We start from the raw sequence: 57,671 nt of genomic DNA, 5'->3' as shown, positions 1-57,671 counted from the left end.
GCTTAACATTTTTCCCGATACTATTTTTTATTTCCATATAGAACTCCCCCTAAAAATTTATATAACCTTTAAATGATTTCTATATTAATTATATTCTTTAATGACTAAAAGTCAATAATTTTCAATATTTATTTACAAACTATTAATATATAGTCTTTTTCTATAATTCTATACATGAATTGGAAATTTACTATTTCCTAATAAGTTCACATAAATAAAAAAAGTGCCTCAAAAGAGACACTTTTTTTCTAAAGGCAGCTAAAATAACTTATAATGATGCCTCCAATTTATTTTTATTCACCTAAAAAATCTTTATAAATCATTTCAATATCATTTACTTCAACTTTTTCAGGATGATTTTTTAATTTTGCTTCATTTCCAATCATTAATGCACTATAAGTAGTAATTTCTTCTTCAGATAATTTAAATTCATCTCCTAAAGTTATTTTTATAAAATCAGAAAATTCTTTTATACTTTCTATACCTAGTAACTCAATTATTCTATCTACTTTATCCTTATTAGATTTTTCACATAATTTCATATAGGCCGGTAAAAGTAGTCCATTAGCCTTTCCGTGAGAAATATGGTGATAATATGTTAAATGATAACCCATACCATGAGGAAGTGAAGTTCCACATTGAGCTATTACTATACCCCCTAGCGTAGACATTAATAACAATTTTTCTCTTATCTCGTAATCAATTTCCTTGTTATATAAAGCATTCATACATTCTCCAAATAATTTAATGCCTTTTTCAGCAGAAGCATCACTTAAAGTATTTGCATTTACATTTAAATAACCTTCTATCAAATGCGAAAATGCATCTACAGCTGTATTTACAGTAACACCATATGGAACTGTTTCTGTATATTTAGCATCCAAAAAAGCAATTTCAGGGAATATTTTATGTGAGAAATTCCTTTTTGTTTTTGCTATATGGTCTGTATATATAGCATAAGGAGTTACTTCTGATCCTGTTCCTGATGTTGTTGGAATTGCAATTATCGGTATAGACTTTCTTAATGGTTGATCAAATAGGTTTTCTTTTTGAAAATCTTTATTATAAGCAAAAACACCAATTCCCTTAGCAGCATCTAGAGGAGAACCTCCTCCTATTGCTATAATAAAGTCACTTTTTTCATTTCTAGCAAATAGACCTCCCTTTTCAACAAGTTCTATGGTAGGATTTTCTTCTATTTCGTCAAAAATTGAATATTTGATACGCAATTCGCTAAGTATTTTCTCTACATCGTGTAATGAACCATTTTTTTTAGATGAACTCTTACCTGTTACAATTAAACATTTTCCCCCAATTTTTTTTATTAGGTCTTTATGCTTTTCCAAAACATCTTTTCCAAATAAAACTTTAGTTGGCATTAAATAATTAAAATCTTTCACAGTTTATCCCCCTTTAATTTTCTTATAATATCTACAATATCAAAGCAGCCACCTATAGAGTTTAACAGTAGATACCCTATTATGACTGCTTAAATAAGTATATTAATTCGTTTTTACGCTACTGGTGGAGTAAATACTCTCGCTGCTAATTCATTATCAATCATATATATACCATTGCTATCTTCTTTAATTCTCTTTAATTTACTAATGATACTTGTAAAAGTTGCTTCTTCCTCTACTTGTTCATCAATGAACCATCTTAAAAAGCTAATAGTTGCATGTTCTCTTTCTTCAGTAGCAATATCTGTTAAAAGATATATTCTACTTGTAACAAATTTTTCATGTTCATATGCTTCTTCAAATAAATCCAATAATGATTCATAATCATTTTTAGGTCCTTCTAATACACTTAAATTAACCCTTCCACCCATTTCATTTACATAATCGAAGAATTTCATAGCATGAAATTTTTCTTCTTCTGCTTGAACCTTAAAGAAATTTTCAACTCCTGGCATATCCAAAGAAGCTGCATAACCTGCCATTGCTAAATACAAATGCGCTGAATAAAACTCATAATTTATCTGTTTATTTATTTCTTCAAATAATCTTTCGCTAATCATAATATCCTCCTTGAAATTAATTTAGTCTTTAGTAAATTATACATCATAGTGAAATACTTGTAAAGTTAGTTAATAATCATTATCGCTTGACAATGATTAGAGAAAATATTCATGATTTTTTTCTTCTTTTATTTTACGTACTAGATACTTCATTTCTTGATCTTTTTCTCTTGGCATTACCAATAAAACATCCCCAGCATCTACTATAATTAAATCTTTTATTCCAAACCCAATAATCAATTTATTTTCACCTATAACAAAACAATTTTCACTCTGCTCTAAAAATGCATTACCTAAAATGTTATTTCCCCTATATTCCCCTAAGAATCTCGAAAGTGCATTAAATGAACCAATATCATCCCAAACGAAATCACATTTTATTACATATGCTTTTCTTGTTCTCTGCATAATTCCATAGTCTACTGATATACCTTCTATTAAATTATATTGACAACTTATTATATTATTTTCATTTTCATTTCCTAAGTTATTATACACTTCCATTAAACATTTATACATATTAGGTAAATATTTTTCCATTTCTCTTAGAAAAACATCTGCTCTCCAGATAAACATACCACTATTCCATAAATAATTTTCTTCCATTAAAAACTCTTTTGCAATTTCTATATTAGGTTTTTCTGCAAAACGTGCTATTTTATACGATGGGAAATTTCCCTTAATCTTATCTCCCATTTTTATATATCCATAACCGGTCTCTGGTCTAGTAGGACTAATCCCTAAAGTTATTAACCCTCTTTTTCTTTCTGCCAATTCAATTGCTTCTTTTACTATATTTTGAAATTCCTTATCATTCTCTATATAATGATCAGATGGTAGCACAACCATTACTGCATCTTTATCTTTTTTTAATAATTTAACTGCAGATAAACCTATACATGTAGCAGTTTCCTTATTACAAGGTTCAGCAAAAATATTATTTGGATTTAGCTCTGAAAGCTCTTCTACAACTTTATCTTTATAATTTTCATTTGTGACTACGTATATATTATTTATATTTACAAAAGATTTAATCCTATCAATTGTATTTCTTAAAAAACTTTTATTATTTAACAATTCTAAGAATTGCTTAGGCTTCTGTTCTCTTGAGAGAGGATAAAGTCTTGTCCCTTTTCCCCCGGCCATTACCAAAGCGTATATCATTCTAACACTCCATAAATTGATTATATATTATCTTATGTGTGAAATTCATATTAAGTGAATAGTAATAATAAAAAAATAAATAGACCAGCTATTTGCCAATCTATCTATCTTCCCCTTTTTCATCATATAAAACTACGATATACAATTCAGTCATTACTAAATCAGTAATACTTAATATATATAAATTTTATTAACCTCTACTCTTTATATTCTTTAGCTTCTTCTTCACCATTCAAAACTCTTAATGTTCCATAAGCTAGTGATTCTAATTCTTTTTCTCCTGGCATTATCTCAACAGGTGCTATAAACTTAACTCTTTTTTCTATCCAATTCGTCATCATTTTAGAATAAGCTATTCCTCCTGTTATAACTATTGCATCAACTTCATCTTTTAAAACAGTCGAAAGGTCACAAATAGCCTTAGCTATTTGATATGCTCCTGATTTCACAGGTGGCAGAATTCCTCCCTCTACCTACAACTGCTTTTAATGAACTTATTTGAATATTATTATCTTCTAATAGTTCCACTATTAAATCTTTACGCATTTCAAATTGGTCTTAGCCTCTTTCGTATTTTTCTATTTCTTCTACAGGATGGTCTAATGTCTCTGAAAAAATCTGCTCTTTTCCATCATAAACTGCAATTTTAGTAGAAGTGGAACCTGGATTTATTGCTAAAACTATTTTTGCCATAATAAGTACCCTCATAAATTAATTATTTCTTCTTTTTACCAAAAGCTAAAAGAACTCCTAAAGCAATTGATAACATTGCTGCGCCTAAAACTCTATATTCTGCTGGCAATAAGAAAACTACTGTATGTGCTGGTATCCAGAAAAACGGTATAGTTTTTAATACTGTAAAAGAAACAAATCCATTCCAGTCAATTGTTGAAGTAATATCTTTTATTGTAATTTTATCTAATTTTCCTTCATATCTTAAATCTATGTAAGTATCTGTTACACGGTGAAAGCCCATCATTGCAGGACCAAAAGTTAGATTCATCATTGCACTAGTAAAAAATGCAAATAAGAAAGTAGAATTTCCACCAGGTAGCTTTCCATGTGCTAAAGCTGCAATAACTCCATTAGAGAAAATTTCAAACATAAGTACAATAGCCATGCCTAAAAAACCCCAAACTAAGGCTCTGTATATAGCTCCTTTTGGAATAGTCCAATCTGAAGTTGAAATCCTAATTGCTAATAATTCACCCATAGTCGATAATATTGCAAATTTAATAAATCCGCTTAAATAAGCATGACTAGCTGTAAATGATATGAAAATTTCATGAGTAGCTGGTACTACTAAGAAGGCCACAAATAGTGCCATAACACTTCCCCATATAAAACCGCCTTTTTTCAAAACACACACCCCTTTTATAGTTCACCATTTATAGGTAATGCCGATTCCCTTCTTTCGTCAGAAAATCGACATTATAAATCAACTGTGCCTTATACTTTCTTCTTCTATTTGATGGGAATACATCTTTACCATAACACTCAATTCCATTTGCTTTTAATTCATTTTCCATTATTGGGTCATTTTCTTCAATAACGTAAATTTTATCTACCTTTGAAGCGAACTCTTTAATTTTTTCCATTGGCATTGGCCATGAGAAACCAATTTTCATATAAGATGCCTTTTCACCAAACACTTCTTTATCACAAGAATAAGAACCCCCTGAAGCTACGATACCGATTTTTGTATCATACATTTCCATATAGTTTAATTCTGTTTAATTAGAAAATTTTCTTAACTTTTCTGTTCTTTCTAAAACTCTAACTTTCATCCCTCTTGAATGCTTAGGTACTGGAACATTTTTAACAATATTCTTAGTATAAGGCTTTATTCCAACTTCATTTCTTTCATCAATTTCAACGATACTCTTTGAATGACAAACACGTGTAGTAATTCTAAACAATACCGGTGAATCAAACTTTTCACTAACTTCATATGCTTTAATAATCATGTCTTTACATTCTTGTGAAGCTGAAGGCTGGAACATTGGCATAAATGAATGTCTAGAATAATTTCTGTTATCTTGCTCAACTTGAGATGAATGCATTCCTGGCTCATCAGCAGTTACAACGATGTTTTAGCAAAGCTAAAACGAGTATTAAATTATAGATTTTGTGACGCAAGAAACAAAATCAACCTCAATTGCAAATTGCTAATTGGAAATTGCACACTATTACTTAACGCTTGAAGCCGATAATACTAATGATAAATATTTTTCCTCTGATGTAGACCCTCTTGATGTTAAAACTATAGGAACTTTTGCTCCTACAATAAATCCTGCTATTTTAGCTACTGATGAATAAATTAATGATTTTCCTAATATATTTCCTGTTGTAATGTTAGGAACTATTAATATATCTGCATCACCAGTTACCGCACTCTCAAAACCTTTTATTTTGGCTGATTCTTTATTCATCGTTAAATCATAAGAAATTGGACCTTCAACTACACAATCCTTTATTTCTCCAGCTAAATTCATTTGTTTTAACTGTTCTGCATCAACAGTTTCAGGCATTTTGGGATTAACTTTTTCAACTGCTGTTAAAACTGCTACTTTAGGATTTTCATATCCCATATTTTTAAAAGTACTTACCGCATTTTCAATGATTTGTTTCTTTTTATTAACATCAGGATACATAATCATTCCACCATCTGTACCGGCTAAAAGTTTATGATATGTAGGTACTTCATTAATAGAAATGTGAGACATAACATTACCTGTTCTAAGTCCCTTTTCCTTATCCACCACAGCTTTTAATAAATCTGCTGTCTGAATCTTACCTTTCATTATGAAATCAACTTTATCTTCACGAACCAATTCTACTGCTTTATAAGCAGCTGCAAAATCATCCTCTACATCAATAATGAATTCATCTTCTAAAGTTTCATTTATAGTAGCTAGTACTGCTTGTATCTTTTCTTTATTTCCAATTAAAACTGGTTTTACTATATTGTTTTTCTTAGCTCTAAATACCGCTTCTAATGTGTGCTCATCTTGAGCAACAACAACTGCAACTCTTTTAACGGTTTCAAAACCCTTAACTTTTTCTATCAATTCATCAAAATTCCTATAAACCATATATGCCCCCTAAATCATTATTTATATAAAATTCATTATTTTCACAACTCGCACTTATGAAAACACTATTCATTCCATATGTCCTTGCATAGCCGCACGCAATCCCACTACTTACAATTACAACATCATCCTTTTTATCTAAATACTTTTTCACCCTAAGTTCTATTTCATAAGGCTCTGCAAATTTCTCAATGTCAATTTCACTATCAATAAACTCTTTCCAATCTCTACAATTAAAAAACACTTCATTCCAAATTATAAGTACTATAAATAATTCAATTATACTTTTCTTAAGCTCAATATTTGAAGCTATTACCCCTATTTTATCCTTCATAGTACCTATCTCGCATAATGTAGTTATAATATTTGATATAACATTTTAAAACTGTTAAAGTCTAATTCTTCCCATTTTTACACCTTGTGCTATCTCAATAAATTTACCATAAGAATACTCATAAAAATTATAAAACGCCTTGCAATAATAATTTTTATAGACTTCATCATTTAATTCCCTATATCTTCTACATCCACCTCTACAAATAGATTTCCATTTGCATTTTTTGCAATCATCAGATAATTTAAAAGATCCTTCAATAAACCGCTTCCCAACTTCTGAATTAATTATTTCATCAATAGAATTCTCATTTATATTTCCTAATTTATACTTGTCAATTACATAGAAATCACAAGGATAAACACTTCCGTCACCTTCTACAACATTTTGTATAGAACATCTACCTCTCATATCACAAGCTTCTGGTTCATATCCCATATACATAGAAAGCAAGTTATCAAAATATCTTATACTCACAAATTCACCATTCATAATATCTCTATACCATAGGTTAAATAAGTTTTTAAGAAATAATTCATAGTCCCCAACTGTTAATGCATATTCAGTTTGTCCGAATTCTTCATCTAAAGGTTCTAAACAAGGAATAAATTGAAGATATTTAAATCCTTGTTTTTTAAAGAAATTATATATTTTTAATATTTTTTTTGCATTAGCCCTGCTTACAACAGAAAGAATATTAAAATCAACATTATGTTTATCTAGAATTTCTGTAGTCTTTATTATTTTTTTAAAACTACCTTCTCCTTTAGCATCAACTCTATTGAAATCATTTATATCCTTAGTTCCATCAAGTGATATCCCTACTAAAAATTTATTTTCTTTTAAAAATACTGCCCAATTTTTATCAATTAACATGCCATTTGTCTGTATCGCATAATTAACTTTTGAATTATTTGTATTTTTTTCATTTACATAAGATACAAAATTTCGAAAAAACTCCATCCCTCTTACTGCAGGTTCTCCCCCTTGGAATGCAAAAGTTATATATCCACCCTCTGCAAAATTTATAGCTTTATCAATTATATTCTGGGCTGTCTCTATGGACATCATTCCATAATCTTTAATTTCTCTCTTTTCCATTTCATCATTGTAGAAACAATATTTACATCTCAAATTACATTTTCCTGACGCTGGTTTCATTAAAAATGATATGTTTTTCATCTATTCTTGTCCTTTCTCTAAAAGCATTTATTAATTATACTAAGTAAATTATATATTATCTAAATGAAATTCACAAAAGTAAAGAGGCCCTCTCAAATATTATTTTGAAAGAGCCCTTCTATTAATCTTTATTATTTTTATAACATTGGATCTCCTTCACTCCAATCTACTGAACATAATCAACCTGTTTGGAGTGCTTTTAAAACTCTCATTGCTTCATCTACACTTCTTCCAACATTTAAGTCATGTATAACAGAATATGTTACTGTTCCTTAACTTCATTCAAAGCATTATCAATAGCTGTCTTATTAAATCCAACTATTATCTCACCATTAATATTTATCACAGGTACATTTTTTTGATGAGATAAATCAAACATTTCCTGTCTTCCTTCCAAATCTTCTCCTACATTTATATCTACATACTCTTCTTCTATTTTATCAAAATACCTTTTTGCTTTTTGACAATGTGGACATGTTGGTAAAGAATATACTTTTATCATAATTATTCCTCCTCATTATTTCTCTTTTTTATTATTAAGTACATATTGTGCAACTGATAGAGTTGCTATTGTTCCATCACTTACAGCCGTTGTCAATTGTCTATATTTCTTAGTTCTAACATCGCCTGCAGCATAAACAGCTTCTACATTTGTTTTTGTATCTTCACCTGCTATTATGTTTCCTCTATGGTCTAATTTTATGAATTTTTTAAATATATTTGTCCTTGGAGCCATTCCAATATATACAAATATTCCATCCACTTTAATTTCTTCTTCTTCTTTAGTCTTTAAATTTTGGATTATAGCTGATTGAACTTCTTCTTCTCCCATTACTTTTCGAACTTCAGAATCCCATATAATATTTACTTTTTCATTTTTAAGTAGTTCCTCTTGATTAGCTTTATCTGCTTGCAAGTTATCTAACTGATGAATCATCGTTATACTCTTTACATATCTAGTTAAGAAAAGTGCACCTTGAACAGCTGAATTACCTCCACCCACTACAATAATATCTTTTCCTTCATACATTTTCCCATCACATAGCTCACAATAATGAATTCCCTTACCGTGAAATTTAGGTTCTTCTTCTACAGGAAGCTCTCTGTATTTTGAGCCTGCTGCAATAATTACAGCTTTCGGTTTATATATATAACTCTCCGTTTCAATTATCTTTTCCTTATCATTTAATATAACGGAAATAATTTTATCAAATTCATCTATATTTGCTCCTAAATTTTCAGCTTGATCTAACATCTTTTGAGAAAGCTTATCACCAGAAATATTATTAAATCCAGGATAATTCTCTATTGAATACGAATTTTTAATCTGACCACCAATAATTTCATCTTCTATTAAAACAAAATCCAACTTTGCTCTAGCTGCGTATATGGCTGCTGTCAAACCAGCAGGTCCAGCTCCTATAATAATCAGATCTAACTCTTTAATTTCTTTATTCATACAAATCACTTCCATCAATTTTATATAATACTTTCTACTGTCAATACAAATGATATAAAACATCTTGAATTAATTTTGATTATCAATTGATAATAATTATTATCTGTTAATACTATAATAATATACTTTTTTTCTTATGTCAATAGTGTTTGTAATTCTTTATCCTTGTATTCAAAAACCCCATTTAATAAGTAAATGCCTACGCATATTACGTAGACATTTATTATTAACTTCTTTAATATTTTTCTTATTTTTCTCCTGAATAATTTAATCCCCACTGCTTTCTCATATTATCCATAATCTTCATAACTTCTAGAGTATCTTCCCAAGTTCTCTTACTACTCTGAATTTTTCCCTCTTTCAAACATTTAATAACTTCTCTTGCCTCATACTCATATCCATTGACTTCATGAGGTATAGAATACTGTTCGATCAGCTTATTCCCTTTATATAAATCTGCTTTTTCACTACACCAAAAATTATGCACATGGATTTTACCTTCTGTTCCTATTATCCAAGCATCCTTTGAACCTTCAGTGATAATACCAAAAGTTAATGATGCCTTGTTTCCATTTTCATATTCAAATAAAGCTGTAGCTTGTTCATCAACATTTGTAATGCCTATATAGGCATTACTTTTAATATCAGTTAATTTACTTTCAATAAACATATCAGCATAAGTAATAGGATATATACCTACATCTAAAAGCGCTCCACCTGCTAATTTATAATTAAAAAGTCTTTTTTCTCGAAGATAAGGCGCATTAAAACTGAAATCAGCTCTAACCATTTTAACTTCCCCGATTACTCCTTCTTCAATAATTTCAAATAACTTCTCAGTTATAGGCAAAAATCTAGTCCACATGGCTTCCATAAAGAACTTATTTTCTTCCTTTGCACATTCGTAAATTTCTTCTACCTCAATGGCATTAATTCCTATAGGTTTTTCACATAGTACTCCTTTTCCTGCTTTTAAACATTCTATAGCATATTTTTTATGATAATTATGTGGAGTTGCTATATAAATTACTTCTACTTCATCATCATTTATAAGTTCATCATAACTTCCATAACATTTTGTGATTCCAAATTTATCTCCAAATTCTTTAGCCCTATCTAATGACCTTGATGCTACAGCATATATCTCTGCTTCCTCAATACCTTGCAGAGCTTTTGCAAAAGAATTTGAAATATTACCTGGTGCTAATATACCCCATTTAATTTTCATATATACTTCTCCTTTTATGTTATTATTTGTTTTTTGTATAATAATTGATAATTTCCCTTTAAAGTTATCTATAACTCATTTTATCATACTCTCCGTATTCACAAACACCTTTTTTTCCTTCAAACTGTGCAATCATAATAAATTCTTCCTTTTTCTTCTCATACAATTTAACACCACCAAAGGCTGTACCACTATTTAATAAATAATTATGTCGTTTGTCTCCATCTGGATTTTCATATTTTATATCCACTAGTCATAAAATAAAAATACCCTTTCTATAAAAGGGCATTTTTAAAGTATTTTTTAAATCAAAGATTTTGCGTAGCAAAATCCTCATTAATTGCAAATTGCAAATTGCAAATTGCTAATTGCTAATTGCTAATTGCTAATTGCTAATTGCTAATTAATATTAAATCTTACTTTCTTTTAATATTCTTTTTTTCATCACATTCAATGAATAAATCTTTTCCCAACCTTTTAGTTTTTAACACTATTTTATGCTTCCATAATTGACTTAAATATTTCAAAGTATTTTCTGCATATTCTAATTGTAATTCTTTTCCATCGTAAATATGCTCTAAATACAAGGTTCTATCAAATTTATTCATCTCTGTAATACTTATTGTTGGGATAGATCCTGAACCACAAGAATTACTAATTGTATTTCGAATTTCTTTCCACCCATCTTCATCAGATACCTCATCAACTAAATACTCTCTTCCTTTTTTTACATATTGAAATAAATTCATCTCTTCACAAAGTTCTTTTGTAAGATATCTTCTTATAAATGAGGAATCTCTATCTAATTGCCTTACTTCGAATATTTTGTCTGTTCCATATTTTTTTACAAGATCTTCAAAGATTTTAAATCCAACATAGTAAGGATTAATGTTTCCAAGTGAAGGAGCTATTACAGCATTGTGCCTTTTCAAAAACTCTATGTGTAATGATGGAGGTAAATTTAATTTTTTTAAAATATTATAGTGCCAATAACTCGCCCAACCTTCATTCATAATTTTTGTTTCAATCTGGGGTACAAAATAATATGTTTCTTTTCTCACAATCTCTAATATATTAATCTGCCAGTCCTCAAGCTCTCCATAGTTACAAATAAAATATAATAAATCATCTTCCCTCTCAGGTGGAATCTTTGATATATCCGGCATCTCAACTTTTTTATATTCTTTTAAAATATTATAATTTTCCCTTTCAGTCTTATATTTATCTATTTTTCTCTTATTAATTTCTTCATAACTTAATTTTTTAACTCCAATATTTCTGTTAATCTGAAATTTTAATGCATGTGCTGCATCGAGCATTTTTTCAACTTCTTCATATCCTATACTTGGGTCGTTTATATAATTTCTTATCATCAATGCATTATTTTTAAACATTTGAATAGTATAATCAGCATCTGTTGCTTCTTTAAATAATCTATTATTTTTGAAAAAATCATTATGTCCGTAAACATGAGCAATAGTTAGAATTTGCAGTAAAAGCGTATTATCTTTCATCAAATAAGCTTGACTAGGATTAGAATTAATAACCATCTCATATGGCAAACCAGTTAAATTATAATTATAAAGAGTTTTTAATTTTTCATAAGCCTTTCCATAGCTCCAATGTGGGTATCTTGAAGGCATTCCCACATAAACTTCATATGATAGCATATCTTTATAATCAACCATTTCAAATTCTTGCTTGTAACAGTCCAACCCTACTTCGTCTACTATTTCCTCTATCTTATCATTCCAATATTCAAGGTCTTTTATAGTATAATCCAAATAATCACCCCGCATTTAGCTCTTTTAATAATATTTTTTTAAGAGCTGGCCATAAATCTTCTTTATATTCTATTGTAGTAATAGTAAAATTATCTTTATTTACATCTTTTTTGAATCTATCTTTTATTGTGCTAAAATAACTTCCTCTTCCAATCTCAACATATCCAAATAGATTTGATATTTCGCACAAATTATTTGCTGCTTCTACTGCCCTAGCATTATCATCAGCCCAGTTATCACCATCACTAACATGGAAAGGATATATATTCCAAAGTTCACTATCATATCTTTCATTTATTATCTCTAAAGCCTTATTATAACCTGATGAAATATAAGTTCCTCCTGATTCTCCTTTATGGAAAAATTCATATTCATTTACTTCTTTTCCTGTTGTAGTATGAGATACAAAAGCAACTTCTACATTAACATATTTAAGTTTAACAAATTGATAAAGTATAAAAAAGAAAGATCTAGCAAGAAATTTTTTATTTTGAGTCATAGAGCCAGATACATCCATTATGCATACAACAAGCGCATTGCACTCTCTTTTTATTTTAGGTTTTATGCGATAATATCTAAGGTCATCTTCTTTAAAGGGAAATCTTTCAACTTCCTCACTAGAATTTAAATCTTTAATTCCTTTTAAATAGCCTTGCTTTCTTTTTAGTTTTTCAACAACAGTCTTTTTCTTAGCAAGTCTTGGTCTTATTCCCCTTTTTTTATATCCTGAACGCTTAGAGGAATTATCTGTAACAATTTCTGAAAATTTTTTCTTATCCATGTCTGGCAATTCAAGATCATCAAATAAATAGTTCAATATATCCTCTATAGTAACTTCTGTCTCATAGATATCTTCACCCTCTGAGTTGCCCGCTTTATCCTTTCCATTTCCTTCTCCTTTTCCATTAGAATCTTCTCCTAGTTTATCTCCTCTTTTTTGTGTTCCATCTCCACTACCTACTCCTTTGCTATTTTTACCATATATAAACTGGTACTCTTTTAGCCCTCTTATAGGCACTTTTATTTTTTTATTTTTACTTTGCCCCACTATACTTTCTTCTGATAGTATATCTGCTAAATTTTTTTTAATTGTATCTTTAACTAACTCTTTATGTCTTCTTTTGTCTTCAATAGCTCTCTCGTGATCAATAGGATTAAAATCCCTAAAAATTGCCATACTATCAATCCTTCCAAAGATTATTAGCTGCATATTTTAAAATCACGTCGCAACAATGATCACAATAGCCATTAGCTTTCATTTCTTCTACCATTGAATTATATTTTTTATTTTGTTCTTTATCTCTAACTCTAGATTTTGTTATTATTCTAGATAGGTCTTTTACTGAAGCTGTAAGTTTTCCTTCTATTGCTTCTTTTAAAGGTTCGTAGCTACAATAATCAAGCTTTCCACCATTTCTAATCAAATAAAACATATAAGATGTAACATCTGTTCTAAATCCATTTGCCGAATTTTCCGGAATTCCTATTTGTTCTTCTATACTTCTCATGAATTTTTCATCTGGCTCAAGGTCTTCACCTGTTGACCTATCTTTCAATTTAGATTTATTCACAAAAGCTTCTGCATTATCCAAATAATTATCAAACAAACTCTCTGCCTGTTCCCTAAAACTTTGAATAAAGGCTTTTGTAATTTCTTTTTCCAATTTCTTATTATATTCTTTTCTTATTGTATTTTGAACAAAGCCTAAATATTTTTTCTTAATATCGTCTTGTATATCCATATCTTTCACTGATTTAATAATACTTTCCATTATACTTAATGGATTTATACAATTATAATCTGAATTAGATAAGGCTTCATCAATAGCTTTTATTATAAATCTAGTAGATATACCGGACATACCTTCTCTATAAGCTGTAGCTTCTTCTTTAAGCTCTACAATATTAATACTTTTTGTAGTACCTTTTTCTACAATATCTTCCCCATTATAGATTTTTAATTTAGTTAGTGGGTCAACTTTATTAGAAGGAGATAATCTTGATAAAATAGCAAACATAGCAGCAACTTCAATGGTATGAGGAGCCATATGCGCCCTAAAATTACTCCTATTAATTATCTTGTTATATATTTTTGCTTCCTCATCTAATTCCAAACAATATGGGACTTCCACCTTAACAATTCTATCTAGTATAGCTTCATTAGTATGATCAGATTTGAATTTTTCCCATTCTGCTTCATTAGAATGAGCTACAATTACTCCATCAAAATATATCATGGCATTTTTGCCTGGTGACGGTATTGATTTTTCTTGAGTTGCTGTTATTATTGTATGCAAATACTCTACGTCATTTTTAAAAACTTCTATAAATTCTACAAGCCCTCTATTGCCAACATTGAAAGCACCATTCAATGAAAGTATTCTTGGATCATCTTCAGCATAAAGATCCATTTTAGAAATATCAATGCTTCCATTTAATACACTAGTATCTTGATTATTAGGATCAACCGGTGGCACAACTCCAATTCCTTTTCTTGATCTTATTGAAAAATCAACTTTTTCAACTGGAATTACCTCATATTGACCCTTGTATTCCTCTTTTAGTCTATATCTACAAACAGGACATAAATCTCCTTCTATTTTAATTCCAAGTTCATCTTCAAATTCACTTCTTAAATGTTTTGGAATCAAATGCAAAGGGTCCTCTCTCATAGGACAACCTTTTATTTGATAAATAGGCTCACATTCTTCAAGTGATATCTTTAATTTTTCTACCAAAGATGATTTACCTGCTCCAACGGGACCTACTAAATATAAAACTTGCCTAGATTCTTCACCCTGCATAGCAGCAGAATGAAAATAATTCACAATTTTCATAATAACCTTATCGATACCAAAAAAATCATTTTGAAAAAAATTATACTTCTTAATAATTTCATTCCCATATATCTTTCTTATTCTCGGATTTTCCTCAGGTTTCAAAACAGAAAATCCATCGCGAGTAATAATATTATAAACTCTCCTATGAGCTAATATTGCTTGCTGAGGGTCTTCCTTCACTATTTTAAGGTAATCAATAAGAGTTCCTTCAAATCTCTCATTTTTTCTTGATTCCCTATCCTTTTCAATTATTGATTTAAAATCCACACTATCCCTCCTTATATATGCCAATTAAATATGATTATTATTGTTAATATATATGAGGTACTTATGATAAGATATTACAATAATTTGTAATGTTCAATTTATTAAAACTATCTTAACTTAAACTATATTTGATTTTCTTCAATTTAATCAAAAACCCTATAATTAATAAAGCCCCATTGTTTATAGCAATGAGGCCATTAATTCTATTTAGATTTTGTAATCAAAATTCTTTATTAGCTTTTATTAAAATTGCCGTTATTGGCATACAACCTATACCCGATAACCAAAGAAACAGTACTTATTAAAACTGTTTCATTTCAGCAAACCTAATCTATTATTGTTTTTATAAGAGTTGTTTTGCTTGCACCATTTTTACCTATAAGACCCATTATTGTTCCTTTCTCGATGTTTGAATTTATATCTTTCAAAGAAAACTCTCCTGCATTTGAACATAAATTTTTAATTTCTAAAGCATTATTTAACATTTTTTTTACCTCCATATATTTCATTTACTATTTCTATAAATTCATCTTCATTAATCCCTGTACTATCCGTGAAAGTTTTTATTTCTAAAAGTCTTTGTCTAAGCACATCAAGATTAATCTCTTTTATTTTCTTTTTATCAATATTCACAACAAAACATCCTCTGCCTTGTAAATTTACTATAATACCTTCGTTTTCTAACTCCTTATAAGCCCTTTTCACCGTTACTATAGCAACCTTCAAATCTTTAGCCATAAGCCTTATAGATGGTAATTGTTCTTCAACTTTTAGCTTGCCAGTAAGAACCATCTCTTTTATTTGATTTTGGATCTGCTCATATATAGGAGTTTGGGATAGACTTGAAATTAAAATATTAAATTTCCACCTCACCTTCTACTGTGATTATACACTAGTATGTCAATGAGAATTTTTAATTTCCTAGACAATAAAAAAAGCCCTATGATTTGCATAGAACTTTTAATATTAATTATTCTCGACTCCATATAAGTATTTCTTAAGCTCTTCATCTTCCTTCATATATTTATAAAAATCAGGATAGAGTTCTAAAGATTTATTCATATCTTTAATTGCCTCTTTTTCATTATCAAGGAGTGCGTATATACATGCTCTGTTATAATACAAAAAACCTTCTTGTTCATTGTTATCTACTGCCTTATTTATGATATCTATAGCTTTTTCATATTCTTTTTTTTCTTTATATATAATAGCTAAATTCAGATAACTATAAGGATATTGTGGTTCACTTTTTATTGATTTTCTGTAATTTGATTCAGCTTTTTCCGTTTGCCCCACCTTTTGTTGAATTACTCCTAAGTTAAATAGTGCCATATAATTTTCATTATCAATCTCTAATGCCTTCAAAGTAGCTTCTTTAGCAATATCATTTTTACCTAATTCTTCATATAAAGACCCTAAATTTAAATTTGCCCAAAAATCATTTGGTCTAAGGTTAAGTACTTTTTGGTAATATTCTTCTGCCTTCTCCTTGTCATCAATATCATCGTAACAACCTGCTAAAAAAAATAAGGCCCTATCATATTCAGGATTAATTTCGATTGCTTTATGATAATACTCAATTGCTTTTTCATAATTTTTGGAATTATCATGAATTATTGCTATTCCATAATAAGCTCTTTCATCCCTTTCATTATTTTTTATCATTTTTTGATATTCACTCAAAGCCAAATCATACTGTCCAACTTCATCATATAAAATTCCCATCTCAACAAGCAAATCATTATCTTTATTATTAGTAGCCTTAGCACCTTTTTTTAATAGGCGCAATGCCTTTACATAGTTTCCCTCTTCTTTAAATTCATTGGATAAATTAATATAATTATCTATCATATAATCCTTTTGCATTCAATCACCTCGTATAAAGTAGTTCATTTATTTTTTCTAAAGTTAATAATACCCTATTTACTTAAAATAATATACTATATATATTAATTATATTCCATCCATCATTTAAATAACAGTTCAATTCCTCAATAATATTAATTTCATAAAATCCACCTTTTAACTTGTTGATACCTGATTTATCTAATTATTTTTACGAAACCAATTTATCAAGATAACTAAGACTACTATACTAACTAAAACCATAAATTTTACATGTTTTTTAAAAAAAAAGAGATTTTTTAGCTCTGCTAAAAAATCTCTACCCAAATTGTGCATTGTTCATTATACCCTACTTTTCTTCATCATTATCTTTTTTCTTTTTTCTAAACCAAAATTTTCTATTATCTCTATTACCTTTATTAGTTTTTTTCCTAATAGCTCCAACAATAGCTACTATTATAGCTAAAACTACTATATATGGTATTCCTACTATTAAAACATATATTAAATTCTTACATAATTTATATAAAGAATGTAATGAATTACTAAACCCCTCTCTTACTTGTCCTAAAAAATCTTCTGGTGTTTCTGGAGTTATTTCTTTTACTTCTCGAACTTCAATATTAATAGTTGAATAATTGACTAAATCATCCCATTTTCTTAAAGTTCCTGTTAAACTTTCTATTTGGTATCTTACATCTGCAAGTTCTCTTTCAATTTCAATAATATCTGATAACTCTCCACTTTTTTGTAATAAAGTTAAAAGTCTTTCTTCTTGTATTTCTAATGATTTTAGATGTGCTTCTGTATCAAAATATTCATAGGTCTTATCTTGTGATTCATTGGAACTATTCCTCACATTACCAACATCCCCTAATTGACCAATAAATTCATCTACTTTATCTCTAGGAATTCTTAATGTAAAACTAGCATATCTATAAGAATCATGCTCATATTCTTGATAAATACTATTACCACTAATATTGGAATTCTCTATATATCCTCCTACTGCCTGCACTTTATTATTTATTGCTGTATTAGTTTTTTCAAATTCCTTTGTTTCTAAGTCAAAATAATAAGTCTTAATTATTTTTCTACCATCGTCGATTATATTTTCTTCATTCACCTGCGATTGATTTTCCATGCTCTCTTCTTTTGGAGCTCCATCCATATCCATTTCCTCACCAAAACCACTATCATCATATGCCCTATCTTCAGGTGCTGCTTCACCATATTCGTCTGCTGTGTTATAGTCACTGCTACCACAACCACTTAATATTGCACAAGCTAAAAATATTACAGTAATTAATTTAACAAATTTTTTTTTCATTTTTATAATACCCTCCTTTTTTAATACAAGTGTGGAGTGTGAAATGTTAAGTGTGAAATTAAGGATGATTTTGCTAGGCAAAATCGACTATCTAATTTAAAAATTTTCAAAGAATAAGAAAATCATCAATCACTATACACTTCACTCTTCACATTTTACATTTTATATTTTACATTATTAGTAATAAAATCTTTTAAACAGATATTACTAAATATATTCCTTTAAATGTTTGTTCAATCACGTATAACGTCTTTCACTTCTTTACCAAAGAAACTAAATTGTGCGTGAGTTACTCCCTGAAATTCATCTTCCGGCATAAAATTGCCTTCTATTTCTATAGAATATCCTATCCCTATATATGTACCTGATCCACCATCATCATATCCATTTATACATCTTGTAAATACTGGTTTTTCAAAGCTATGAGTTGTTCGAAAATAGTCAGTAACAGTCATTAAAATACATAAAACTAGTAATGAGCTTATAGTTATAATAAAAATTTTAACTATCTTATCTTTTCTATTTTCCACTTAAAACCTCCCCCTATAATCTGTTACTCTTATTTTATCATTAATATTTCATATATTAAATTATTAGTATTTACCTTATATACGATTCAAAATAAAAAAAGTTCAAAAAAATAAAAGTTACTAAAAAAATCAGCAACTTTTTAATATTAAATCTATTAAATCTAATTTGTAAATTATCTTTTTAAAAATTCGATAATTTTCTGACCAAAGGGAAGAAAATCTTCCTTAATTGTACATTGCTAATTGCTAATTGTACATTTTTAAAAAGCTATACAACCCCATGCGCAACCATAGCTTCTGCAACCTTCATAAAGCCCGCAATATTAGCACCAGCAACTAAGTTACCTTCCATACCAAATTCCTTTGCTCTGTCCTTGCTATTGTTATAGATATTAATCATAATATCTTTTAGTTTACTATCCACCTCTTCAAAAGTCCAAGAATACCTCATACTATTTTGAGACATTTCTAATGCAGATACCGCAACTCCACCGGCATTTGCAGCTTTTGCAGGTACAAATAATATTTTATTTTCTAAAAATACATCTATTGCTTCAAGGGTAGATGGCATATTTGCCCCTTCTCCTACAGCTATACATCCATTTTTCATTAATATAGTTGCTGCTGCTTCATCTATATCATTCTGGGCTGCACATGGCAAAGCAATATCACATGGAATTGTCCAAACTTCTGAACTATTGTCCACATATTTTGCTCCTGGATTGTAGGTTACATATTCCTTTATTCTCTTTCTTTCAACTTCTTTAAGTCTTTTTACTGTCTCTACATCTATTCCATTTTCATCATATACATATCCATTTGAATCTGAACATGCTATAACTTTTGCTCCAAGCTTTATTGCTTTTTCCATAGCGTAAATTGCTACATTACCTGAACCTGAAAGGACAACTTTTTTACCTTCTATTTCTAAACCGTTATCTTTTAACATTTCTTCTACTATATAAATAAGTCCATATCCAGTCGCTTCAGTTCTAGCTAAACTTCCACCATAAGTTAAACCTTTACCTGTTAATATCCCTGCATCATAATTTGTATTAATTCTCTTGTATTGCCCATATAAATATCCAATCTCTCTTCCACCTACACCAATATCTCCAGCCGGAACATCCACATCTTTTCCTATATGTTTTGCAAGTTCAGTCATAAAACTTTGGCAAAATCTCATAACCTCTGCATCTGATTTTCCTTTTGGATTAAAGTCAGACCCTCCCTTACCACCACCTATTGGTAGTCCTGTAAGAGAATTTTTTAAAATTTGTTCAAACCCTAAAAATTTAATAATACTTAAATTAACTGATGGATGTAATCTTAAACCGCCTTTATAAGGCCCTATAGAGTTATTAAATTGTATTCTAAATCCTCTATTTACTTTTACCCTACCCTTGTCATCAACCCATGGGACTCTAAACATTATTTGTCTATCTGGCTCTACTAGTCTTTCTAAAATTCCATTTTCAATAAACTTTGGATTTTTTTCAAATACTGGAACTAATGAAAATAAAACCTCTTTTGCAGCTTGTTGAAACTCTTTTTGCCCCTGATCTCTACTAATAAGATCTTCATAAACCTTTTCTACATATTCTCTTGCTTGCATCTTGTCGCCCCCAATTTAATAAATATACAAACATTCTACATCATACAGTAATATTATTCAATAATAACATACATTTACAATTGAATTTTTAATTTTGTCAACAGTTTTCTGATAATTTTACAGGCTAATAAATTCAACTAATTTTAATTCTATAAAATAATAAAGTGAACTATAAATATAAAAAAAGCATGAAAAATTTTTTCCATACTCTTTATCATATCCAATTTTATTTAATTACTATGCTCTTATAATTTTTTCGCTGATATCAAAGCATCCATAGCTAATATGTAACCATCGAGGCCAAGTCCACAAATCTGACCTAAACAAGCTGCTGCCGTTACTGATTTATGCCTAAATTCTTCTCTCTTATGAATATTGCTAATATGCACTTCTATAGTATCAATATTAACAGCTTTTATTGCATCATAAATAGCATAGCTATAATGAGTAAAAGCTCCAGGATTTATTATAATACCATCCACTTTACCATAGTTTTCATGAAGTTTATTAATAATTTCTCCTTCTACATTACTTTGAAAAAGTTCAACATCAATATTTCTTTTTTGGGCTTCTATATTAATTAATTCACACAAATATTCATAATCTTCATTTCCATAAACACTTTTTTCTCTAATACCTAACATATTTAAATTAGGTCCATTAATAACTAAAATCTTCATGTACAACACCCTTTTTTGTGATTATACTTATTTTTGTTTTTATAATTTAGTACTATCTTTTTTAATCATAATAGTAGCTATCTTTTTAATGCACAATGCACAATGCACAATGCACAATTAAGGATGATTCTATTCATTCTTCATAGAATCTTTAATTTATCGTAACCCATAATTTTTCAATGTTGATTATTTTTTATTATTTCCTCTATTTTTTCAATAGTTTTTTCTAAAGTTTTATCATTTACAATTTCATAATCAGCGTATTTTTTATACAAATCATATCTTTCAGAATATAACTTATATATTTTTTCTTTGTTTTCAGCAAGTAAAGGCCTACCGCTAGTATCAATATCCTCAATAATTCGTTCTACTGGTCTATTAATAAAAATAATTATACCTGTCTCTTTTAAATTCGCCATATTGATACTATGTTTAATTACTCCACCACCAGTAGATATAACTTTGTTATTATATTGAGATACCATTTCGATAGCTTTTTTTTCCTTATCTCTAAAGTACTCTTCTCCATACTTTTCAAACATATTTGTTATTTTTTCATTATTTTTTGTTTCAATAAATTCATCTACATCTATAAATCCTAAATGTAATACTTCAGCCAAATTCTTTCCTATTGTTGTTTTACCACACCCTGGCATTCCTATTAGAACTATGTTCTTCAAAATAATCTTACCCTTCTTTATTATACATAGTTTGCTTTAATTCCTCATATATTTCATCTGAAATTTTATAATTCACTTCTATATTTTGCCACAATTCTTCTGCTTTAATAGCTTGGCTTACAAGCATATATAATCCATTTATTGCTTGTATTCCAAATTCTTCTGCATATAATAATAGTTTTGTTTTTTCAGGATTATATATTAAATCTATAACTGCACTATACTTTTCTAAAATACTTTTTTCTACTGGACAATCCTCAATGTTAGGATGCATTCCAACTGGTGTGCAATTCACCATAATATCTCCCATTTCAAATTCATTCAAGTCTGTATAATCAATAATATGAGCTTCTTCAAATCCATCGAATTCTTTGAATTTATTTCTAGTTACAATATATATTTCTGAAGCTCCCTTATCTGAAATATTTTGGTATATTGCTTTTGCAGAACCACCAGTACCTAAAATAATTGCAACTTTATCTTTAACCTCAACTTTAAATTTTTCCATTAGATTATTAAATCCAAAATAATCTGTATTATAACCTATAGTTTTTCCATCTTTTAAGGCTATAGTATTTACTGCACCTATTTTACTTACTTCTGGAGATAATTCATCTAAGAATTTAATTACTTCTTGTTTATACGGTATAGTTACATTTAGTCCTTTTATATTCAATACCTTCATAGAACTAACTGAATGAGCAAGACTATGTTTGTCAATTTCAAATAAATAATAATGGGATTTTAAATCCAATTTTTTAAATAAGGAAGAATGTATTTGAGGTGAATAACTATACCCTAATTTTTCACCTAAAAGACCACATAATATTTTCATTTTAAAGCCTCCAAGCTAATTTTGTTTAGAGTTTCCATTTCAAGTGTTTATATTTGTTCAAAACTAGTTTATATGTCTATGTTTTGAACCAAGTATGAATTTTTTTCCGTGAAGACCCTATGTATTTAAGTTACCTATATCTATTTTAATATATATAGAATAGTTTCTCAAACATTAATTCGGTTAAATTTAACACATTTTATAATTTCCTAGATACTTATTAAATTTACTATTTCTCTTTATTTCATCAATAGCCTTTTTTACATTATCGTTACTTATGTTACCTTCAAAGTCAATATAGAAAAAATATTCCCAAGGTCTTTCTATTATTGGTCTAGATTCTATTTTCATCATATTTAAACTATATTTTTTGAAAATAGTTAATATATTATGCAACGCACCTGATTTATGCATTACAGATAAAACAATACTTACTTTATCATAATCACTAGCTATAGTAGTATTGTTACCGATAATAACAAACCTAGTATAATTTTTACCATTAAAATTAATTTTTTCACTTAAAAGTTCAAGTTCATATATTTCTTTCGCCTTAATACTAGCTATACATCCTTTAGTAATATCCCCTGTTTCTTTTATAAGTTTAGCCGATGCTGCTGTATTTAAATAAGGTATGTTTTTCCAATTATTATGCTGTGATAAAAATTCTTTGCTCTGCTCAAGGCCTTGTGGATGAGAATAAACTTCTTCAATATCCTCAATAGTCGAGCCTTTTATTCCTAAAAGATTATGCTCTACCTTAACTTTAACTTCCCCAACTATGTATAAATCATTTTCTCTTAAAAGATCATATACATCAGATATGCCTCCAGTAGAAGAGTTTTCAATTGGTAAAACACCAAAATCAGCCTTTCCATTTTGTATTTCTTCAAATACATTTCCAAAGGATTCTACATTTATTTTATTTACTTTATTTTCTTTTATCTCATCATTGAAAAATGACTCCAATGCCTCGTAGCTAAAAGAACCTGGAACACCTTGATATACAATGTTGAGCATTTCTTCATCATTAACTAGTTTTTGTTCTTTTATATTATCATCTGATTTAATTTCTTCTATTTCTAACCCTTCATTATCCCATTGCTGAATTTTATTACTCTGATAATTTCTACTAATTTTCATCAAGTCATAAAAAAATTCTTCTAATGCTACCTTATAGTCTTTGTTATTCAATTTCTTTATGTTTTTCTCTACAACTTGCTTTTCTCTTTCTCTATTTAAAATATTTATATTATTTTGATATTTATAGTAAGCTACCCCTTCAACAATTTTCATTCTTTTTTCAAATAACTCAACTATATTTTTATCTATATCATCAATTTCAATTCTTAATTTATCTAAATCCATATAGAAAACTCCCCCTATTTATATGTGCTCCAAAATAGCCATTGCAGTCACTGCTTCAATTACAGGTATTGCTCTTTGGATAATACACGGGTCATGTCTACCTTCAACTCTTAATTCAACATTTTCTCTAGTTTCAATATTAATTGTCTTTTGTTTTAAAGAAATTGATGGTGTTGGCTTTATTCCTACTTTAAAGATTAAAGGCATCCCATTAGATATTCCACCAATAATTCCACCATTATTATTTGAATAGGTCTTAATTTCATCATCTTCTATGTAGTATTCATCATTGGCTTCTTGCCCAGTCATTTTTGTAATATCAAAACCTTTTCCAAATTCAACACCCTTAACAGCCGGTATTGAAAAAAGAAGTTGTGCTAATGTACTCTCTAAAGAATCAAAAAATGGTTCTCCTATTCCTGCTGGTAAATTTATTGTTGCACATTCTATTGTGCCTCCTACAGAATTTTCATTCTCTTTAGCCTTCAAAATAGTATCTATCATAATTTGTTTTTGGTCCCCATTTAATACAGGGAATTCTTCTTTTCTAAGATCAAGTAGTTGTTTTTCCTCAATTTTTATAGGATTAAATTTAGAGTCTTCAATATTTTTTATACTATTAATATGACTTCCTATATAAATATTTTCACGTTCTAAAATCTGTTTTGCTATACTTCCTGCAAAGGTTAAAGGAGCCGTAATTCTACCTGAAAAATGCCCTCCACCTCTATAGTCGTTAAAACCTCTATATTTCAAATATCCCGTATAATCAGCATGACCTGGTCTCATATTATCTTTTACTTTGCTATAATCCTTAGATTTCATATCGTTATTGTATATTACAGCACATAAGGGTGCCCCAGTTGTTTTACCTTCAAAAAAACCACTCAATATTTCAAAGGCATCTTTTTCTGTCCTCTGTGTAGACATTTTATTTCTGCCTGGAGCCCTTCTTAGCATTTCATCTTTAATATACTGCAGGTCTAGTTCTATTCCTGGTTCTAACCCATCGATTACAATGCCTATACCTTTGCCATGTGATTCTCCAAAAATTGAGTATTTTACTTTATTGCCCCACACTCCACTCATCTATATTACCTCCAAGCTTTTTAAAATCTTCCCAAAAATGTGGATAAGACTTTTTAACTGCACCACTATTGTTTATAATTAATGGTTCTGTGCATCTTATAGAAGCAACTGCCATTGCCATTGCAATTCTGTGGTCATTCCAACTGTCTACTTCTCCACCAGTAAAACTTTTCACCCCTCTTATCACAAGTGAATCTTCTAACTCTTCTATCTCCGCTCCTATTTTCTTTAATTCTGTTGTAGTAGATGCTAGCCTATCGCTTTCTTTAATCCTTAATCTAGCAGCATTTATTATTCTTGTTTCTCCTTCACTTAAAGCTGCCATTACAGCTAAAACTGGTACTAAATCAGGACATTGAGATACATCAATCACCGCTGCCTTAGTATCCGACGGACATGCTTTGATTCCATTATCTGTATCTTTTAAGGTGCCTTTCATCTCTTTAACAATATGGAGTATTGCTTTGTCCCCTTGAAGAGAATCCTTATTAATATCCTTTAAATCAATTTCACTACCAATAATTCCTGCAACAATCCAAAATGCAGCTTGAGAAAAATCTCCTTCTACTCTATAATCTTTCTCTACGTATTCTTGGTTACCTTTTATAATAAATTCTCTATATTCATTATTTATAATTTCAATACCAAACTTGTTTAATATATCTAGTGTTAAATCTATATATCCTACAGATTCTAGCTTTGTTGTTATTATAATTTTAGAATCTCCATTTAATAAAGGAAGTGTAAACAATAACCCTGTTATAAATTGTGAACTAACATCACCTCTTAAAGAGTATTCTCCTGGAGATAATTCACCTTTTATTTTAAGAGGTAACTCACCATTATTATTTTTATATTTAATATTTTTTTCATCAAATATTTTATAATAAACATCTAATGGCCTTGATACCAATTTGCCTTCTCCTGTAAATGAAGCTTCCTTTTTTGATAAAAGGGAAATTGGTATAAGAAATCTAATAGTTGATCCAGATTCACCACAAAAACAAGTAACATCTTCATCTATATTAAATGTATTTTTACCATCAACCTCGACTATATCTCCATTAATGTCAACTTTCGCCCCTAGATTAATCATAACATCCTTTGTTACTGTTATATCATTTGAGAAATTTATATTATCTATTCTAGATTTTCCTTTTGCTAAAGAGGCTGCAATAATTGCTCTGTGAGCCAAACTCTTTGACGGAGGAACTATTACTTCACCACTTAAACTGCTTGGAATAATCTTTACCTTCTTCATTAAAACGACCCCTTTCTTTTTAAACATAGTCTGAAAGACCCTTAAAATCTTAATGCACAATTCACAATGTACAATGCACAATTAATGATGATTTTCTCCCTTTGCTCGAAAATCTTTATTTAGTTTAAAGATTTTGCATAGCAAAATCCACATTAATTGTGCATTGTGAATTGTGCATTGTACATTGTTTTTAAAAGTATTTTTCCACTTCTTCTTTATCAATTTCCTTTATAACAACGTTCCCAATGTCCTTCAATAGTATAATTCTTAATTTACTGCCTTTTGCTTTTTTATCATTAAAGATAGTTGACATAGCCATATCAACTTTTAATTCTTCTACCCAGAAAGGCAAATTATATTTTTGAATCAACCTTTTCATTCTTTCTAATGTTCCTTTTTTAGTGAACCCACTTTCTTCACTTTTTTTAGTTATAGTATACATGCCTATAGCAACACCTTCACCGTGAGTATACTTCTCATAACCAAAATATTTTTCAACAGCGTGCCCAAATGTATGTCCGAAATTCAAGATCATTCTTTCTCCTAAATCTCTTTCATCATTTTGCACCACTTCTTTTTTAATTTTGCAACATTCATATATAATCTCATCCATTGAATTTAAATATTCTTGTTTATTCTGGATTTCTTCTAATTTAGTAAATAATATTTCACTTCTAATACATCCATATTTAATTGCTTCAGCTGTACCATCATATAAAAATCTATCTTCTAGTGTATTTAAAACATTAGGATCTATAAATACAGCCTCTGGATGATAAAAACTACCTACCAGATTCTTTCCTCTCTCTAGGTCTATTGCAACTTTACCACCTACTGAACTATCAATTTGGGCAAGTAAAGACGTCGGTACCTGAATAAACGGTACTCCTCTTAAAAAAGTAGAAGCTGCAAACCCACCTAAATCTCCTATAACTCCTCCGCCAAGAGTGATAATCAAATCTCCTCTTGTAATTTCGAAGTCTAATAGTTCTTCATATATTTTATTTAAACTTTCAAAAGACTTACTTTTTTCTCCTGGTTTTATGATAATTCTTATAACTCCATATCCTTGCTGAATAAGACTATCCTCAACTATTTCACCATAATACTTATCCACATTTTCATCTGTTATAATAGCAACCTTATCCCCATCAAAGTATTCTTTTGTTAATAATCCAATTTTCTCTATATTGCCTCTATCAATAATAATAGGATATTCCTTTTTAGTAACCTTAACAGTTAATTTCTTCAACAATACTCATCTCCATAATAATCTAATTCTATAGGTTTAATTTAATTAAAATATTTTGCAAAGCAAAATCATCCTCAATTGCAAATTGCTAATTGCACATTGCTAATTATATATTAAAGCTCTCTCTCTTCTATCTCAGCAATTTTTCTTAATTTATTCATTATGGCATCAAATTTATCAGGTTTTATTGATTGTTGTCCATCGCACTTAGCATTAGCTGGGTCATTATGAACCTCTATCATCAAGCCATCTGCCCCTGCTGCTATTGCTGCTTTAGCCATAGGCTCTACCATCCACCATTTACCACAAGCATGACTTGGATCAATTATTATTGGAAGGTGACTCAATTCTTTAATAGCTGGAATAACACTTAAGTCCAACGTATTTCTTGTATATGTTTCAAATGATCTTATTCCTCTTTCACAAAGGATAACATTTTCATTACCCTCGGACATTATGTACTCTGCTGACATTAAGAATTCTTCAACCGTTGAAGACATTCCTCTCTTTAATAAAATCGGCTTATTAGTTTTACCTACTTCCTTTAACAAATCAAAGTTACTCATATTTCTGGCTCCAATTTGAATAACGTCAACATCATCAACAAATCTATCAATCATTCCTATAGACATAAGCTCTGTTACTATTGGAAGCCCTGTAATTCTTTTAGCTTCTTTAAGTATCTCTAATCCTTCATCTCTTAATCCTTGGAAACTATATGGAGATGTTCTTGGTTTAAATGCTCCACCTCTTAAAAATGTCGCACCTGATTTTTTTACTGCTTTAGCTATTTCAGTAAGTTGCTCATAGCTTTCTACAGAACATGGTCCCGCCATAACTGCTAATTTTTTTCCTCCAACTGTTGTACCATTAACATCGATTATAGAGCTTTCTGGATGAAATAATTTATTAGCTTTCTTGAAAGGTTCTTGCACATACATTATTCTTTCTACATATCTATTTGCCTCTAGTGTACTTGGATCTACAACAGTTGTATCTCCTACAATCCCCATTATGTTGCAATTTTCTCCTATTATAGGTTGAACATGAAGCCCCATCTTTTCAAGTTTTTCACCTAATTTATTCATTTCTTCATTTGGTGCGTCTTTTTTGAATATAATTACCATTATTATGTCCCCTTTATTATTTGATTTATTTTATTAATAGTATAAAATGATGTAAGATTTCCTAATTTTAACTTCATCCATTAATTGAATATATTATTACTAAAACTAACTTATATGTTCTCTTCTCTTACTTGATTTTCTAAAAAGATCTTTTAATTTTTCATCTTCATCATTAAGGAGTGAATCTTTTAATTTATCCAATTCATTTTCAAAAAATTCAATTTGCTTTATTAAATTTTCTTTATTCTCCATAAACAACTCACACCACAAATTTTCATTTATTTTTGCTATCCTTGTTAACTCTCTAAAGCTATCCCCAATAAATTTTCCTGTTTCATCTTGGAAACTTTCTGAATTTATAAGTGATACTGCAATTGCATGTGGAAGCTGACTTGTATATGCTATTTGTTTATCATGTTCCTTAGGGCATAATCTAGATATTGTCCCAAAACCAGCTTTTAACAATAATTCATGAATTAATCCTATGTTTTCTTCTTTATTTCTTTCATTAGGGGTAATAATATAGTTCGCTCCCTTATACACTTTCTCCGAAGCAAAATCGATACCTTTTCTCTCTCTCCCTGCCATAGGATGACCAAAGATAAAATCTACATTTTCAGGTAATAAAGCATTTACTTCTTCTATCAATCCATGTTTAATACCTGATGTATCTGTTATTATTGATCCTTCCTTGAAATATTTAGAATTATCTTTAACAAACTTTTTTACTAGTCTTGGATAAACACAAAGAATAACAATATCTGAATTAGCAAGAGCAATTTCAGCATGTGTGTAGCCTTCATTTATAATCTCCATATTTTTAGCTTTACTCAAAGTTTCCTCATCAATGTCTATACCCCAAACATTGCCCACTCCTTTATCTTTTAAAGCTAAAGCAAAGGAGCCTCCAATTACTCCTAAGCCTACTATTGTTATATTTATTTTAGTAAAGTCTACATCGCTCAAAATATCACCTCATTAATATCATTTATTAAGAATTGCATGGATTTCTTTTATTGACTTCATTAATGTATCAAATTTTTCAGGTTTAATAGATTGTTGTCCATCACTAAAAGCATTCACAGGATCATTATGGACTTCAATCATAAGTCCATCTGCTCCAACAGCTACAGCTGCTCTTGCTAATGATTCCACCATCCACCACATACCACAAGCATGACTTGGATCTATAATAATAGGCAGGTGACTTAATTTTTTAATTGCTGGAACAGCACTTAAATCCAAAGTATTTCTTGTGTAGTTCTCAAAAGTCCTTATTCCTCTTTCACACAATATTACATTTTCATTTCCTTTTGACATAATGTACTCTGCAGACATCAAAAACTCTTCTATTGTTGCTGATAGTCCTCTTTTTAATAGTATTGGTTTATTTGTACTACCCAATTCTTTTAGTAACGCGAAGTTTTGCATATTTCTAGCTCCAACTTGAATTACATCTACGTCTTCCACAAAGTTACCTACCATATCAGCTGACATTATTTCAGTAACTATCGGTAATCCTGTTTCCTCTCTTGCTATCTTTAAAAGTTCAAGTCCATCAAGTCCCAAACCTTGGAAACTGTAAGGAGATGTTCTTGGTTTAAATGCTCCACCCCTTAAGAATGTAGCTCCTGATTGTTTAACTTTTCTTGCTATCTCTAAAATTTGTTCTTCATTCTCAACAGAACAAGGACCTGCCATTACTGAAAGAGTACCACCACCAATTTGAGTATCTCTTACTTTAACTATTGTATCCGCTGGATGAAAAATTCTATTGGCTTTTTTATAAGGTTCTTGCACATGAATAACTTTCTCAACAAATTCATTAGCTGCCAATTGTTTATCATTAATTCTTGAAGTATCTCCTACTAATCCCATAATGAAATATTCTTCCCCTTGAGACTCATGAATTTGAAGCCCTTTTTCTCTAATAACTTTTGTGAAATTCTCTATCTTTTCTTTAGATGTACCTGGTTTAATAACAATAATCATACTTAATTACCTCCATAAAAATAATATTTTTTTCAAATCAAAATAAAAAAGAGCACTCGGCTAATGAGTGCTCTTATAATTATACAAATTAATAATTATAAAAAATATCAGGAAATTTATATCTCATTAGGTAAAAGTTTATTATTTTTTTTGCAACAGAAATAACCAGCGCTAAAATATAAGCTCCAGTTGCTAAAATAAAAATAATATTCAGTTGCAAATACTTTTCCTAATTTATTAATCATATCAATTTCCTCCAAAGTATCGTGTACTAATATTGTTTATATTCTATCTATATTGCTTTCTAATGTCAAGTGGTTTTATGTTAATACTTCATTAATGTGCTTTTTTTGTAAAAATGCTTAGTATACCATTTATAGTTATCCATTTTTAGTATTAACTATTCCATAAGCTATACACTACGAAACTTCATGTATATTTATTCAAAATCTCGGTATCTTTACGAGTTTTGGATAAGTATAGATGAATAGTTGAGTTGGAAACCCTATACTATTTCTACATATATTCTTTTATTTATTTTGCCCTTGCTTTTATAATCAACTATTTTTATTTGCCCAACTTCTGATGTGTTTTTTACATGAGTTCCGCCATCTGCTTGAAGATCTAATCCCTCTATTTCAATAGTTCTTATTTCCTTAATTCCTTCTGGAAGAAGATTTATTTTTGTTCTTATTAAATCCGGAATTTTAAAAGCTTCTTCTCTTCCAAGAATATTTACTTTAATATTTCTCTTTAACGCAACTTCTTCATTAACCTTTTTTTCAATTTCTTCGATTAATTCTTTATCAAAGTTTTCAAACTCAAAATCCATTCTTGCTTTAAGGCATTGCATATCTCCACCAGTTACTTGTGCTTTGTAATCTCTCCATACAACACCGCATAAAATATGCATAGCTGTATGAGTCCTCATTAATTTATGTCTATATTCCCAATCTATTTTACCTATACAAATTTCATTAATCTTAGGAAGCTCTCCTTCAATGAAATGATACACTTCACTGCCTTTCTTTTTAACTTTCTTAACTATGTATTTTTCTCCTGCTATCTCTATTATTCCTTTGTCACATAGCTGTCCGCCACCGCCTGGATAAAAAGCAGTTCTATCCAAAATAATAGCCTGCTCTTCCTCAACTACCCCTACTATCTTACATTCAAATTCTTTTACATAACTATCCTTTTGAAATATTAACTCAGTCATCATTACTCCTCCTTAATATCTTAATAATTGCCATCACAAAATTGCATCATATCACTTTACTACTATTATTTGTTATTATAAGATTTACTGTTATATATGTCAATTACACTAAATATTTCTACTATACTACAATGATTAATTGTAAATTATTATTAATTTCCCTTTAAAAAACAAATGATTAATTATCCTCAATTTCATATTTATCACCTATTAAAATACTTTAACTATTATACAACAAAATCATAATTATTTTTTATACAAGATAATGTTATAATACTAGTAATATACAGTATTTTTTTTATGAAAGGGTGAAAGATAAAATGCAATATTCAAAACTATTAAGTGAATTGCCTTCATCTCCAATCAGAAGTATGATGGTAAATGCAGCTAAACTTGATGATGTCATTTCTTTTAGCGTAGGCGAACCAGATTTTTTACCTCAAAATAGTGTGCTAGAAGCCGCTAAGTCTGCAATGGAAATAAGCACAAAATACGCTCCTGGTGCAGGACTAGATATTCTCCGAGATACCTATATAGAATATTTAAATCATACACTAAAAACTGATTATGTAAGAGAAAATGTCATTGTAACAACAGGAGGTATGTCTGCACTCTTCTTAAGTTTTAGTTGCCTGCTAAATCCTGAAGATGAAGTACTTTTAAGTGCTCCATATTTTACAAACTATTCTTCAGAAATATTAATGAATCATGGCGTTCCTGTAATGGTAGATGTATACGAGGAAAATAATTTTGTTGTAACTCCAGAGGCAATTAGATCTGCTATTACACCTAAAACCAAAGTTATTTTATTAAATTCTCCTTGTAATCCTACCGGTGGAATTATAGATAAAAATACATTAATAGAAATAGCTGAGATTGCAAAAGAATATGATTTATTTGTAATAAGTGATGAAGTGTACAAACATATTTTGTTTGATGAAGAAAAATATTTCAGTATTTCAACTATTAAAGAAATGAAAGAAAGAACGTTAATAATAGATAGCTGTTCAAAAAGTTGTGCTATGACGGGGTTTCGTGTAGGCTTTGCCGTTGGACCCGAAGAATTAATCAATTTATTTATTAAAGCTACAGAAAATGTGTATTCTTCCGTTACAACAGTATCACAGTATGCAGCTGTAGAAGCATTAAAAAATGGTGCAGCGTATCGATATTACATGTGTTCACAATATGAAGAACGAAGAAATTATATATGTGAACGAATTGATAAAATGGACAAGATATCATGTATTAAACCTAAGGGAGCCTTTTATGTATTTGTAAATATTAAAAAGTCTGGATTAGATGGAAATACATTCGCCAATAGACTTTTAATAGAAAAGAAAGTTGCCGTTGTACCTGGTGGGACTTTTGGTGAAAATTCTAATTATTATATAAGAATGTCTTATGGAACTTCTATGGAAAATCTAATAAAGGGACTTGATAGATTAGAGGAATTCTTAAAATATCTATAAAAAATAATACCTATTAATTTAAAATCAGATTAATATATTCTTCCAATCTATCAATAATATAAACGACTGTCTCAGAATAACATTTGAGACAGCCATTTGTTTATATATGATAACATAATTTTCTATTATATCAGGGACTATTCCTACTAAACTCATAGTATATATCACCTATTAATGCGAACTTTCTTTTGCCACCTCCTATCTTCTACTTCATTCTATTTAATATAATTTCTTTAATATCTTTACTATTACTAAAATCATTATAGTATTCTTGTATATTTCCATTATTGAGGAATAATATTCTATCACTTACTTCCTGAGCTATGTCTATCATATGTGTTGAAATTATTACAGTATTACCACCACTTACATACTCTTTTATAACTTTCACCATTGTATCTGCTGCTAATACATCCAGTGATGTAAATGGTTCATCCATAAGAATATATTTATATTTCAATAAAAACGCTATAATTAAAATCAGCTTGCTTTTCATTCCAAATGAATATGCAGAAATAATTTCTTTTATCTTATTTTCCATCAGTAATTTTGAAACTAGACTAGTGTACATCTCATTATCTAGTTTTACATCTTTAAAATTCAAGATTATATTTATAAATTCTTCTCCTGTCAAATACTTATAAAACTGCATCTCATCTTGTATGTATAACATCTCATCCGAAAAATTAGTTACATCTATACTAGAAGGTAAATCTCCATTTAAACATTTAAAAAGGGTTGTCTTACCTGCACCATTTACACCTAATAATGAATATACAATACCATCTTCAATATTTACTGATAAATCATCTAATATATTTTTTTCCCCACCATATGTAAAAGTAAGATTTTTAATATTAATCATTTTTTCCCTTCCTCTCAAGTAATCTTATTAATAATAATTCAATAAAGTACCCTAGCACGTTTATGAAGATTATAATTAAATACTCTAACATCAAAATATTAACATCTTCAAAAATCTCAACCTCAAACATACTAAATATTATCTTAGCCCCAAAGATAGATATTCCTGCAAAAAGGAATATTCTAATTTGATTAATTCCATAATTCACAATATCTGTTCCAATTAAACTATAATATCTAATCCATGATAATATAGAAACTAAAATAAAAATAGTTTGTATTAATCCATTTATACTTATATCCAAAATTAAATTCGTGATTCCTGTTAATATCACTGGAACTGATAATAATATAAAAATATAATCTGCTTTTCTTTTAAGTATTTTTAATTTATTAACTTTAATACCAAATTTATTAATAACTTCATATTCTTCATCAATGTTAATTTCATCTTTGTTTGATGACATGATACCTATACCTACAGATATACTTATAAAGCAAATTACAAAGTAAAAAACGGCTACTAAAGACATTTTTTCTGTTAATCCTTCTGGTCTATCTTGCAAAACAGTAGCACAATAGAAAATAAATGTCCCTATTTGAAATATTACTACTCCATAAAGATTCATCCCTCTTTTTCTTGTAAATGAACATAAATCTTTGATTAAAATTTTTATATATAAATTTTTAATGTTTAATTTTAAAAATTTATTTAATAAACTACCTTTAACATTTACATTATCACTAAAAGGATTTAGAAATATATACAGATTTTCTTTTACCAACTTTGATATTGCTATATATGCTAAAGTACCAATAATAGCTGTTATGATTAGTATTGTATTATTCAACTGAAAATGTATATTTCCTGTATTTTTCCCTCGCAATCCATCTATAATTTCTCCTATCATCAACACTTGTATATATTCTGCCAAAAATATGAATAATATTATCCCTAAAATATATGCAATTTTGTAAATTATATTTGAATTTGATATTGCATCAAAATAACTCACTGTATACGCTATTATCATATTTAATAAATAAATATTTACTATAATCAATATGCTTTGAATAAGAATAAAACCTTTATTATTCGAATAAATTAGCAAAGGCACGAAAATTGGAATAATAAATAATAATATCATTTTATAAATTTTCAGCTCTATTTTATTTCTAATAAAAATATGCCTATCTTTTTTTATAAATAAAATTATAGGATCTTTCCTAATATTTTTAATATCCATTTTTATCAATAATTGCATTATAAACAAACCTGAAATACTTACTTTTGTTATAATAGTTAGATATGTTTTTTCATCAATAGCTCTTCTCAAACCCAAAAAACATAAAAATAACAAACAAGGTATTACCATATACTTAATGCTACTAATTATAAAGTTTGTCCTATTATCGTTTCTAGCTTTGTTCCTAGTCCATTCAAGATATAATAATTTATTTATCATTTTACGCCCTCATTTCAATTTTGCTCTCATTTATTGTAATATTTTTTAATTATTTCTGCAACCTTTTAGTGGGCTTTATTATTTTAATTTGTAATATTATCATGTTTTTTTAATTAAGACCCTTACAAAAATATATACTTTGGTATAAGTAAAAGTAACACACCATTTTATAATACATACAAATGGTAGCAAGACAAGCAGCTGCACAATCTGTACTATCATATTGCTTCACTAGGTTTTTCTTGTATCTCAAAATATATCTCCTCTTCTTTAAGTTTTATTGTAGGGTTTCGCTGTGAAACTTTATTTATACTTGTACATATTTCCACTTTATATTACTTTTAATTCCACATTTGCTATTATATATATATCCGTCAACAATTTTCGTTCGTAATATTTCGACAATACATGTCATTGATTTTTTAATAATACGACAAAAAACTACGCGGCTGCGTAGTTTAAAATAATATCATATTTCATTGCAAAAATAGTTAATACTATAAATTATCTAGATTCTAAATGATTTTTATATATCAAAAACTCCTAAATTTATAAGGATTTTAAATAAATACAAATAAAATTTCGTAATGAATAGCTCAAATGAATTTTAAAAAATTTAAATGCTATTAACAAAATACCTGAACTATTCTTTTTCCTTTGCCCTTAACTTCAACAATTTCTTCTGCTGCTACTTCTTCAACCAAACTCTTTTCTTTCCTAAAATCAAATATCAAAAGATATCCTTCATCGAGTCCATATTGTTCTAGATACTCTCCAAGTTGCATAAGCCCTCTTTTATGATATTCTTCTCCATACCATTTTTTAAGCTCTATTATGTACATCTTTTCTTCATAGGTAAGCACTATATCAAATCGTCTCTCTTCTGCTCCTTGAACTTCTTTAAAGGCAAAGCCTTTTCCGTTTATTATTGGACTTATGAAGGCTAAGAATACAAGCCTAGCATCTGCTTCCAGAAAATCTAAACGTTTCTTTGATTTTTCGTGTTTCATCAATTCTTGGAATTTTATGAGGATTTTTTTTACATTCAAAGTTCCATTCTCATTTATAAAGAAGGATTTAAAATTATACTGAGACATTACACTATTTCTATCTTTTCTCACTACTTTTATCATCATATGTTGATACAAAAGCTGTTCATATATTTTATTATTCACCTTGCATACATTATCTTCATTCTTTAATATTCCATATATTGTGCCAATATTAATTATTTTATCACTATTAACATAGGTTATATTTTCACCATCCAATATTATTCTTTCTACAAAACTATATAGTTCCTTATTATTCTCAATATTTTTTATAAGCGAATCAAAATTTGTATTACTCTGATTTAGTAATAATTTAACCGCCTTATCCATATATTCTTTTCCCCAAACCAAATCATCTTTAATCATTATTTTCTCATCTATTATTTTACATAGTTTACTCACTAAAAATGGATACCCTGATGTATAGTAGTAAAGTCTTTGTGAAAAGTATTCTTTATCCAATTTCACCGCTTTATTTTCTACATAATCATCTAACATTGTTTTTATCTCTTCTGGTGAAAAACTCATATCTATATCAAAATCAACAGCAATATTCCAAGGACTATTGTATTTTTCTTCTTCTCCTGGTCTAAGCTTTAATTTTAAACTTTTAACGTCATGAACTCCTGCTAATACAATAGAATAAAATGTATAATCCATTCCTTCATTTCTTAAAAGATATTTATTTCGTAGCATTGCTAAAAAATCTAAAAATAATTGATTATTGCTACTTTTATCAACTTCATCTATCATTAACACTATTTTCTTAGGTGTACTTTTTGCAATATCAGAGATGAATAAATCTATATCATTTAAAGTTTCTAAGCTTGTTTTTTCTAAAATATTACTAATAAAATCTATTTCATTAAATTTTAAATATTTTTCTAATTGGCTTCTAAAGGCTTCCACAAAAACTTTCTCTGTTTTATAACTTTCAGAGCTAATTCCTTCAAAGCTTAACCTTATACATAAATAATCATCATTTTTATTTAGTATTTTATTTAATAGAAAGATGGTTGTAGTTTTGCCATATTGTCTTGGTCTATTTATAGTAAAGTATTTACCTTTTCTTATCAATTCCATAACATTTTCTAATTTATTCCTTGTATCTACCATATAGTGCATTTCTGGTATACAAGTCCCTGTTACATTGAATTCCTTCTCCATACTATTCACCTTCCTATATCATTATTAACAAAATACCTGAACTACCTTTTTCTTTTTTTCTTTAATTCGAACAATTTCTTCTCTTGCTTCTTCTTCAATCAAACTATTTTCTTTCCTAAAATCAAATACCAAAAGGTACCCTTCATCAATTCCATATTGATCTAAATATTCTCCAAGTTGCACTAAACCTCTTTTATGATATTCTTCTCCGTACCATTTTTTAAGCTCTATTATGTACATCTTATCTTCATAGGTAAGTACTATATCAAATCGTCTCTCTTCTGCCCCTTGGACTTCTTTAAAAGCAAAACCTTTCCCATTAATTATTGGGCTTATAAAGGCTAAAAAAACAAGTCGAGCATCTGCTTCAAGAAAATTTAAACGCTTTTTTGATTTCTCGTGTTTCATAAATTCTTGGAATTTTATAAGGATTTTCTTAACATCTAAAGTTCCATCTTTTATAATAAATTTAGATTTTTCATTATAATGTCCCATATCTAGGGAAGTTTCTAAAATTGATGCCATATACGCATATATTCTTTGTTCATATACTCTATTATGAATTTTAACTTTCCCATTATAATTTTTGAAAATCCCATAAATAGTACCCAACAATATTATTGGATTATCTCTGTTATATGATATTTCCATACCTTCAACAACTATTCTCTTTACTATTTCTTTTAACTCACTTTTATTCTCGATATTCTTTATTAGTGAATCAAAATTAGTATTAGTCTCTTGTAATATCTGCTTAACAGCCATATCCATATATTCTTTTTTCCAAATCAAATCATCTTTAGTCATTATTTTCTCATCTATTATTTTACAAAGCTTACTTACTAAAAATGGATACCCTGATGTATAATAATAAAGTTTTTCTGAAAAATATTCTTTATCTAGCTTTACATCTGTATTTTCAGCATAATCATCTAACATTGTTTTTATCTCTTCTGGTGAAAAACTCATATCCACTTCAAAATCAACAGCTATATTCCATGGACTATTGTATTTTTCTTCTTCGCCTGGTCTTAACTTTAATTTCAAACTTTTAACGTCATGAACACCTGCTAATACAATAGAATAAAATGTGTAATCCATACCTTCATTTCTTAAAAGATATTTATTTCTAAGCATTGCTAAAAAATCTAAGAACAATTGGTTATTACTACTTTTATCAACTTCATCTATCATTAACACTATTTTCTTTGGTGTACTTTTTGCAATATCAGAGATAAATAAATCTACGTCATTGAGAGTTTTTAAGCTTGTTTTTTCTAGAATATTACTTATAAAATCTATTTCATTAAATTTTAAATATTTCTGTAATTGACTTTTAAAAGCTTCCACAAATACTTCCTCTGTTTTATAACTTGCAGAGCTAATTCCTTCAAAGCTTAACCTTATACATAAATAATCATCATTTTTATTTAATATTTTACTTAATAGAAACATAGTTGTAGTTTTTCCATATTGTCTTGGCCTATTTATAGTAAAGTATTCGCCTTCATCAATAAGCTTCATTATTTCTTCTAATTTATGTGATGTATCAACGATAAAATGTTTTTCTGGTATACAAGTACCTGTAACATTAAATTTTTTCTTCATATCATTCACCTCTCAGTTAATATTTTACCATAAATGATATAGGTTCAAACATTTTTTATACTTGAAGTACTTTATCATCAACACGAAAAGAGCTATCTCAAAATAATATTGAGATAACTCTTTTTCTTTGTTTATCATTATTTATGTTTATCATTTAACCTTTTAAATCAAAATTTTCAGAGGCACGAAGAAAACCAACTTAAATTGTGCCTTGTTCTAAATTTAATCAATAAACCCTTTTTCTCTAAGAAAGTCTTCCGCAACTGCTTTAGGATCTTCTCCTTCATCTGCTCTATAATTTAACTCGATCATTTCATCTTGAGTTATTGCATTTCCTAATATATTTAGTACTTCTTCTAACTCTGGATGTTCTTCAAGCACATCTTCTCTAATTATAGGAGCTGGGTAATATCCTGGGAAGAAATTTTTATCATCCTCTAAAGGTTTTAAGTTGAATTTCTTTAATAGCCCGTCAGTACCAAATGCATCTACTGCATCTGTCTCATTTTCATTTATTGCTGTATATCTAAGCCCACCATCAATTCCTGTAACCTCTTTAAACTTCATATTGTAGGTTTTTGATAAACCCACATAACCATCTTCTCTATCTGAAAATTCCATTGTACAACCAAGTACTAGTTCATCACTTACCTTAGCTAAATCTGATATAGTTTCAAGACCATATTCTTGAGCTGTGTCTTGTCTTACAGCAACAACATAAGTATTATTAAATCCCAATGGTTCAAGCCACTTAATACCATACTCGTTATGAAAATAATCTGATATTATATTATAAACTTCTGCTTTGTCACTTATAGGCTCTCTTTGCATGTAATTTACAAAAGCTGTTCCACTATACTCAGCATAAAGGTCAATATCACCAGATTTAATTGCTTCAAATATAACTTGTGAACCACCTAAATTTAACTGTCTATCCACGTTTAAATCTGTTTTTTCTTCTATAAGAGTAGCCATCATATTACCTAAAATCAACTGCTCATTATAATTCTTAGAACCAATAACAATTGTATCATTCATATTTCCCTTATTTGTAAAAGATCCATTAGCAAATAATACTACTATTGCAAAAACTGCTACTGTAACGGCTATTATTGCAGCTTGTTTTTTTGGTGTAACTCTCTTTTTATTTTTTCTTCCACTTGTAGCTGCTTGAATTCCTTCTGGAACTACTGCATTTTCTACTTTACCAATAACAAAGTCCATTATAAGTGCTAAAATACATGCTGGGATAGCTCCTGATAAAATCATATAATTATTAACAGTTTGAACTCCTGTAAATACCATATATCCAAGGCCACCTGCTCCAACAAATGCTGCTATTGTCATAAGTCCAACTGCTGTTACAGATGCTATTCTTATACCTGCCATAATAATTGGAAGAGCTAATGGAAGTTGTACTTTTCTTAGTAATTGCGCCTCCGTCATACCCATACCTTTACCCGCTTCAATCATATCAGGGTTAATATTTATCAATCCTGTATATGTATTTTTAACAATAGGTAGTAGTGAATATAAAAACACCATTACAACTGCTGGTTTACTTCCTATCCCAATAAAAGGTATTAAAAATCCTAATAAAGCAAGACTTGGTATAGCCTGTATAACATTAGTTACACCTATTATTGGTGTTGCTAATTTTTTATTCTTTGTGATTATTATTCCTAGAGGTACACCTATAAAAATAGCAATCAATACTGCAACTATAGTCAAATTTATATGTTGCCACAATAAATTAGATACTTCATCTATTCTTCCAAAAAAATATTTTAGAAATTCCATAAATCATCCTCCTCCATATCTAAGAATTGTGTGCTTAATATTGATATAAGACTTCCTCTAGTTATCAATCCCACAAGTTTATTCTTATTATTTACAACGGGTACATACCCTATTTTCTTCTCATTCATTAAAGATAACACTTCAACAATAGATGCATCTTTGTTTATAGATGAAACATCTTTTCTCATAATTTCTTGAAGTGTAACTTTTCTAGTATAATTTATCCTTAAATCTCTAGCTGTAACTATTCCTTTAAGCGCATTTTCTTCGTCTGTGATTAACAAACTGTCAACATGTTTTTTTGACATTATTTCAATAGCCTGCACAATATTTCTACTACCTGCAGCTTTTACTGGTTCAGTTATCATAATGTCTAAAGCTTTAATATATTCCGGTTTATTCCAAATTCTATTTTTACCTATAAATTCTTCTACAAAATCATGTTCAGGACTTTTTAATATTTCTTCTGGCGAATCAAACTGAACAACTTTGCCATCCTTCATAATACATATTCTGTCTGCAAGTTTTAAAGCTTCATCCATATCATGCGTAACAAAAACTATTGTTTTCCTTAACTTTTGCTGCAAATTGAAAAGCTCATCTTGTAATTGCTCTCTTGTAATAGGGTCCAGCGCTGAAAAGGGTTCATCCATCAAAATTATTTCCGGATCAGTTGCAAATGCTCGTGCTACACCTATTCTTTGTTGTTGTCCACCACTCAATTCACTAGGGTATCTATCTCTATATTCTTCAGGATCTAACCCAACAAGATCCATCATTTCATCAACTTTAGTTTTTATTTCTTCTTCTTCCCATTTTTTAAGATTAGGGACTAAAGCAATATTTTCTCCAACTGTCATATGAGGGAAGAGACCGGTTTGTTGAATTACATATCCCATATTCCTTCTTAAATCTATTACATCTTTTTCCTTAATATCTTCACCGTTTATTAAAATTTGACCTGATGTATAATCTACTAGTCTATTTAACATCTTTAGTGTTGTTGTTTTTCCACATCCACTAGGACCTATAAAAACTACAAGTTCGCCTTTATTTATTGTAAGATTAATACTTTTCAAAACCTTTGTGTTTCCAAAAGATTTAGTAATATTCTTCAATTCTATCATATAAACACTCCTTTATTTGCTTTTTTTTACAAGTTACAATTCATCCAATGTTCAAAATTGTTTCTGTTTTACACATCATTATACCTCTTATATTGTAACTTTGTCAAATTTCACATTTTAATCGACAAATTATTAAAAATAAAAATAACACCCTTTTAGATGTTATTTTTCTACATAGTCTATTGATTTTTGTTCTACACCAATGTTACCGACTATTAATAATTTATCATGTGCATAAAAGATAAAATTTGGCCCTGGTGAAATTATCACATCATCTTCTCTTATAATTCCTACTATAGTTCCTCCAGTATTTTGCCAAAATCCACACTGTGATACTGTTTTCCCTATTAATTTACTTGTTTCTGGAATCACTACCTCTACTGGGTCTAACTTACTAACTACATGAAACCTATAAGAGTAATCAATTATTTTCTCGTTCAAATCCACTAGATCCTTTTCAATTACTTTTCTTTGTTCTAGCAATTCCTTTATTTGTTTTCTAATACTACTAATATTCTCTTTTTCTTGAAAACTCTCAAGAAATTTATATGCGTTTTCTGAAGATTTAATTATTATTCCACTACCCTGATTAACAATTACTACTCCTTTTTCTTCTAATAATTTCATAGATTTTCTAATTGTTTCTGGGGAAACATTATACTCACTGGACAATATTGATCGTCCCTTTAATTTATCGCCTATCTTCAGTTGTCCTTTGAAAATCTTCGCAGCAATATCATTAGCGATTTTTATATACGTTGGCATATTGATTCTAGCCATCTAAACATACCCCCAAAATACTTTGATTTGATTTAATGATTATAACATAAATATTTAGTTTTGTGAACTCTACCTATATTGAACCAAAAATCACTCATTTTTCAAATATTAACTGTTTTATTTAAATTTTTCTTTTAAAGACATTTTTGGTTTAATGTATATCTTTGTTTATTATTAAAAAGTTCTTCATAATTTATTTCATTTTGATTATTTGATACCCCTTTATATTTTATTTTATATTTCTTTATTAACAAATCTTCTATATGATTTTGAGACAAAACCAATTGTTTGTCTAATATATGACTTACAGTAATTCCTTTAGTTTTTAAATAATGTCCAATTACTATACCTCTATTACAATGAAGAGGATTGTATTCTTTTCCAAGCAAAGCTATCCTATGTCCCCTTCTAATACCTTCTTCTAATCTATTTATTCCCTTTATAAATTCATAATTCGAAAAAATATCTTGCAAATCATTAGATTTTATATTAAAACTATTCTCCATATCAATCCAATTTATTCCTTCAATATTTAATTTTTCTTTTAAATTATGTTTTAGATAAAAACTATTTTCAGGGTCAAGTATTAGTTCATTACTTCTTATATCCATAATACAATCAATTTTATATTTCTTTATAATATCAATAAAATTATATAAATTTCTATCTGAATGTCCAATCGTATAACAAATCATAATATTCCTCCATAGTTTTTATGCAATTCCTTTTGAATATTCTTTAATATTATTTTGCACTAATAAAGCTTTTTCTTTATTATTAAGTGACCCAAGAATAATTACTTTTTCCGTTTTCATCAATAAAATATTTAACGATGTTTCTACATCAGTGCTTTTATCAAATATCAAAACATCAAAATTATCATTCCTATATTTGATATAATCGTTAACTTCATCTATAGTCATTATCCAAATCGGTATAAGTTTTTGTAATTTTTCATAATTATCATTAATAAGTACTTTATATTCTTTATCAGAAATCTCATCCTCAAAATTTGAATTTTTGTAATTATTAAATATATTCATTAAATAATTCAAATTTTCATCTTCGACATTATATAAATATTTTTCCCATATAGATAAAATAGATATTTTTTTTAAAATGTCTTTCTCTTTTTCCTTTTCCAAGTACAAACTTTTAGTTTGATTATTTAAATTATAACTATCTAATTTATCTAATAAGGTTTTAAACTTTGTCCATGACCATGCATTATTAAAACTTCTATATCTTACTAACATATCTGTTCTATTATTTTCTTGATCCAATTCTTGAATTAGTAATGGACATATACTCTGTAATATATTTATTGTTTGGTCTATTTTTTCTAATAATTCAATTTCTTTTTTCAAGTCTATAACCACATTTAATTCATGAATCAACTTGTCTATAAAATCATTATTGATAATATTATTATTCTCTGCATTACCTTCAAGCTTACCACTAAATTGTTCTAAAAATAGCTCTATCTTTTCTTGTATTAATTTATACTTTCTTAGTTTTTGTAATCCATTTATCCCATTTATTAAATTTATATAAGTGTCTTTTTTATACCAATCAATATTGTTTTTAGTCTTTATTCCCATATAGAACTTTTTAAGTAAATCTATATTATCTTGAATATTTATTACCTTCTCTGCTTTATTTATTGTACTTTCAATATCTTGGTATACATTATAACCTTTATATTTAACTTCAATAATTGAGCATACTTTCTCCAATAGATTATCAAATTCTTTTTGGTAAATAATTTTATCTATATATTTACATAGTAATTGAAATTGTGATTTATTATCAATTTTTTTTTCATCTACATATACACTCTCAAATAAATATCTAGTATTGTTATGAAAAATTTTATACTTAATTGTAAAATTATTATTACTCTTCATATTTCTATATATAGTTTGTGCGTCTTCTTGTAATTTATCTATTTCTATATCCTCAGGAATTTTAAATGTATGACTATTCAAGCTTCTATTCAATCTTCTTATTTTTTTATAGTAGTAATTTATTTTCAGTATCTTTTGATTTAATTCTTCTTTACCAATATCACCATTTTGAAATTTTAATAGACATTTTCGAATTATTTTATAATCATCGTCATCAAAATATCTTAAATTTTTAAATAATAAATTGAATACTTGTTTATTATTTATAATATAATTGGCGTTCTCTTTGTACTCTTCTCCCATTGCAATATATGCATCTATATTAGCTTTAATATTTTTATATTCATTTAACAAGCACAATATATCTTCTATATTTATCAATGAATTTATTATGTCTTTATATTTTAAATACTTTGTATAATCTCCTTTTTTTATGTTACTAAATAAATATATCATTTTTGAAAATTTAGCATCACTAATGGGTACAAGTTGTCCAATTTCAATTCTATCATCAATCCAACTAAAATCTTTTTCATTATACTTTACCCAATTTCTAATATCTTCAATGGTATATTTTTTACCTTTAAATTTATAATTTGCATTAACCAATTTTTTTATTTCACTGATATTATCTTTTATTTTACCTTGTTCTTCCCTACAACTTTCAAGTTCATTCAACTTTACTTGAATTGAATAATCTATTGTGCTTAAATCATATTCTTTATTATGCTGTACAGTATTTAGTGTACTTATTACGTTTTTAATAAAATTATCTTTCTCATTAAAATTATTCGAATAAAAATTCTTCAATTCATTTGGAATTTTTTGCTTGATCTTATCGATGACATTCTTTCCATTACTCACAAATAAAACATTTTTCTGTTTTTCTAAAAAATAGTGAAGAAAATTTGTAATTGCATTAATTTTAAAATCATCTGTCTCAAAATCCATTGACACTATATAATTACTTTCTATATTTTTAATAACATTTTTCTGTTTTTCATCAAAAGGTTCTGGTAAATATATATCATTTAGAACATTATTTTCCCATTCATGATATAAAAATACCTCTGTATATTTATATGACATAAAACCACCCCTATTATGGAAAATTATAGCATTTATTATTTATTATACCATATATTCCCATTATTAATACAGGAAATTTCAAAAAAATAATCAGCCTATTTATAATTATAAAAAAACAGTAGATAAATTTATTCTTACACAAATTTATCTACTGACCTCTTCACTTTTATGTAGTTTGGCTATTTTTATTAAAAGATGGTGCTTTTTTTAAGTATCTTTGTAATATCAAACCTATTATGAATGCTATTATAAAAGAAATAGAAAACAACCTAAATAAAATAAATACCGATATATGATTTAACAACGTACCCCCTAGTAAATTACCTGTAAAATTAGCAAATCCTGCTGCTATGGAGGAATATATAGTTATACCTGTTGTACGCATCTTTTCAGGGACAACGGTATTCAAATATTCCATTGCCGATGCTAAAAATATCGTAAATGTTATAGATTGTAGTAATTGAATAATAATTACATATGTATAGTTATCTACTATACTGCTTAAATACATCCTTATTGCATAGATTATTAATGAAAATAAATATAATTTAATTATGCCAAATCTTTTAACTAACTTTTTAAAATAAAAAAATATCGGTATCTCACTCATTGCAGTTATAAACCATAATATTCCTAACTGTGAAGAAGCTCCACCAGTTTCGTCTATTAAAACTGACAAATAAACATTAGTTCCTCCTAGTGCTAAATTAGCAAAAAAAGCAGATAAAATAAAAACTATGAACGTATTCCTTTTTAGTAATTCTCTCACATCTCTTATGTCAAATTTTATTTTACCATTTTCACTTTTCCCTTCTACTTTAATGTTATAAATATTTATTATAGCAATTATCATAAATATTCCATAAAAGTAATAAGATGATGTCAACCCTGTAAGTTTTATCAAATATCCTATGAACAAGGCTGATATAGCAAACCCCGCTGAGCCCATTAACCTCATTCTTCCAAATTCAATACTTCTATAATTTACCATCAATTCATAGCAAAATGCATCTAACACCGGAAATAGAGCGCATTGAAACAGCATAAACAAAAAAATAAATATTAGTATAAAAATAAAACTATTGGCTAGAGGTAATAACATAATAAATATTATACTACCTATCATTGAAATAATCAGTGTTCGTTTTTTATTAGAGAATTGGTCTGTAATATACCCCCACACAGGCTGAAATAAAACGCCCACAAGCGCATTAACTGCAAAAGCAATACCAACTTGATAAAAATTAAGATTTTTATCTTTAAAATATAAATATAAAAATGGAAAATAGCACGCATATGCTCCATATACCGAAAAATATGTTACCATAATCTTTTTCTTTATAGTTTTTTCTTTCATATAATATAATTCCTCTCATTATAGATACTCAATCAATAATAGTTTTACCACTATCTATAACAAACATCAAAAATATATTTATTAATTAAAAAAGAACTATTTAATACCATAGTTCTTCTCAATATATAAATACATTTTATTTTTTGACTGAATCTCTTTCAATAATTTTATAATTCAATACATAATGGTTATCTTGCAATTCTTCTTTATTAATAATTTTTATAAGCATTCTTGTTCCAACAGACCCCATATCATATAATGGCTGTGCAACAGTAGTTAATTTAGGATAAAATATAGAAGCTGCATAGGTATTATCAAATCCCATTACATCAATATCTTGTGGCACTAATAATCCTTTATCTCTTAAAGCATTTATTGCATTCATAGCGAAATCATCAACTGCACAGAATACAGCATCAAATTCTATTCCTTTTTCTAAAATGATCTCCATAGCTTTATATCCATTACCCTTTTTATTGTCTGTTTTGCAAATATGAACCAAATCTTCATTAATCTCAATATTATTCTCTTCTAACGCCATCTTATATCCATCAAATCTATATGACCTAGCATTTAACTTTTCACTAGAAGTTCCTATAAATGCAATTCTTTTATTTCCTTTTTCGATTAAATATTGAACTGCTTTTTTAGCTGCCTCTTTATTGTCTATAGTAACACTTGGAAATGTTTTATTTTCATCAACAGTTTCTATTAAAACTGTTGGCATTTGAAGGTCATGAATAGTATCTATTAATTCTTTTTCTAAAGAATTACTTATGTACACTACTCCATCTACCATTTTTTCTTTTAAAACCTTAAGATACTCTTTTTCTTTTTCAATATTCAAATCTGCATTACAAAGCATTATATTGTAATCATAGATATTAGCAATATCTTCTACACCTCTAACTATTTCAGGGTAAATTTGACTTGATATATCTGGAATTATTATTCCTAAGGTTTTAGTTCTTTGAGTTTTCAAACTTCTTGCAACTATATTAGGTCTATATTTCAATTTTTTGATTGCATCTTCTACCTTTTTCTTTGTATCCTCATTTACCACATCTATATTATTTAAAACTCTCGAAACTGTGGCTATCGATACGCCTGCTTCTTTTGCTACATCTTTTATTGACGCTGCCATCTAATTCACTCCCATCTTTTATATTTCCATCTAATAAATATTATAAAACAAATTAACTTTTATTAGTAGTACATACTTTATAATTATAGTATTATCCAATTTTATCTATTATATATTATATCATTTAATAAAAACTCTGCCAATATAGAGTTCCCACTGTAAAACTTTATTTATATGCATCCAAAAGCTCGATGAACTTGCGAGTTTTGGACACTTATAAATAAATAGTTGCACTGAAACCCTCTAGGCAGAGTTTTTAATTTACATTATTTTAATACTTCTACAGCAATATTTAATTTTTCATCATTAATTTTACTTTCAATATATTTATTTTCTTCGTTATATAATAACTCTTCTGTCAATGTTTCCTTCTTAATATGGTCTTCATATTTTTTAATTATTTTTTCAAGTTTTTCGTTATTTGCTATAAATAACTTAATCTTGTCAGCTACTTCAAAACCACTTTCTTTTCTTAAATTTTGGATTTTACTTAAAATTTCTCTAACATAGCCTTCTTCTTTTAATTCATCAGTGATATTACTATTAAGAACAACCCCAACATCCCCTTCTCCTGCAAATGCAAAACCTTCAAGCCCTTGCATTGTTATAAGAATATTATCACTATCAAGCTGTATTTCAGTATCTTCAGCAGTAATCATAACTTTTTCACCATTATTTACATTTTGAGCTAATACCATTTGGTCCATTGCTGCTATTGCTTTTCTTATTTGTGGAATCAACTTTCCATATTTTCTTCCTAAAATAGGCAAATTAGGTTTTATCTCAAAATTAACGTATTTTGATAAATCTGCACCAAACTCTACAGCTTTAATATTAAGCTCATCTTTTATAATATCGCCATAGTAATCAGGTAATGAAGTCGTGCTAATAAGCATTTCAGAAAGTGGCTGTCTATTTTTAATATTAGCTCCATTTCTTGCACTTCTACCTAATTTAACTATTTTATAAGCTAAATCCATATCTTTTTCTAATTCTTTTGTAACTAAAGCTTCATCATACTTTGGCCAGCTACATAAGTGAACGCTCTCGATTGCATTTGAATCTAGAACTATAACTAAATTTTGATAAATTTCTTCTGTCATAAATGGTACAAATGGAGCTGCAACCTTAATTAAAGTAGTTAATACTGTATACAACGTTGTGTAAGCACCAATCTTGTCATCAGTCAGTTCTGTAGTCCAGAATCTTGCCCTATTTCTTCTTACATACCAGTTTGATAATTCATCAACAAAATCTTGAAGCGCTAAAGCTGATTGTGTAATTCTATAATTATCTATATGGTCTTCTACTGTTTTTATTAATGTATTAAGTTTTGATACAATCCATTTATCCATGACATTTTCTGATTTAAAATCAGCATATTCAGTGGGATTAAACCCATCTATTTCAGCATATAAAACATAGAATGAATAAACATTCCACATAGTACTTAAGAACTTTCTTTGAGTTTCTTTAACATCATTTTCTGAAAATCTAGTAGGTAACCAAGGAGCACTTGCAGTATAAAAATGCCATCTTGTTGCATCTGCACCTTCATGTTCTAATACTTCAAACGGATCTACAACATTTCCTTTATGCTTAGACATTTTTAGACCTTTACCATCTAGTACATGGCCTAAAACCACACAGTTCTCATAAGAACTTTTCCCCCAAATTGCTGTTGATATTGCAAGCAATGAGTAAAACCATCCTCTTGTTTGATCTACAGCTTCTGAAATAAATTGAGCTGGGAATGTCTTATCAAAAACTTCTTTATTTTCAAATGGATAGTGATGTTGTGCAAATGGCATTGAACCTGAGTCGAACCAGCAATCAATAACTTCGCTTGTTCTTGTCATTTCCCCTGAACATTCAGGACATGTCAATTTAACTCCATCAATATACGGTTTGTGTAATTCAATATTGTCAGGAACATTAATTCCTTTTTCTTTTAATTCTTCTATGCTACCTATACATTCTCTATGTCCACATTCACATTCCCAAATTGGAAGTGGTGTACCCCAATATCTTTCTCTACTTATTCCCCAGTCTATAACATTTTCAAGGAATTTACCAAACCTTCCTGTTCTAATGTTATCTGGATACCAATTAATTTTATTATTATTTTCTAAAAGTTTATCTCTCAAGGTCGTCATAGCTACAAACCAACTATCTCTTGGATAATAAAGAAGTGGTGTATGACATCTCCAACAATGTGGATATGAATGTGTAAATTTTTCTGACTTAAACAACATATTGTTTTCTTTCATGTATTCTAATATTTTGCCATCAGCTTTTTTTACAAATAATCCAGCCCAAGGTTCAACACAATCTACAAATTTACCTTCTAAATCAACTAAATTAATTAACGGAAGCTTATTCTTCTTACCAAGTAGATTATCATCTTCACCATAAGCAGGCGCTATATGAACTATTCCAGTACCATCTGATAAAGTTACAAAATCACCGTGTACTATATAAAAAGCTTTTTCCTTTGGAGTATAAAATTTAAATAATTGCTCGTATTCTAATCCTAATAAATCTTCTCCTTTAAATTCTTTTACTACTTCATATTCTGTTTCTATTATATTTAATAGTTCTTTTGCAAGAATTAGATTTTCGCCTTCTGTAGAAATTTCAACATAATCATAAGCTTTATTTACTGCTAATGCAACGTTAGATGGAAGTGTCCATGGTGTTGTTGTCCAAGCAAGTATAAATCTATTTTCTTCCCCTTTAACTTTAAACTTAGTAAAAGCAGTAGCTTCTTTAACATCTTCATATCCTTGTGCTACTTCATGAGAAGAAAGGGCTGTTCCACATCTAGGACAATATGGAATTACTTTATGTCCCTTATATAAAAGTTCTTTATCCCACATTTGTTTTAAAGCCCACCAAACTGATTCAATATAATTATTTTCATAAGTAACATACGGATTTTCCATATCTACCCAGAAACCTAATTGTTCAGACATTTCTTTCCACATTTTAGAATATGTAAACACACTGTCTTTACATTCTTTTATAAACGCTTCAACACCATATTCTTCAATTTGAGGTTTGCCTGATATACCAAGTTTTTTCTCAACTTCTAATTCTACAGGAAGTCCATGAGTATCCCATCCTGCTTTTCTTAAAACTTTATATCCTTTCATAACTTTATATCTAGGTATAAAATCCTTCATAACTCTTGTTAAAACATGGCCTACGTGAGGTTTACCATTTGCTGTTGGAGGTCCATCATAGAAAGTAAAGTATTCCCCATCCTCATTACTATTAAAACTTTTCTCAACTACATCTTTTTCATTCCAAAGATTTAAAATTTCTTTTTCCATATCCACAAAACTTCTTGCTGAATCAATTTTCTTATACATTATATTATCTCCTTTCTCATTCTGTTTATAACTTTAAATACTTAAGTATTATAATTTTTATTTTAATTATTGCCAAAATAAACAATAAAAAAACTGCACCCTAATAGGACGCAGTAGTATCAACCACCCAATAGATTTTTCAAGTACTAACATACTCTATTCCTTAACGCGGAATAACGAAATAACTTACTGTAATTCAGTCATTAGCTCCATGGTGATTTTCATTTATACTAAGTTATGGGTTCACACCTTTTCCCACTCTCTTTGAACCTCTGTATAAACTACTCTCCACTTCTTTGCTTTTATATAATTACCTCTAATCATAGACATTATATATTATGAAAATTCAGTTGTCAAATTTTAATCTTTTATATTACTTTATGCCTAAGTTTATCCATAAATAAAAATCAAATCTCGTATTATAGCAACTAAAAATATTATAATACAACCAATAAACGGCCAATTTAATACTTTAATCTTATCTTCCTTTAATAAATCATTAGAACTTTGTGATACATCTGCTACTTCTTTGCTTTCTATAAATATATTACTATTATTAACTTCAGCTAATTTCCTAATAAGAAGGAAAATAACTCCACCACAAACTAAAGAAAGGAAAAAATAAAAGGTTACTGCTACTATTTGTGCTGCGATAGGTTGTGTGGTAATTGATGATTCACTTGTCAGTTGTTCAATTCCTCCAAATATATCTAAAAACTTCATTACATAATGAGCTATTATAGTATTGGATGCATTAACAATGAAATGTACAATCATTGAAGAGAATATAGACCCTGTTATTCTTACTAAATAAGCAAATATTATTCCAAGTACAAAAGCGTATAAAAATTGTTGTCCATTCATATGCATCATACCAAAAAATAGACCTGTTATGATAGCCCCTTTATGAATATTTACATTATCATATCCTTTAAGCACTATTCCTCTCATGGACATCTCTTCAAAAAGTGCAGGTGTTACAGCAATAACTAAAATCTTTACAGACAGCGGTATATCTACCATTACAGCCATTAGTTGTGATACATCATTAGGAAATACAAATTGTGAGATTATCGAAAATAACGATGCTATAGGCTGGATTAAAAACCCTATACCAATTACTATAAGTAATGATGAAAAATTCAATTTTTTTAGCCGTAAAGTTTCTATTATTGGTTTTCTTGTAATAATAAAATATATAACTATAGGGATAAAAATAAATAAAAATTCAGGTAAAAACAGGTACAAATACAATGGCATATTCATATTTTCCCAAATAGCCGGTAATGTATATCCACCTATTAAATATAATACCATTATAACTAATACAAAAAAATTAGACCTAAAAACTCTTCTATTCTCCATAATAAAAAATCCTTTCATATCTTATAATATTGATAATTTGATTGAATCAATTAGTTTATTTTAACATAAAAAAGAAAGATATGTAAAACTATTTAAGCTTTACATATCTTATACTATTAGTTTATTGTTTCTAATATTCCTGCAGATATTGCGTCAGCACATTTTTGTTGATATGCATCAGTTTTAAGTAGTTGCTCTTTTGCTGAATTGCTTAAAAACTCTAATTCTGTAAGTATAGATGGAGCATCTACATAATGATTGACATAAAACCCTCGTTCTTTAACCCCTCTATTAACTGATCCTATTGCTTTATACAAAGAATTATTTACATTTGCTGCAAACTGGGCTGAATCTGTTCTCCCATAATAATAGAAAGTTTCAACACCACTCACTGAACTAGTTGAACCCATGCTATTAGCATGTATAGAAATAAAATAATTAGCATTTGCATTATTAGAAATACTACATCTCATTGCAAGCTCATCTGATTTATTACTTGGCCAAGGCACATTATCACTCATTCTAGTGAACACTACTTCAACACCATTTTTAATTAATGTATTTGCAACCTTTAAAGCAACTGGCAATACTACATCTTTTTCTTTTACTCCACTTGCCCCAATTGCACCTGGATCATAACCACCATGCCCTGGGTCTATCGTTACTTTTATATTCTTTATACTAGTAGGCAATACTTGTAATGCCATTACTACTTCCTTTGCATTACTCTTAGTTGTTCCTTTTATTAATTGCAAACCAGCCTCACTTGTATTAACACTAGGAGAAGTCCAATTTACACTAGCTCTTACCATCTGCCCTTTTGAATTTGTTACTACTACATATTTTGGAAGTGAAAAAGCCTTTCCTTGAGTAGCTATTAATGAAAAATCTTCAACATTTGATACTGAATTATCATCATCTATAGGATATTCTGAAAATAATTCCTCTGTCGTTTCGGTATTTGATGGTTCTTCTGTATGATATGTTTCATAATATTTCATTACTCCTTCTGCTATAGCTTTTGCAGCCATATTTTGGAAAGATGATGACGCAAGAACTTTTTCTTCTGTAGGATTTGTAATAAATCCTAAATTAGTATATATAGCCACAGCATCAACTGTATTTAATGTTTTTAACACCTGTGCTGTTGTTCCTCTATTTGGTAGAGTTGTTTCTTCTTCAAATTCTTTTTGAACCAAAGAAGCTAATTCTTTACCTTCTGGACTTTCTTCTAAATAATATGATTCAGAACCAGAAGCTGTCGTAGACCAGCTGTTAGTATGAATGCTCACTAGTAAATCTGAATTGTTTTCATTAACAATCGCACTTCTTGCTCCTATACTTTCTGCTGCTGACCAAGATACAGTATCAGATTCTCTAGTATAAACAACTTTAAAACCAGCTTCTTCTAAAATTGTTCCTGCTTTCAATGCTACTGATAGATTAACATCTTTACCTTTAACTCCTGTGGGACCTACTTCATTACCAACATCATTGCCAGCTCTCCCAGCATCTAAACAAACTACATAATCAATTTCAGTTGTTGTTGGTGTAGTTGTTGTTGGTGTAGTTGTTGTTGGTGTAGTTGTTGTTGGTGTAGTTGTTGTCAATGGGTTGTCCACAGTTGTAAATTTCATTCTACTCTCATTCTTTAAATTAGTTCCTTTAGTAGACTTTATTGTGTTTCTTACAATAAGTGTGTATGTTGTAGCATATTCATAACCGTATGTTGGGGTTATTTTAACTTGTTTACTATTTACTAATTCACGTTTTATGCTTATGTATGTATTATTCTCATCTAATATAATTATTTGATGATCATCACTTATACAGCTCATATCAACATCAAAATTAAACTTTATATCCCAACCTTTATTTAATTGGACATTAGTTTTTGCTGATAGTTCTGTATAATTTTCAGCTGCAAATGAAAAATTGTTGAATATACTTGTAAAAATAAATACAAAAATAAGTATGTATGCAATATTATACCTTTTTCTCAAATTATCCCCCCTCATATTTTACCTTTCAATTATATTTTATTTTATTAATCCATATTTAGCAATAATTTTTAACAAAATTTTTAAATGAAATTTAAGGAAATGCTCAAATTGTTACATTCTCTTTTAATATATACAACTATTTGATAAATTTCATGTATACATGGTATAATAAATGTATTAATATGTAATTTTAGGATTATGGAGGTTATAGTATGAAAATCACTTGGCTTGGCCATGCATCATTCTTAATGGAAGATCGTAAAGGCAGTACAATTATTACTGACCCGTATGATCCATCAGTTGGATATAAATTATTTAAAGGTAAAATAAATTTAGTTACAATCAGTCATAACCATTTTGATCATAATTACACTAATGAATTAAATGGAAATCCTACAATAATAGATAAAGTAGGTTTATTTAATAAGTTTAATATTTCCATTGAAGGTATACCATCTTTTCACGATCATGAAAAAGGCTTAAAACGTGGTAGTAACATAATTTATACTTTTAAATTTGACAATTATAAAATATGTCATCTAGGGGATCTTGGTCATCTATTAACGGACGATGATATTAGCAAAATAGGTGAAATAGACATTTTATTAATTCCCGTTGGCGGTAATTTTACAATAGCTGCAAATGAAGCCAAAGAAATCACAAAAAAAATCAATCCACATATTGTTATCCCTATGCATTTTAAAACAGACAAAATTAACTTTCCTATTGATGGTGTTGAAAAATTTTTAATTGAAATGAAAAATGTAAAAAAAATAGATAGTGCTACTATTGAGATAAATGACAAATTAGACGGCTATAATAGAGTATATGTACTTCAATACAAACACTAACTTAAAACCAATGCACAATGCACAATTTATAATGAGAGTTTGATTGACCCTCATTATATTTGCTAATACATATTAGATTATTCCAAATGTGTAAAGTATTCCGAAAATAGTAATGAGAATTCCACTTACTTGATGGAAGCGATAGACTTTATCACCCCATAATATCTTTGACTTGGAAACTAATAAACGATAAATAAGAAAATCGCTCTTTAGACTCCCGCAAACTAAAAGAAATAATCCTACAGCAATAATTAGGCTACCCCATAGTATTGTCATCTTATAACCTCCTTTAATAAAAAAATTAATAGCCGATTGCAGAATACTGCAATCGTTGCTTCTACTATCTTTTAGCCGTTAGGCTTTTATATTTTCCTCCAATGTGGCATTCTATAAATAGCCCTATCTATAAAAAACACACAAAGGAGGACAATAACATGTTTTGTCTTAATAAAAATAAACAACTTAATATTTTTGAACAAGTATCTGAATTAAATGATTTAACCACCAAACAACCTACCGGTTTTTTAGATCTGCTTCGTAATAATTTTGATCTTAATACTTTTATACCTGAATCTTTTACCAAAAATTATTATGCCGATTTAGGCAGGGAACGTAAGTATTCCCTTTCTTCAGTACTTTCAGCTTTGATAATTATGCAAATATTTCATATACCCACAACTGTTTTATTGAATCTTTTTCTTGTATTTTCTACCGAAATAAGAGAATTCTGTGGTTTCAATGATACTATTCCTGATGAATCATTTTTCAGTAGATTTAAAATAACATTTGAAAGTGATATTGGTAATTTATTTGATGCAATGATCCCAAATGTTATTGATATTTGTGAAAAAATAAATGATGACCTTCCAGACGATTCTCCTGTTAAAAATCTAAATTCTATGCTAATTTATGATACTTCCGGCTTAAAACCAAGAGTCAAAGAAAATAATCCTAAGACACTTGTTTCAGAGATTAATCGTCAAAAATATTATGCAAAAGTTACTAAAAATGAGAAACATAATGCCTATGCTGCCGCATATAAAAATATG

Annotated in this window: 54 protein-coding genes and 2 pseudogenes (1 of these 56 running past the window's edge); 3 read left to right on the top strand and 53 right to left on the bottom strand. The window is 28.5% G+C overall.

Going from position 1 to position 57,671, the window contains the following annotated elements; translation table 11 throughout:
- The 38 genes and pseudogenes from ACVHXK_RS10755 to ACVHXK_RS10570 all read right to left on the bottom strand — a co-directional run.
- Positions 1-37 carry the start of a radical SAM protein gene (locus ACVHXK_RS10755; protein WP_461206391.1) on the bottom strand. The gene continues 1,346 nt to the left of window position 1, outside the view, so only the first 37 of its 1,383 coding nucleotides appear in the window; the start codon lies at positions 35-37; the stop codon falls past the left edge of the window.
- 256 nt (positions 38-293) lie between these two features.
- The gene (locus ACVHXK_RS10750) at positions 294-1,400 is read right to left on the bottom strand and encodes an iron-containing alcohol dehydrogenase family protein (RefSeq protein WP_461206390.1); all 1,107 of its coding nucleotides are present in this window, start codon (positions 1,398-1,400) and stop codon (positions 294-296) included.
- Between the two features lie 113 nt (positions 1,401-1,513).
- On the bottom strand, positions 1,514-2,020 hold the full coding sequence (locus tag ACVHXK_RS10745) for a ferritin (RefSeq protein WP_461206389.1): 507 nt from the start codon (positions 2,018-2,020) through the stop codon (positions 1,514-1,516).
- Positions 2,021-2,116: 96 nt separating this feature from the next.
- Positions 2,117-3,184, bottom strand: a complete 1,068-nt coding sequence (locus tag ACVHXK_RS10740) for a mannose-1-phosphate guanylyltransferase (protein ID WP_461206388.1) — start codon at positions 3,182-3,184, stop codon at positions 2,117-2,119.
- 197 nt (positions 3,185-3,381) lie between these two features.
- A pseudogene (locus tag ACVHXK_RS10735) lies at positions 3,382-3,618 on the bottom strand (butyrate kinase); the annotation flags it as partial.
- Between the two features lie 124 nt (positions 3,619-3,742).
- Entirely contained in the window at positions 3,743-3,877 is a 135-nt protein-coding gene (locus tag ACVHXK_RS10730) for a hypothetical protein (protein ID WP_461206387.1), read from the bottom strand.
- Positions 3,878-3,899: 22 nt separating this feature from the next.
- Positions 3,900-4,553 carry a hypothetical protein gene (locus ACVHXK_RS10725; RefSeq protein WP_461206386.1) on the bottom strand — a complete coding sequence of 218 codons (654 nt, stop codon included), beginning with the start codon at positions 4,551-4,553 and terminating at the stop codon, positions 3,900-3,902.
- Positions 4,554-4,572: 19 nt separating this feature from the next.
- Positions 4,573-4,902, bottom strand: coding sequence for a hypothetical protein (locus tag ACVHXK_RS10720; protein WP_461206385.1), 330 nt, complete (start codon positions 4,900-4,902; stop codon positions 4,573-4,575).
- 15 nt (positions 4,903-4,917) lie between these two features.
- On the bottom strand, positions 4,918-5,247 hold the full coding sequence (locus tag ACVHXK_RS10715; RefSeq protein ID WP_461206384.1) for a hypothetical protein: 330 nt from the start codon (positions 5,245-5,247) through the stop codon (positions 4,918-4,920).
- Positions 5,248-5,373: 126 nt separating this feature from the next.
- A complete protein-coding gene (locus ACVHXK_RS10710) occupies positions 5,374-6,279 on the bottom strand; it encodes a bifunctional enoyl-CoA hydratase/phosphate acetyltransferase (RefSeq protein WP_461206383.1) in 906 nt (301 codons plus the stop codon).
- Complete coding sequence (locus tag ACVHXK_RS10705) at positions 6,269-6,613, bottom strand: hypothetical protein (protein ID WP_461206382.1); 345 nt, start codon at positions 6,611-6,613, stop codon at positions 6,269-6,271. The genes ACVHXK_RS10710 and ACVHXK_RS10705 overlap by 11 nt, the downstream gene beginning before the upstream one ends.
- 54 nt (positions 6,614-6,667) lie before the next feature.
- The gene (locus ACVHXK_RS10700; protein ID WP_461206381.1) at positions 6,668-7,795 is read right to left on the bottom strand and encodes an anaerobic sulfatase maturase; all 1,128 of its coding nucleotides are present in this window, start codon (positions 7,793-7,795) and stop codon (positions 6,668-6,670) included.
- A 179-nt stretch (positions 7,796-7,974) separates the two neighbouring features.
- Positions 7,975-8,067 (bottom strand): annotated as a pseudogene (locus ACVHXK_RS10695) (peroxiredoxin); the annotation flags it as partial.
- A complete protein-coding gene (locus tag ACVHXK_RS10690) occupies positions 8,058-8,297 on the bottom strand; it encodes a glutaredoxin family protein (RefSeq protein WP_461206380.1) in 240 nt (79 codons plus the stop codon). The pseudogene ACVHXK_RS10695 and the gene ACVHXK_RS10690, both read right to left, overlap by 10 nt.
- Positions 8,298-8,312: 15 nt before the next feature.
- Entirely contained in the window at positions 8,313-9,254 is a 942-nt protein-coding gene (gene trxB / locus ACVHXK_RS10685) for a thioredoxin-disulfide reductase (protein WP_461206379.1), read from the bottom strand.
- A gap of 247 nt (positions 9,255-9,501) precedes the next feature.
- A complete protein-coding gene (locus tag ACVHXK_RS10680; protein WP_461206378.1) occupies positions 9,502-10,482 on the bottom strand; it encodes a Gfo/Idh/MocA family protein in 981 nt (326 codons plus the stop codon).
- Between the two features lie 64 nt (positions 10,483-10,546).
- Entirely contained in the window at positions 10,547-10,732 is a 186-nt protein-coding gene (locus ACVHXK_RS10675) for a hypothetical protein (RefSeq protein ID WP_461206377.1), read from the bottom strand.
- Between the two features lie 166 nt (positions 10,733-10,898).
- Positions 10,899-12,266, bottom strand: coding sequence for a SpoVR family protein (locus ACVHXK_RS10670; protein ID WP_461206376.1), 1,368 nt, complete (start codon positions 12,264-12,266; stop codon positions 10,899-10,901).
- Between the two features lie 4 nt (positions 12,267-12,270).
- Positions 12,271-13,443: a sporulation protein YhbH gene (gene yhbH / locus ACVHXK_RS10665; protein WP_461206375.1), complete on the bottom strand. Its 1,173-nt coding sequence runs from the start codon at positions 13,441-13,443 to the stop codon at positions 12,271-12,273.
- A gap of 4 nt (positions 13,444-13,447) precedes the next feature.
- On the bottom strand, positions 13,448-15,373 hold the full coding sequence (locus ACVHXK_RS10660; protein WP_461206374.1) for a serine protein kinase: 1,926 nt from the start codon (positions 15,371-15,373) through the stop codon (positions 13,448-13,450).
- 326 nt (positions 15,374-15,699) lie between these two features.
- Positions 15,700-15,858, bottom strand: coding sequence for an ATP-binding cassette domain-containing protein (locus ACVHXK_RS10655; RefSeq protein ID WP_461206373.1), 159 nt, complete (start codon positions 15,856-15,858; stop codon positions 15,700-15,702).
- Entirely contained in the window at positions 15,848-16,246 is a 399-nt protein-coding gene (locus ACVHXK_RS10650; protein ID WP_461206372.1) for a GntR family transcriptional regulator, read from the bottom strand. Before ACVHXK_RS10650 ends, ACVHXK_RS10655 begins: the two co-directional genes overlap by 11 nt.
- Positions 16,247-16,339: 93 nt before the next feature.
- Complete coding sequence (locus ACVHXK_RS10645) at positions 16,340-17,239, bottom strand: tetratricopeptide repeat protein (protein ID WP_461206371.1); 900 nt, start codon at positions 17,237-17,239, stop codon at positions 16,340-16,342.
- A gap of 328 nt (positions 17,240-17,567) precedes the next feature.
- Positions 17,568-18,548 carry a DUF4349 domain-containing protein gene (locus tag ACVHXK_RS10640; protein WP_461206370.1) on the bottom strand — a complete coding sequence of 327 codons (981 nt, stop codon included), beginning with the start codon at positions 18,546-18,548 and terminating at the stop codon, positions 17,568-17,570.
- Between the two features lie 233 nt (positions 18,549-18,781).
- On the bottom strand, positions 18,782-19,078 hold the full coding sequence (locus tag ACVHXK_RS10635; protein ID WP_461206369.1) for a hypothetical protein: 297 nt from the start codon (positions 19,076-19,078) through the stop codon (positions 18,782-18,784).
- Between the two features lie 268 nt (positions 19,079-19,346).
- Positions 19,347-20,693: an NADP-specific glutamate dehydrogenase gene (gene gdhA, locus ACVHXK_RS10630; protein WP_461206368.1), complete on the bottom strand. Its 1,347-nt coding sequence runs from the start codon at positions 20,691-20,693 to the stop codon at positions 19,347-19,349.
- Positions 20,694-20,938: 245 nt separating this feature from the next.
- A complete protein-coding gene (gene aroQ, locus ACVHXK_RS10625) occupies positions 20,939-21,373 on the bottom strand; it encodes a type II 3-dehydroquinate dehydratase (RefSeq protein WP_461206367.1) in 435 nt (144 codons plus the stop codon).
- Between the two features lie 176 nt (positions 21,374-21,549).
- Complete coding sequence (locus ACVHXK_RS10620) at positions 21,550-22,053, bottom strand: shikimate kinase (protein WP_461206366.1); 504 nt, start codon at positions 22,051-22,053, stop codon at positions 21,550-21,552.
- Between the two features lie 7 nt (positions 22,054-22,060).
- Positions 22,061-22,888, bottom strand: coding sequence for a shikimate dehydrogenase (gene aroE, locus ACVHXK_RS10615; protein WP_461206365.1), 828 nt, complete (start codon positions 22,886-22,888; stop codon positions 22,061-22,063).
- Positions 22,889-23,077: 189 nt separating this feature from the next.
- Entirely contained in the window at positions 23,078-24,256 is a 1,179-nt protein-coding gene (locus tag ACVHXK_RS10610) for a chorismate mutase (RefSeq protein ID WP_461206364.1), read from the bottom strand.
- A gap of 18 nt (positions 24,257-24,274) precedes the next feature.
- Positions 24,275-25,345 (bottom strand): chorismate synthase, encoded by a 1,071-nt coding sequence (gene aroC, locus ACVHXK_RS10605; RefSeq protein WP_461206363.1) that lies wholly within the window; start codon positions 25,343-25,345, stop codon positions 24,275-24,277.
- Entirely contained in the window at positions 25,323-26,606 is a 1,284-nt protein-coding gene (gene aroA, locus ACVHXK_RS10600) for a 3-phosphoshikimate 1-carboxyvinyltransferase (protein ID WP_461206362.1), read from the bottom strand. Before aroA ends, aroC begins: the two co-directional genes overlap by 23 nt.
- Positions 26,607-26,796: 190 nt before the next feature.
- Positions 26,797-27,858 carry a 3-dehydroquinate synthase gene (aroB, locus tag ACVHXK_RS10595; protein WP_461206406.1) on the bottom strand — a complete coding sequence of 354 codons (1,062 nt, stop codon included), beginning with the start codon at positions 27,856-27,858 and terminating at the stop codon, positions 26,797-26,799.
- A gap of 113 nt (positions 27,859-27,971) precedes the next feature.
- Entirely contained in the window at positions 27,972-28,985 is a 1,014-nt protein-coding gene (gene aroF, locus ACVHXK_RS10590) for a 3-deoxy-7-phosphoheptulonate synthase (protein WP_461206361.1), read from the bottom strand.
- A gap of 105 nt (positions 28,986-29,090) precedes the next feature.
- Positions 29,091-29,927, bottom strand: coding sequence for a prephenate dehydrogenase (locus tag ACVHXK_RS10585; protein ID WP_461206405.1), 837 nt, complete (start codon positions 29,925-29,927; stop codon positions 29,091-29,093).
- Between the two features lie 42 nt (positions 29,928-29,969).
- Positions 29,970-30,977 (bottom strand): 3-deoxy-7-phosphoheptulonate synthase, encoded by a 1,008-nt coding sequence (gene aroF / locus ACVHXK_RS10580; RefSeq protein WP_461206360.1) that lies wholly within the window; start codon positions 30,975-30,977, stop codon positions 29,970-29,972.
- Between the two features lie 116 nt (positions 30,978-31,093).
- Complete coding sequence (locus ACVHXK_RS10575) at positions 31,094-31,222, bottom strand: hypothetical protein (RefSeq protein WP_461206359.1); 129 nt, start codon at positions 31,220-31,222, stop codon at positions 31,094-31,096.
- A 260-nt stretch (positions 31,223-31,482) separates the two neighbouring features.
- Entirely contained in the window at positions 31,483-32,196 is a 714-nt protein-coding gene (locus ACVHXK_RS10570) for an alanyl-tRNA editing protein (protein ID WP_461206358.1), read from the bottom strand.
- Positions 32,197-32,516: 320 nt separating this feature from the next.
- On the opposite strand from ACVHXK_RS10570, the gene ACVHXK_RS10565 reads away from it, so the two are divergent.
- Positions 32,517-33,668, top strand: coding sequence for a pyridoxal phosphate-dependent aminotransferase (locus tag ACVHXK_RS10565; protein WP_461206357.1), 1,152 nt, complete (start codon positions 32,517-32,519; stop codon positions 33,666-33,668).
- 205 nt (positions 33,669-33,873) lie between these two features.
- On the opposite strand, the gene ACVHXK_RS10560 is transcribed toward ACVHXK_RS10565, so the two are convergent.
- The 15 genes from ACVHXK_RS10560 to ACVHXK_RS10490 all read right to left on the bottom strand — a co-directional run bounded on the left by ACVHXK_RS10560 (position 33,874) and on the right by ACVHXK_RS10490 (position 55,771).
- Positions 33,874-34,533, bottom strand: coding sequence for an ATP-binding cassette domain-containing protein (locus ACVHXK_RS10560; RefSeq protein ID WP_461206356.1), 660 nt, complete (start codon positions 34,531-34,533; stop codon positions 33,874-33,876).
- Positions 34,526-35,998, bottom strand: a complete 1,473-nt coding sequence (locus ACVHXK_RS10555) for a hypothetical protein (protein WP_461206355.1) — start codon at positions 35,996-35,998, stop codon at positions 34,526-34,528. The genes ACVHXK_RS10560 and ACVHXK_RS10555 overlap by 8 nt, the downstream gene beginning before the upstream one ends.
- Positions 35,999-36,107: 109 nt before the next feature.
- Complete coding sequence (locus ACVHXK_RS10550; protein ID WP_461206404.1) at positions 36,108-36,230, bottom strand: hypothetical protein; 123 nt, start codon at positions 36,228-36,230, stop codon at positions 36,108-36,110.
- A gap of 394 nt (positions 36,231-36,624) precedes the next feature.
- Complete coding sequence (locus ACVHXK_RS10545) at positions 36,625-38,217, bottom strand: AAA family ATPase (protein WP_461206354.1); 1,593 nt, start codon at positions 38,215-38,217, stop codon at positions 36,625-36,627.
- Positions 38,218-38,241: 24 nt separating this feature from the next.
- Positions 38,242-39,825, bottom strand: coding sequence for an AAA family ATPase (locus ACVHXK_RS10540; RefSeq protein ID WP_461206353.1), 1,584 nt, complete (start codon positions 39,823-39,825; stop codon positions 38,242-38,244).
- A 222-nt stretch (positions 39,826-40,047) separates the two neighbouring features.
- The gene (locus ACVHXK_RS10535; RefSeq protein ID WP_461206352.1) at positions 40,048-41,625 is read right to left on the bottom strand and encodes an ABC transporter permease/substrate-binding protein; all 1,578 of its coding nucleotides are present in this window, start codon (positions 41,623-41,625) and stop codon (positions 40,048-40,050) included.
- The gene (locus ACVHXK_RS10530) at positions 41,613-42,752 is read right to left on the bottom strand and encodes a betaine/proline/choline family ABC transporter ATP-binding protein (RefSeq protein ID WP_461206351.1); all 1,140 of its coding nucleotides are present in this window, start codon (positions 42,750-42,752) and stop codon (positions 41,613-41,615) included. Before ACVHXK_RS10530 ends, ACVHXK_RS10535 begins: the two co-directional genes overlap by 13 nt.
- Positions 42,753-42,914: 162 nt before the next feature.
- Complete coding sequence (locus ACVHXK_RS10525) at positions 42,915-43,532, bottom strand: TrkA C-terminal domain-containing protein (RefSeq protein WP_461206350.1); 618 nt, start codon at positions 43,530-43,532, stop codon at positions 42,915-42,917.
- A 134-nt stretch (positions 43,533-43,666) separates the two neighbouring features.
- The gene (locus ACVHXK_RS10520; protein WP_461206349.1) at positions 43,667-44,227 is read right to left on the bottom strand and encodes a hypothetical protein; all 561 of its coding nucleotides are present in this window, start codon (positions 44,225-44,227) and stop codon (positions 43,667-43,669) included.
- Between the two features lie 18 nt (positions 44,228-44,245).
- Entirely contained in the window at positions 44,246-46,528 is a 2,283-nt protein-coding gene (locus ACVHXK_RS10515; protein ID WP_461206348.1) for a hypothetical protein, read from the bottom strand.
- 166 nt (positions 46,529-46,694) lie between these two features.
- Positions 46,695-47,885 (bottom strand): MFS transporter, encoded by a 1,191-nt coding sequence (locus tag ACVHXK_RS10510; protein ID WP_461206347.1) that lies wholly within the window; start codon positions 47,883-47,885, stop codon positions 46,695-46,697.
- Positions 47,886-48,021: 136 nt separating this feature from the next.
- Entirely contained in the window at positions 48,022-49,029 is a 1,008-nt protein-coding gene (locus ACVHXK_RS10505; RefSeq protein ID WP_461206346.1) for a LacI family DNA-binding transcriptional regulator, read from the bottom strand.
- Positions 49,030-49,295: 266 nt separating this feature from the next.
- Complete coding sequence (ileS, locus tag ACVHXK_RS10500) at positions 49,296-52,403, bottom strand: isoleucine--tRNA ligase (protein ID WP_461206345.1); 3,108 nt, start codon at positions 52,401-52,403, stop codon at positions 49,296-49,298.
- Between the two features lie 390 nt (positions 52,404-52,793).
- Positions 52,794-53,768, bottom strand: a complete 975-nt coding sequence (locus tag ACVHXK_RS10495; protein WP_461206344.1) for a lysostaphin resistance A-like protein — start codon at positions 53,766-53,768, stop codon at positions 52,794-52,796.
- A gap of 116 nt (positions 53,769-53,884) precedes the next feature.
- Positions 53,885-55,771, bottom strand: coding sequence for an N-acetylmuramoyl-L-alanine amidase (locus tag ACVHXK_RS10490; protein WP_461206343.1), 1,887 nt, complete (start codon positions 55,769-55,771; stop codon positions 53,885-53,887).
- Between the two features lie 212 nt (positions 55,772-55,983).
- Here ACVHXK_RS10490 and ACVHXK_RS10485 point away from each other — a divergent pair, with 212 nt between their 5' ends.
- Positions 55,984-56,622: an MBL fold metallo-hydrolase gene (locus tag ACVHXK_RS10485; RefSeq protein WP_461206342.1), complete on the top strand. Its 639-nt coding sequence runs from the start codon at positions 55,984-55,986 to the stop codon at positions 56,620-56,622.
- Positions 56,623-57,056: 434 nt separating this feature from the next.
- On the top strand, positions 57,057-57,671 hold a 615-nt coding region (locus tag ACVHXK_RS10480; protein ID WP_461206341.1), incomplete at its 3' end, for a transposase.

Source organism: Clostridium sp. DL1XJH146, from assembly GCF_054819755.1.
The sequence above is the reverse complement of the archived record's forward strand: the minus strand, read 5'-3'. Positions and strand labels throughout refer to the sequence as shown.

Coding starts and splice junctions, on each gene's coding strand:
- ACVHXK_RS10745 (WP_461206389.1), bottom strand. CDS start 2,020: ATGATTAGCGAAAGATTATTTGAAGAAATAAATAAACAGATAAATTAT.
- ACVHXK_RS10740 (WP_461206388.1), bottom strand. CDS start 3,184: ATGATATACGCTTTGGTAATGGCCGGGGGAAAAGGGACAAGACTTTAT.
- ACVHXK_RS10730 (WP_461206387.1), bottom strand. CDS start 3,877: ATGGCAAAAATAGTTTTAGCAATAAATCCAGGTTCCACTTCTACTAAA.
- ACVHXK_RS10720 (WP_461206385.1), bottom strand. CDS start 4,902: ATGGAAATGTATGATACAAAAATCGGTATCGTAGCTTCAGGGGGTTCT.
- ACVHXK_RS10715 (WP_461206384.1), bottom strand. CDS start 5,247: ATGCATTCATCTCAAGTTGAGCAAGATAACAGAAATTATTCTAGACAT.
- ACVHXK_RS10710 (WP_461206383.1), bottom strand. CDS start 6,279: ATGGTTTATAGGAATTTTGATGAATTGATAGAAAAAGTTAAGGGTTTT.
- ACVHXK_RS10705 (WP_461206382.1), bottom strand. CDS start 6,613: ATGAAGGATAAAATAGGGGTAATAGCTTCAAATATTGAGCTTAAGAAA.
- ACVHXK_RS10700 (WP_461206381.1), bottom strand. CDS start 7,795: ATGAAAAACATATCATTTTTAATGAAACCAGCGTCAGGAAAATGTAAT.
- ACVHXK_RS10690 (WP_461206380.1), bottom strand. CDS start 8,297: ATGATAAAAGTATATTCTTTACCAACATGTCCACATTGTCAAAAAGCA.
- trxB (WP_461206379.1), bottom strand. CDS start 9,254: ATGAATAAAGAAATTAAAGAGTTAGATCTGATTATTATAGGAGCTGGA.
- ACVHXK_RS10680 (WP_461206378.1), bottom strand. CDS start 10,482: ATGAAAATTAAATGGGGTATATTAGCACCAGGTAATATTTCAAATTCT.
- yhbH (WP_461206375.1), bottom strand. CDS start 13,443: ATGGCAATTTTTAGGGATTTTAATCCTATTGATCACGAGAGAGCTATT.
- ACVHXK_RS10655 (WP_461206373.1), bottom strand. CDS start 15,858: ATGTTAAATAATGCTTTAGAAATTAAAAATTTATGTTCAAATGCAGGA.
- ACVHXK_RS10645 (WP_461206371.1), bottom strand. CDS start 17,239: ATGCAAAAGGATTATATGATAGATAATTATATTAATTTATCCAATGAA.
- ACVHXK_RS10640 (WP_461206370.1), bottom strand. CDS start 18,548: ATGAAAAAAAAATTTGTTAAATTAATTACTGTAATATTTTTAGCTTGT.
- gdhA (WP_461206368.1), bottom strand. CDS start 20,693: ATGCAAGCAAGAGAATATGTAGAAAAGGTTTATGAAGATCTTATTAGT.
- aroQ (WP_461206367.1), bottom strand. CDS start 21,373: ATGAAGATTTTAGTTATTAATGGACCTAATTTAAATATGTTAGGTATT.
- aroE (WP_461206365.1), bottom strand. CDS start 22,888: ATGAAAATATTATGTGGTCTTTTAGGTGAAAAATTAGGGTATAGTTAT.
- ACVHXK_RS10610 (WP_461206364.1), bottom strand. CDS start 24,256: ATGGATTTAGATAAATTAAGAATTGAAATTGATGATATAGATAAAAAT.
- aroC (WP_461206363.1), bottom strand. CDS start 25,345: ATGAGTGGAGTGTGGGGCAATAAAGTAAAATACTCAATTTTTGGAGAA.
- aroA (WP_461206362.1), bottom strand. CDS start 26,606: ATGAAGAAGGTAAAGATTATTCCAAGCAGTTTAAGTGGTGAAGTAATA.
- aroF (WP_461206361.1), bottom strand. CDS start 28,985: ATGGTAATTATATTCAAAAAAGACGCACCAAATGAAGAAATGAATAAA.
- aroF (WP_461206360.1), bottom strand. CDS start 30,977: ATGATTATTGTTATTAAACCAGGTACATCTAAAGAAAAGATAGAGAAT.
- ACVHXK_RS10575 (WP_461206359.1), bottom strand. CDS start 31,222: ATGATTAATAAATTAGGAAAAGTATTTGCAACTGAATATTATTTTTAT.
- ACVHXK_RS10570 (WP_461206358.1), bottom strand. CDS start 32,196: ATGACTGAGTTAATATTTCAAAAGGATAGTTATGTAAAAGAATTTGAA.
- ACVHXK_RS10565 (WP_461206357.1), top strand. CDS start 32,517: ATGCAATATTCAAAACTATTAAGTGAATTGCCTTCATCTCCAATCAGA.
- ACVHXK_RS10560 (WP_461206356.1), bottom strand. CDS start 34,533: ATGATTAATATTAAAAATCTTACTTTTACATATGGTGGGGAAAAAAAT.
- ACVHXK_RS10555 (WP_461206355.1), bottom strand. CDS start 35,998: ATGATAAATAAATTATTATATCTTGAATGGACTAGGAACAAAGCTAGA.
- ACVHXK_RS10545 (WP_461206354.1), bottom strand. CDS start 38,217: ATGGAGAAGGAATTCAATGTAACAGGGACTTGTATACCAGAAATGCAC.
- ACVHXK_RS10540 (WP_461206353.1), bottom strand. CDS start 39,825: ATGAAGAAAAAATTTAATGTTACAGGTACTTGTATACCAGAAAAACAT.
- ACVHXK_RS10535 (WP_461206352.1), bottom strand. CDS start 41,625: ATGGAATTTCTAAAATATTTTTTTGGAAGAATAGATGAAGTATCTAAT.
- ACVHXK_RS10530 (WP_461206351.1), bottom strand. CDS start 42,752: ATGATAGAATTGAAGAATATTACTAAATCTTTTGGAAACACAAAGGTT.
- ACVHXK_RS10525 (WP_461206350.1), bottom strand. CDS start 43,532: ATGGCTAGAATCAATATGCCAACGTATATAAAAATCGCTAATGATATT.
- ACVHXK_RS10520 (WP_461206349.1), bottom strand. CDS start 44,227: ATGATTTGTTATACGATTGGACATTCAGATAGAAATTTATATAATTTT.
- ACVHXK_RS10515 (WP_461206348.1), bottom strand. CDS start 46,528: ATGTCATATAAATATACAGAGGTATTTTTATATCATGAATGGGAAAAT.
- ACVHXK_RS10510 (WP_461206347.1), bottom strand. CDS start 47,885: ATGAAAGAAAAAACTATAAAGAAAAAGATTATGGTAACATATTTTTCG.
- ACVHXK_RS10505 (WP_461206346.1), bottom strand. CDS start 49,029: ATGGCAGCGTCAATAAAAGATGTAGCAAAAGAAGCAGGCGTATCGATA.
- ileS (WP_461206345.1), bottom strand. CDS start 52,403: ATGTATAAGAAAATTGATTCAGCAAGAAGTTTTGTGGATATGGAAAAA.
- ACVHXK_RS10495 (WP_461206344.1), bottom strand. CDS start 53,768: ATGGAGAATAGAAGAGTTTTTAGGTCTAATTTTTTTGTATTAGTTATA.
- ACVHXK_RS10485 (WP_461206342.1), top strand. CDS start 55,984: ATGAAAATCACTTGGCTTGGCCATGCATCATTCTTAATGGAAGATCGT.